The following is a 57,671-nucleotide window of genomic DNA, read 5'->3' as shown; positions in this document are numbered from 1 at the left end:
ATTCGCTTAGACTGTTATGTAAAGGAAGAAGGGAAATACGTATATCAATCTTCTATTATTATTGAAGTGAAGTATAGCCCAATGTACAACATTTTTCAGCACGTTGGAAATACGAAGGCAACTGAACAAATGTATAAGTACTGGTCTATAAAATATGTAGAAGAACAGGATGGAAAGAGAGTCTATTTTCGAAGGGCCATTTATGAAGTTATTTGTGTATATCCAGGAAGTCATATGCATAGTAAAAAAATTGAGTCTGGATGTGGTGTGTTCTTGCAATTATATCCATATAAAACGAAACAAGGGGAAGAGAAATTAGCCGGAAAACATGGAATGGTACAAATTTTTGAGAAGTGGTTAAAAAGCATGAAGAAGTAAAAAAATCCTTTTTTATAAAGGATTTTTTTAGATTAAGAAGAAATATATGCTGTATGGAAGACAACTTTATACGATTTGAATTTGAAGGTAATATAAATATATTGTTAGAAGAACGGTACATGAGGGATAAAAGACGATTAAGATGGAATTTAATTCATTGTGCAGAATATAATAAGTCATAAATATTTTTAGTTGCATACGAAGATTTGTTCTTATATGATAGATGGTGAAAGCGTTATCAAAAACAGAGCGGCGATGGGAAAGGCGGGTAAATATGTTCCAGCGTGTTCAAACAAAAGAAGAACATTTTTGGTTCGAGCAACTATGGGGAGATTTTTGTGAAGAAAGAAACTTAATGTTCGTAGAACGTAATTTAAATCCATCACGATTTTTATTAATAGAAGATGAACATCATATTGGTACAGTAGAATGTATTAAGTATACGGAACCGGAACAATCAAATTCTGAGTTTTTCTATCCGTTTTCTAAAAATGATTTAGTGAAAGATTTGAAAAATGTGTATGAAATAGGCAAGTTAAGTATTGCGAAAACGTCTCGTGGGAGAGGACACTTTAAAAGACTAACAGCTATTTTATTTATGCATGCATTAGAAACGAAAGCAGAATGGTATATTGCAGCAGTTACAAAAAGAATGTATATGTATTTATTAACACTCGGTTTCCCAATTGAACCGGTAGATAAGCCATTTCAGTTTCATGATACTTTACAAGGTGTACCAGTGCGAATTCATGCCCGAAAAGGGGCTACGCATTTGTATTCTTTAAAAGAATTTCGAGATGTGATTCAAGGGAATGCTCATGCACAGGCATTAATCGCAGAATACAGTAAAAATATTATGTTAACAAAATAAGGCGAAATGAATATATAATAAAGAGAATGCTATTTTAATATGAAGTCATTCTTCATGAAAAAAGACCCTTATTATTTTAATAAGGGTCTAAAAATTATAATCCAAATATACTAAAAATCATTTTGCGGCGCTTCGGCTTCTTTTCTCGTTCATATGTTGGTTTTGAATCGGGAGTAATATATATTGGTTCTTCTTTCTTCAGGGAAGTTTCTAGCTTTTGAATTCGCTCTAACATTTCCTCCATTTCACGGCGATGTTGTAAAAGTTGGTACGTAACAACATCATTTGCCTTATCTTGCATTTGTTCTTCCATTCGATCTAGCCTTCTCGTAATAGTGTTTAATTGAGTTGCTAATTGCTCAAATTCATGTGATGATTTTTCTTGAATAATTGTATTTACTTGAGTTTTTAATTCTTCAACATCATTTGATGATGTTTTTTGAGTAGGGTGAGAGTTTTGAGACTGCTCTATTTGTGAAAGATGGAATTCTAACATTTGATCTAAATCTTCTTGTGTGAAAATAAAGTGACCATATTTATTTTTTTCTATCGTAAGATTTAATTGTTGTGCAATCCGGACAACAGCCTTTGGGCTAACACCTAATTTTTTTGCGATAAATGGTGTTTTATATTCCAAAATAATCCCTCCTATATATATCCTGTTGAATGATTTCGAGCTATGAAGGAAGTTCCCTTCTAGTGTGACAAAAGAAGTGTGGAATCGGCAAAGAAAGTGTTTTTTCACGAAATGAAGCTGTGAAGAATATATCGTTTATATAAAATATTTTATCTTAAGATTTAGAACTATTTGACTGATGGAAATGAATTAGATTATCATAATGATAAATATCTTTTTTATGTATGCATATAATATATAAAAAGGTGGTTGCTAATGTAGAATTTTGTTAGAGTATTAGAATGCTTACTTCACTTGAATAAAATTAAGTAGGAGGTGGCTTCCTTGCTTACAATGTAAGTAAGGAGAAGTATTTGGACATATATAGTATAAGTATAGTGATTGTTTTAATTGCCTTAACGGCATTTTTCGTCGCAGCAGAATTTGCAATTGTTAAAGTGCGAAGTTCACGAATTGACTATTTAATTGCAGAAGGAAATAATCGCGCAACATCTGTCAAAACAGTCATTACAAACTTAGACGAATATTTATCTGCTTGTCAGCTAGGAATAACAGTTACAGCTCTGGGGATTGGGTGGTTTGGTAAACCGGCGTTAAAGCAAATGTTTGACACGCTTTTTGTAAATTTGAACATTTCTACTCAACTAGCAGACATTTTTGCTGTAATTTTAGTGTTTTTGTTTATTACATTTTTACATGTTGTAATAGGGGAATTGGCCCCAAAAACATTCGCGATTCAAAAAGCTGAACAAGTGAGTTTGTTTGTTGCTAAACCGTTAATTTTCTTTTATCGTATGGCGTTTCCATTTATTTGGATCCTAAATGGATCAGCCCGAGTTATTACGAGGTTGTTAGGGCTGAAACCACCGAAAGGGCACGATGAGGTTCATTCAGAAGAAGAATTACGGTTGTTAGTTTCAGAAAGTTACAAAAATGGAGAGATTAATCAGTCTGAATATAAATATGTAAATAAAATTTTTGAATTTGATGATCGTATAGCGAAAGAAATAATGGTACCCCGAACTGAGATGCATATTATAAGTAAAGAAATGCCTGCTGAAGAAGCTTTGCAAAAAATGTCTCGGGAAAAATATACGAGATATCCAGTTGTAGATGGGGACAAAGATCACGTAATAGGCTTTGTAAACTTTAAAGATATTTTCACAGATTTTGTGCAGCATAATGCAGTAAGTAATAAGAAAGTAGAGCAATATATTAGGCCAATCATTTTAGTTATCGACTCTATCCCAATACACGACTTATTTTTAAAAATGCAAAAAGAAAGAACGCATATTGCTATATTGATAGATGAATATGGTGGTACGTCTGGACTTGTTACAGTTGAAGACATTTTAGAAGAAATAGTGGGAGATATTCAAGATGAGTTTGATACGGATGAACAGCCAGAAATTCAACAAGTTAGTGAAACAAAAACAATACTAGAGGGAAAAGTGCTTGTTAGTGAAGTGAATACGTTATTAGGTTTAACGATTGATGATAATGGTGTTGATACAATCGGTGGTTGGATTTTAACGAAGAATATAGAAATTGCTGAAGAGGATTTCATTGAAATTGAAAATTATAAGTTTTGTGTAAAAGAATTAGATGGACACTATATAAAGAGATTAGAAGTTACAAAAACTGTAGAATCAATTGTTATTTTAGAAGATGAAAAACAAATTCCATTTCAAGAACAAATTAGTTCGTAGACTCTGCTATATGGCAGGGTTTTTTTGAGCATAATGTTTTTGGCAGAATAAGGGCTATGATACAATGGTATAAGTCAGACCTTTCACTAGGTGAAATATTGTTGTATACATATATTTGGAAGGGGAAGAATTATGAAAAAGCATTTATATATAAATGGAGATTGGAAGTCTGTAAACACGTATAAACCATTATACGCACCATATTCTGAAGAAACGTTAGCGGAAATTGCACAAGGAACGGAAGAAGATGTACAAGAGGCTGTTACTGCTGCAAAAAATGCAATGAAAAAAATGAATACATTATCTGCATATGATCGTGCGACTATTTTAGAGAAGGTTGCACAAAAAATGGATGAAAGAAGAGAAGAATTTGCAGAGATTATTGCAAAAGAAGCTGCAAAACCAATTCGTGCTGCGAGGGGAGAAGTAGATCGTACCGTTCAGACATACAAATTTGCAGCGGAAGAAGCGAAGCGTATATACGGCGAGACACTGCCACTTGATGCAGCACCTGGTGCAGATGGGCGTATTGCATACACAATACGAAAACCGATAGGGGTTATAGGAGCTATTACACCATTTAATTTCCCATTAAATTTAGTGGCACATAAAGTCGGCCCTGCAATTGCTGCCGGAAATACCGTTGTGTTAAAACCAGCTGATCAAACGCCAATATCGTCTTATGCATTAGTTGAATTATTTGAAGAGGCAGGATTGCCAAAAGGAGCTTTAAATATTATTTCTGGTCCCGGTTCAACTGTAGGTGAGGCGATAGTTACAAATGATGATGTTGCTTCCATTACTTTTACGGGAAGTCCGAAAGTTGGAATTGGAATTAAGGCAAAGGCTGGATTAAAGCGAGTTACGTTGGAACTGGGATCAAATGCTGCTGTTATTATTGATGAAGATGTAGAATTAACAGATGAAGTAATTGAACGTGTAAAATGGGGAGCATTTGTAAACAATGGACAAGTTTGTATTTCGGTACAACGTGTTTTTGTACATGAAAAGAGAGTGGATGAATTTCTTTCAAAGCTAAAGAAAGCGATGGAAACAGTTGTTGTTGGTGATCCATTGCTGGAAGAAACGGACGTATCGGCTTTAATTTCGAAAAAAGATGTAGAGCGAATAGAAATGTGGGTGCAAGAAGCTATTAAGGAAGGTGCAACTGTTTTATACGGCGGTAAGAAACGTGATGCAAGGATTTTTGAACCAACTGTATTAACAAATGTTCCAGAGTATGTATCTGTTCAGTGCCAAGAAGTATTTGGTCCACTCATGACAGTAAATACATTTAAAGAATTTGATGAGGCAATTGAGCAAGTAAATCATTCACGTTACGGTCTACAAGCAGGTGTGTTTACAAATAATTTGTTTAAAGCAATGCGTGCAATTGATGAGCTAGAGGTTGGTGGTGTCATGATTAATGATATTCCAACGTTTAGGGTAGATCATATGCCTTACGGTGGTGTTAAGGAAAGTGGTACGGGGCGTGAAGGAATTAAATATGCAATAGAAGAAATGACAGAAATGAAATTAGTGTGTATTAAAAAATAAAGTAGATCGAGCTTAAACATCCTAATAAAAAACGAGCAGGAAATGTTTACGATTCCATACTCGTTTTTTTTATTGTTTGTTTTACGTTTCTCGGAACGATTTAATTTAACCAAGTGTACCTTTTACTTCATTTCTTGTTTGAAAATAGCATCTTCTACATAAATTTGTTCTTTGTCAACAGCAGTGCTATGAGATAATACTAAACCGATTGGTGTTTCTATGCCTTTATTTTGAACAATTGTAAAAGGAACATTTTTTTCATTTGCTAATTTAATGTATTTTGATAAATGTGGGTAAGCAATGCCACCATTTAGGAATATTTGTAATGATTGAGAAGAGCGTATGCTACTAGCTACTTCAGAATATACATTACTTTGCATTACTTGACCGATAGTTAAAGCGATTTCTACACGCTCACGTAATGTAGTTAAATACATATTACGTTCTTCTGGTTTGTTCTGCTTTTGGCCGTAAATGCCTTCTTGGAGATAATCTTCCACATTTTTATTTACCATATTTTTCACACCTTTCATTTTCTATTGTACGAAAGAATGAAGCAGGATGCAAAAAAAAGTCGCATTGAATGTAAAAAACTTTGAATGAAAGGAAGGAAAATAGAATGTATCAATCCAAACAATTAATAAAGACATTAAAAATTTTATCAACACATATTAACAAAATGTGACAATAATCTATTAACGAATCGCATTTTTTGTGTTAATATTCAAAATATAAAGGGTGTTCGTCGCATGGAAATGGAGGGAATGGGGGTTTTTCCAATCGATAAGGATATTAAAGAAGTATTTTGTTCGCACTTGAAAAACAACAGGCACCAATTCGTTGAGAACTGGAAAAACAAAATGATAATTTCCGATAAAGATCCATTTAAACTAGAAGTAGTTCAAAATGGAGAGGATTTATTAGAGTTAATTATCGAACTTACTATGGAAGAAAAAGATATAGATTATCTTCAGCCATTATGCGAGAAAATTGCTATTGAACGTGCAGGGGCAGATGCGAATATTGGAGACTTTGTTTATAATGCAAATGTGGGAAGAAATGAACTTTTCGAAGCGATGTGTGAATTAGATGTTAGCGCACGTGAATTGAAACCGATTATGGCCCAAATACATACTTGTTTTGATAAATTAATTTATTATACTGTTTTAAAATACTCGGAAATTATATCAAAAAATTTAGAGGAAAAACAGCAATATATTAACGAAACACATAAAGAAAGGCTGACGATTTTAGGGCAAATGTCAGCAAGTTTTGTACATGAATTCCGTAACCCACTCACTTCAATTATGGGATTTGTTAAATTATTAAAGGCAGATCATCCAAGTTTATCTTATTTAGATATTATTTCGCATGAATTAGACCAATTAAATTTTCGTATTTCGCAATTTTTACTCGTATCGAAAAAAGAAATGTGGAATGAATCAGAACAATTTTGGCTTAATGATTTGTTTCAAGATATTATACAGTTCTTATATCCGAGTTTGGTCAATGCAAATGTTTCGATTGAAAAGAATTTACCGTATCCAATTCCACTTGTTGGCTATCGGAGTGAAGTGAGACAAGTATTTTTAAATATATTAATGAACTCAATTGACGCTCTAGAATCAATGAAAGAAGAACGGAAGATTATCATTGATGTATTTGAAGAAGATCAATCGATTCGAATTGTGATAAAAAATAATGGGCCAATGATTCCAGCTGAAAGTGTAGAAATGATTTTCGAACCATTTGTAACTACTAAAAAGTTAGGAACTGGTATTGGATTATTTGTATGTAAACAAATTGTAGAAAAACATAATGGGTCCATCATGTGCCGTTCAGATAACGAATGGACAGAATTTCAAATTGTATTTCAAAAATAAACAGTCTACACCAAATGAATGGTGTAGACTGTTTTAATTCGTAAGTATAACGGCTTCTAATTTAGGATCTTTAGTTGAATAACCTAAAAGTGAAATTGTATATATGATGTTCGGTTCGACTTTGAAATTCGGTATAGTTAGTAAGACGCTGGGATTATCGGCGAGTGAAACTTCAATATCTGCTGTACCAGGACTAACTTCCAAAAAATCTGTTATTTGTTTAAAGAGTACATTTTCAAATAAATGATCTCCACCTTTTAAATCTACATTTACAACAGGGGTATCTGGAGAAAAATGTGCAAAGCGTATTTTTGCTTGACCAGCTGGTAAATGTGTATTATCAAGCATAGGTTGTAATTGTAGATGATTGTCACTATTTATTACGGCAAAAGTATAAGTGTGATTCCCCATTATTGGTACTAAAGCTGAAAAGATGGGAGTTTCATTTCCAACAGGGACAATATCTATACGGTATTTACCTTGCACTAATGTTAAATAGGGACTAAATTGTTTAAATGAAATATTTTTAATAACCTTTTGCCCGTTTACTAAAATGTCAACCGCAGGTGTATTTGAAGCAGAGTGAAAAAAACGTATGTGTGACGGTAAAGCAGCTTCTTGTGAATCTCTTTTTTCATACGCCTGTACAAGTTTCGTAAGCGCGTCGTAATATTTCATATATAGTTCTACATATTTTTTCGGATTATTAAATTGATAGTAACGAGCGAGCTGTTCGTAACGTGCAGCTTCTTGTCCATATTTTTCGATTTCAGATTGAGACATGAATATTCCTCCTTTGTCATCATTAAAACTATATGCTTAACAAGAAAGAGGTTATGCGAAAAAATTGTTTTTTGAAGGAGAAAAGTTGAAAATTAATAAAGAGTATTGCTTATGGATAAGTGTTTTTTAGGCGAAAGAGCCTTATAATTTTCTAGAGTATACAGCAATATATCATCTATGTTGGATGATGATGTACCGATTACAATGTATATTTCGAAATAAAAAACCTTAAGAGCGTATGAAGTAAAATATCGAAAACATGTCCAAAAATCCTTAGGAAACTAGGGATTTTTTTAATAATGGGCAAATACACATACAAAGTGATAATTGTCCTACATAAATTATAAAGGAAAGGTAGTTTAAATATAAGGAAAGGAATGAAATATTGGGATGGGGATATCCCAAAAGGAATTGTGAATGGAGTTATGGACGATTTTGTGCTTTAGGATGTAGGATGAATTTTGAATTTGTAACATTATTTTTTCTATTTACGTTAGCAAGTGGCAGTATTAACCGATAAAAGAGCGTCGTGCCGAACTGATTAATGTGGTTAATCGGTTCTTTTTTTATTGTATAAAACGGAGGAGAATGTATGTGAAATATTGGTTTATATAAAAATAATTGCTATGCATTTAGTGGGATTAATTGTCGATATTTGTTTGAAAATATGCAATATAAAGTAGGAGAATAGGAAGGAGTTTAAAGGGAGTTTCGTCGAAGTTTACACAATATCGGCAATTGAGGGAAGCTGATATTATTTTGAGAAAGTATGTAGTGAAGCGTTTATTTTATATAAAGGAGGGTTATTCGAGCGTATAGATAAGGGTTGGTCTTTATTTTAAGTTCTGAATTTTCTGTTTTTGAAATTAATATTTAGCACTCATTTGTATATTTTATAATAGTTTTTTGATAAAATCACTGCTTTCGCAGAGGGTTCTTTTTTATGAAAGAAACGTCAATTTTCTTCATATATATATACAAATTGGAGAAATGGGGGAGCGCTATGCGCGATTACTTAATTAAACCACTTGTTGGTCAGCCGTATCCAATGATTTCACATGGAAAAGGTGTGTATTTGTATGATCAAAACGGAAATAAATATTTTGATGGCTCGTCAGGGGCAATTACGGCAGGGATTGGGCATGGCGTAAAGGAGATTGCAGATGTTATAAAAAAGCAAGCAGAGGAGATTGCTTTCGTTTATAGATCACAGTTTACGAGTGAACCAGCTGAAAAATTAGCGAAGAAATTAAGCGATTTAAGTGTAGGAGATTTGAACTGGAGCTTTTTTGTGAATAGTGGTACGGAAGCAAATGAAACAGCTATGAAAATTGCAATCCAGCATTTTCAAGAGCGAGGTATTCAAGGGAAGCATAAAATTTTGTCACGATGGATGAGTTATCACGGTATTACGATGGGAGCCTTATCAATGTCTGGGCATCCACTGCGCAGACAACGTTTCGTGTCAATTTTAGAAGATTATCCAACTATTCCAGCTCCATATTGTTTTAGATGTCCGGTGCAAAAGGTATATCCAACTTGTCAGCTTGCTTGTGCGACTGAACTAGAAAGATCCATTGAAAGAATTGGTGCAGAACATATCGCAGCTTTTATCGCTGAACCGATTATTGGAGCAGCTGGAGGCGCAGTCGTTCCACCGAAAGAATATTATAAAGTCATTAAAGATATTTGTAGTCATTACGATATTTTATTTATTGCTGATGAAGTAATGACAGGGCTTGGTCGTACTGGCGCATGGTTTGCGATGGAGCATTGGGGTGTAGAACCGGATATTATGACTCTTGGTAAAGGTTTAGGAGCTGGATATACACCGATGGCAGCGACGATTGTAAGTGACCGTGTTATGGAGCCAATTTTACGTGGATCGCGTTCTGTAATGAGTGGGCATACGTTAAGTGCAAATCCATTATCTGCAGCAACAGCTCTAGCTGTTATTGAATATATGGAGAAACATAATCTACCTGAAAAAACAGCAGAAAAGGGAGAGTATTTAATAAAAGGACTACAGAAAGTTCAGCAACAATCGACAATCATTGCTGATGTGCGCGGAAAAGGGTTGCTGATTGGAGTAGAATTGCAACCGTTTACAAAGGCGTCGGAACTTATTTCGGTTGCAGCTAAAAATGGTCTTCTTTTATACCAAGCTGTTTCAGGGCAAGCAGGAAAAGAAGATAGTGCACTGCTTGTAGCACCGCCGATGACAACTACATATTCCGAGTTAGATGAATTACTTTCAATTTTTGCAAAAAGTGTAGAAGAAATGATGCAAAAAGGAGGGCATAGTATCGCATGACAACTATTACGAATACATTCGATAAATTAAAAGAGATAGAGGAAGTAATTTCTTTATTCCACGATGATATGACATTAATGTTTGGAGGATTTGGGGGGATTGGATCCCCTCCATCTTTAATACAAGTGATTTTAGAAAAAGGAGTTACAAATTTAAATTTAATAGGAAATGACACGGGATTTCCTGATGTAGGAATCGGTCGTCTTGTTACGAATGAAAGAGTAAAATCATTAATTACTTCACATATTGGTTCAAATCCAAATGCAGGAAGACAGCTAAACGAAGGAAGGTTACAAATCGAGTTTTCTCCTCAAGGAACATTAGCAGAGCGTATTCGCGCTGGTGGTGTAGGACTTGGAGGTGTATTAGTTGATGTAGGTGTTGATACGATTGTAGAAGAGGGAAAACGTACAGTTGAAATGAATGGCAAGACATATTTAGTTGAAACAGCATTAACTGCTGAGGTTGCAATTGTATATGCGAAAAAAGCGGATCCGTTTGGTAATCTTGTGTTTGATAAAAGTGCTCGTAATATGAATCCTCACGTAGCTATGGCAGGGGATATAACGATTGTAGAAGCAGAAGAAATCGTTCCACTTGGAAGTTTAGATCCAGAAGAAATTGTTGTCCCAGGAGTATTTGTAAATTATATCGTACCGTCGGAAGGAGTGAATTGGAAATGGGTATGGGCGTAGAAGTGAGAGATAAGATTGCTAGGCGCGCGGCGAAAGAAATACAAAATGGTATGATTGTAAATTTAGGTATTGGTATACCATCGCTTGTACCGAATCATCTTCCTGACGATATAAACGTTATGTTTCATGCGGAAAATGGAATTGTAGGTATGGGACCTACGCCAAGAAAAGGGAATGAAGACGAAAATTTATGTAACGCAGCAGGTTTACCGACTTCTCTTATTACAGGAGCGAGTTATTTTGATAGTTGCACAGCGTTTGGGATGATTCGAAAAGGTTTATTAGACATAACGATTCTTGGTTCATTACAAGTAAGTGAGAATGGGGATTTAGCAAACTGGATTGTACCAGGAAAACGCGTTCCAGGTATTGGGGGAGCGATGGATTTGGCACAAAAAGCGAAGCGGGTCGTTGTTGTGATGAATCATGTTGATAAATACGGAAATGCAAAAATTGTTTCGGAGTGTACATTACCATTAACTTCAAAGAAATGTGTAGATTTAATTATTACGGATATGGCAGTTATGGAAGTGACGCAGGGTGGACTCGTTTTACAAGAATTAATGAGCCCATACACAGTGGAAGATATAAAACAACATACAGAAGCTGATTTTAAAATTGGTTCTAACTTACTAGTAATCGAATGAGGGGAGATGTAATATATGGAGCAATTAAAAAAGAAAATTTGTGATTATATCGAGAGTCATGAAGAGGAGAGCGTAAAATTTTTAAAACGATTAATTCAAGAAAAAAGCGTATCTGGTGATGAAAGTGGTGCGCAGGCAATTGTGATTGAAAAATTACGTGAGCTAGGTTTAGATCTTGATATTTGGGAACCTTCATTTTCTAAAATGAAAGAGCATCCTTATTTTGTATCACCGCGTACAAGTTTTTCAGATAGCCCGAACATAGTGGCAACTTTAAAAGGAAGTGGCGACGGGAAATCTATGATATTAAATGGACATATTGATGTCGTACCAGAAGGAGATGTGAATCAGTGGGACCATCACCCTTATAGTGGTGAGCAAATAGGGAATCGTATATATGGTCGTGGAACAACGGATATGAAAGGCGGCAATGTCGCACTGATGCTTGCGATGGAAGCCATTATTGAATCTGGTATTGAATTAAAAGGAGATATTTATTTTCAAAGTGTAATAGAAGAAGAGAGCGGCGGGGCAGGAACATTAGCGACTATATTACGAGGATATAAAGCAGATGGTGTCATTATTCCAGAACCGACAAATATGAAGTTTTTCCCGAAACAACAAGGGTCCATGTGGTTTCGTCTACATGTGAAAGGCAAAGCAGCACACGGTGGTACACGTTATGAAGGAGTAAGTGCAATTGAAAAAAGTATGTTTGTTGTAGATCATTTGAGAAAATTGGAAGAGAAGAGAAATAATCGAATTACAGATCCATTATTTAAAGGAATTCCGATTCCAATTCCAATTAATATTGGGAAAATTGAAGGAGGGAGCTGGCCAAGTTCTGTTCCTGATTCATTAAATTTAGAAGGAAGATGTGGTATTGCGCCGAATGAGACTATAGAGGCAGCAAAAGAAGAGTTTGAGAATTGGATCGCTGAATTAAATGATGTGGACAATTGGTTTGTTGAAAATCCTGTAGAAGTAGAGTGGTTTGGAGCGAGATGGGTTCCTGGTGAACTAGAAGAAAATCATGAGTTAATTACGACACTAGAGCATAACTTTGTTGAAATCGAAGGGAACAAACCAATTATTGAAGCATCTCCGTGGGGGACTGATGGAGGTTTATTTACACAAATCGCTAACGTACCAACGATAGTATTTGGTCCAGGAGAGACGAAAGTAGCACATTATCCAAACGAATATATAGAAGTTGATAAAATGATAGCTGCCGCAAAAATAATTGCATGTACATTACTAGATTGGTGTGAGGTGAAAAAATGAAATACTATGAATCTTTTAGAGAACAGACGTATGGCTATACAGTTGAAGGTGTTTTAGACTATTTTAATAAACGTATTCGAGTAGACCACTACACAGGAAATATTGAGAGGATTATCCAAACAATTGACGAATTAGCAGAGAAGCATTCTTTCACTAAATGTATTATTAAAGGAAAGGGAGAGCATGTTTCTACATGGCTCTCTTTCGGTTTTTTATTGGAAGCAACAATACCGCATTATTTTCAAGGTCACGATGCATACTTCTTTGTGAAATTTATTAGTGATGAAAGACGAAATAGTATTCATTGGGCAGAGGAAGATACCATTTTAAGCGGTGTTAAAGCAAAAGAAGTAAAGGAAAAAATAGTCCCAGAGAAATTTTTATTAAGAAAAGCGACAGAAGAGGATGCGGAAGAATTAGCAGCCGTCTTTGGAAAAGTATTTGAAGTTTATCCGACGCCTTTAAACGAAGCGAGTTATGTAAAACAAACGATGAAAGAAGACGATACAATTTACTATGTGTATGAATTCGAGGGAAAAATAATTAGTACAGCATCTGCAGAAATGAATATAAAAGAAGGAAATGCAGAATTAACGAATTGTGCTACTTTACCCGAATATCGTAAACATGGGTTTATGAAAAGTTTACTAATTAAGTTAGAAGAAGAACTGCAAGATAAATCGATTTTCTGCTCCTATACAATTGCTCGATCGCTTTCTTTCGGAATGAATGCGGCCTTTCATCAGTTAGGTTATACGTATACAGGAAGACTGGCGAACAATTGCTACATTTTCGATAAGCTGGAAGATATGAATATATGGGTGAAAGATTTGTCTAAATAGTACGGTATAAAAATAGAACGGAATCGTCATGCTTATAATCGCATATAGGTATGCCGGAAATTCGGCATGTGATTGCTGGATTTTCGGCAAAAGGGGGGATGACATTGCTAGCAGTTTCGACACAAGAAGTCATTGAAGCGATTTTGGGCAGTATTGATGAGGCTATACACGCAGTAGATGAAAATGGTATTACAATTTTTTATAATACTGTAGCTGCAAAACACGATGGGTCAAAAATTGAAAAAGTGTTAGGAAAACATTTGTTAGAAGCGTTTCCTTCTTTATCTAGGGAAACAAGTACGTTAATGAAAGTGTTAGATACAAAAAAACCAATCGTTCATCAAGTTCAGCATTATCAAAATTTAAATGGGGAAGACATTTGTACAGTAAATACGACGTTACCTATTTTTATAGATGGAAATATTGCCGGGGCTGTTGAAATTGCAAAGGACTATTCTACAGTTCAAAAACTTACGGATACAATTGTAGATTTGCAGTCAAAAATAAAGCGGTCATCTAGAAAGAAAACAATTAAAAAGCATGTTGCATTTGAGACGATCGTGACGGATGATGCTCGATTTAAACAGACGAAAGAATTAGCACAAAAAGTAGCGCCAACTGATGCAAATGTTTTAATATATGGGGAAACAGGGACAGGGAAAGAGTTATTTGTACAAGCGATTCATGAAGCTTCTAAACGGAAGAACAAGCCATTTATTGCACAAAACTGCGCAGCTTTGCCAGAGTCGCTATTAGAAAGTTTATTGTTTGGAACGACGAAAGGTAGCTATACTGGGGCAATTGAACGAGCGGGGTTATTTGAGCTTGTAGATGGTGGGACATTGTTTTTAGACGAACTGAATTCAATGCCTCTCGATTTACAAGCAAAAATGCTACGTGTATTAGAAGATGGTGTTATTCGTCGAATTGGTGATAATAAGACGAGAAAAGTAGATGTTCGCGTTATTACCGCAATGAATCAGCCACCAGAAGTATGTTTAAGAGAGAATAAAATTCGTACGGATTTATATTATCGATTAAATGTCTTTTCATTATATATTCCGCCGCTACGTGAAAGAACTGAGGATGTATTATTATTAGCGTCTTATTTTTTGAACGAATATAATAAAAGTTATAAAAAAGGTGTACTTCAAATGGATAAGGAAGCGAAAGAAAGATTACAAGCTTATCAATGGCCTGGCAATGTTCGTGAGCTAAAACATACGATTGAACATGCTGTCATTATTGCAGAAAGGGATACACTAACAGCCAATTGTTTACCGCGTACATTTCGGAAAGAGAATCTGCCAAAGAAGAAGAGCATATTGCCACTTAGAGAAGCACTTCATCAAACGGAAAAGGAATTAATAGATCAAGCGCTAATTGAAACGGAAGGGAATATATTACAAGCTGCAAAAATGTTAGGTATCCCTCGCCAAACGCTTCAATATAAATTGAGTAAGTACGACAAAACCGCCGAATAATTGGCGGTTTTTGTGTGTTTGCACCAATAAAATCGTGTTTACATATATAAAAAGTAATGAATATGATAGTATGTATGGATTTCATACAGTGCTTACAAATATTTTTTTGTTTATGCAATAGCGTTCTCCGTACATTTACTTATCAATAATGTAAAGTTGGCATAACTATTGCTTATATAAAGGATGAGCGTATAAAAAGGGGGAATAGCAATGTTACATGATGTATACAAACCAAATCGTCACTGGAAGGATATCGAGTTGTGGAAGGATGTTACGGAAGAGCAATGGAATGACTGGGTTTGGCAATTAACGAATACGATCAAAACTTTGGATGACTTAAAGAAAGTAATTAATTTAATACCTGAAGAAGAAGAAGGCGTTAAAATTTCAACAAAAACAATCCCGTTAAATATTACACCGTACTATGCTTGGCTAATGAATCCTGATGACCCACGCTGTCCGATTCGGATGCAATCTGTACCGATCTCGGAAGAGTTATATAAAACAAAATATGATTTAGAAGATCCGCTTCATGAAGATGAAGATTCACCAGTTCCAGGGCTAACACATCGTTATCCAGACCGCGTATTGTTCTTAGTAACGAATCAATGTTCTATGTATTGTCGTTACTGTACACGCCGTCGTTTTAGTGGACAAATTGGAATGGGTGTGCCGAAGAAACAATTAGATGATGCAATCGGTTACATTCGTGATACACCACAAGTACGAGATGTATTAATTTCTGGTGGAGACGGTCTTCTTATTAACGATAAAATTTTAGAATATGTATTAAAAAATTTACGAGAGATTCCGCATGTCGAGATTATTCGTATCGGAACGAGAGCGCCGGTAGTATTCCCGCAGCGTATTACAGAAAACTTATGTAACATTATTAAAAAATACCATCCAGTATGGTTAAATACACATTTCAATACTTCTATTGAAATTACAGAGGAATCGAAAAAAGCATGTGAAATGCTAGCGAATGCTGGTGTTCCAGTCGGAAACCAAGCAGTAATTTTAGCTGGTATTAACGACAGCGTTCCAATTATGAAAAAACTTATGCATGACTTAGTAAAAATTCGTGTACGTCCATACTACATTTATCAATGTGACTTATCTGAAGGTATTGGTCATTTCCGTGCACCAGTATCTAAAGGTCTTGAAATTATTGAAGGTTTACGCGGTCATACATCTGGTTATGCGGTTCCAACATTCGTTGTAGATGCACCAGGAGGCGGCGGGAAAATTGCGCTTCAACCAAACTATTTAATTTCGCAAAGTGCAGATAAAGTTGTGCTTCGTAACTTTGAAGGTGTTATTACAACGTATCCAGAGCCAGAGAGCTATATCCCAGGAAGAGCAGAAGGGTACTTTAAAGAAATCTATCCAAACTACGAAGAAAAACGTTCAGATGTTGGTATCGCAGGTCTTATGAGTGATAAGAAATTTAACCTTGTTCCAGACGACTTACAGCGTATGAGCCGTCGTAAAGACTATGAAGATAATGACACTCATGCATCACTAAAAGATAAACGTGATAAGCGTGATCAACTTAAAGACAAAAAGTATCAATCGCAAATGGCTAAATTAGAAGAAAACGACAAAAAAAATGAGGGTGATGCAGTATGAATTGTATGTGGTGTGACAGTACAGAAGCGAAAGAAAGCTTGAATACTGTATATTGGGAATTACCAGATGGTACGAAAGCCATTGAAATCCAAGAGACACCATGCATTTCTTGTTCCTCATGTGGTATGGACTATCAAGCAGATCAAACAGTGAAAGAAATAGAAGATCAATTGTTTCTAATTTATACGAAAGATTTACCAAAACAACTAACATATGAAGAATTAATGGGAAGACCACGTCTATTAAAAAGAAATTATTTCGACTTTTAACCAGCTTTTATGCTGGTTTTTTTCTTTTTTGCCTTGTATAATGTATCCAAGTTAGAAAGGCAGGGAATATTTTTGAAAAAGACATTTTACCACTATATGATGAAGCATCGTGCAGCTTTATTTAGTAATGAAGTATCGAATTTAGCAGAAGCAATGTATGATGATTTAAGCTTTCCAAAGCAATCTGAAGATTATGATGAAATTAGTTCATACTTAGAGTTAAGTGGATTGCTAGAAAGTATGTCTATATTTGATGAAGCTTGGGATTTATACATACAAGAGAGATAAGAACTATATGAAATTTTTGACGTGAAGCTAGTCTATTTGCTAGCTTTTTTTACGTTGTAAATAATTTTTTTATACGGTGATATTTTTTATTGAAAAAATTTATGAATATACGCTTCTGTGATAAGCGTTTTTATGTAGGTTGCATATACTGTTATCAAAATCACGACGTCAAAAAAAGGAGAGATATAGATGGCGAGAAAAAAGCAACCTAAATATAACGTAGGGGACATAGTCGTGATTACGCTATATGGAACCGTTGGTAAAATCACAAATATGAAGGTTTTAGATGGAGTTTACGTTTACGAAGTCAATAATCACGATGGGTTTTACGTAGAGCAAACGTTGCAGCACGTTTCAGAGCAAGATATGAAAAAAGGTGAAACTGAGTGGATTGAATTAAACTATAATTTCACATTTGGTGATCTCGTGCAAGTAACAGGATATGATAAAGATGTGTTTCGTATTGTTGGTTTTCGTACAGAAGTATGGAGATATAAAAATGACGCATGGGAAGATACTATATACGAATTGTCACGAATTACGGATGGAGAATGGTTAGAAGCGGATGAGTCAGATTTAACGTTACTTGCTAATGCTCAAACGGCAAATGCAATTTTGAAGAAAATGAAACAAGATAAAGCTGGTATGAATAAATTAGATTTAGGAAAATTAAAGTCAATTAACAACTCAAAAAAAGTGAGTGTTAAGACAAATCGTCAAGAAATCATTGATGGATTACTTGATATTTATAACGATTATCAATTGTTATTCGATACATTTAAAGATGAAGAATACAAAATTGTTATGGATGTTGTTCATAATTATTTAGTTAAATTGACAGAGAAAAAATAGTTAACTAGAAAGAGAGAATGAATTGAACAACAACATATGCAGTATAAGGTATGCCTACAATTATTAAAAAAATAAAAAGCCATTTAATAAGAGAGTCTGCCCATTGATCTTCATGCATGAACTCTTCTTTTGTTTGCCCTACTTCTTGTTCTACCTCATATTGGTATTCCATAATTAAATCCCCCTTTTTGATAGCTTGTACTACCATCGTATGCATCTCGTCCAAAGGATATGCCCTATAAAAAAAGAAAAACTATTTTTCTAATCTCATATACATAATTTTGAGATTTTTTCATAAAACAGAAATAAAGGAGTGATGCTCATGAAGGAAATTGAGGTCGTAATTGATACGGAAGAGATTGCGGAGTTTTTTTATGAGCAACTAATTGAAAGAGGGTACGTCCCAAAACGAGAAGAAATTGAAGATCTTGCAGATATTACATTCGAGTATTTATTAGAGAAATGTATGATTGATGAAGTTTTTGATGAAGAGGATGAGTGAAAGTAACGGCGGGCTTAACTCGTCGTTTTTTACTCTTTACAAACTTGTCACAAATATAGTCGGAAATTATTGGTATAATTAAAAGGAAATTTTACTCAAGAGGTGAAGGGATGTTCAAAAAAATTATTGATTCTTTATTAGGTAGGAAAAAAAATCGTTCGTATTCTAGTAGTGATTATCGCCATAGAGGTCGCTCTTATTCAAGTAGCGATTATAAACGACGTTCATCTGGTTATGGGCATCAGCATTATAAAAGAAAACGTAAAAGTCGTAGCTTCTTTTCAAGTAGCTGATGAAATGGCGTCGTATACTAGCTTTATTTGATAGACCACTGCGAAAAAATACAATCGTTGCAGAACGTTATAAAATTGAATCAGTAATTGGAATGGGCAGTTATGGGGTTACATATGTCGTTAATGACTTACAAATAAATAGATATAAAGTCTTAAAACAATTAAGACAGAGTAAACAAAGATATGAGTCTGGTAGAAAATCATTTGAACAAGAGAAAATGATTTTACAAACATTAAATCATCATGCAATTCCTAGTTTATATGATCATTTCGTATGGGAGAAAAAAAGCTTTTTCGTGATGGAATATATGCCTGGTAAAAATTTCGAAGATTATATTTTCTTAGATGGGCATGCATATACAGAACGTGAAGTTTTAAAAATTTTATATGAAATATTAGAAATTGTATCGGTGTTTCATAGTAAAGGTATTATTCACCGAGATTTACGTATTCCGAATATATTAATGAAAGAAAATCGAATTAGTATTATTGATTTTGGTTTGGCTAAATTGAAGGGTGAGGGTGATGAACGAGCTACAACTTATGAAGGTGAACAAGCTTTGATGCGAGAAGTTCACTTTCGTAGCGATTTTTATGCGCTTGGTCATTTCTCGTTATTTTTATTATATGCAGGCTATGAATCTCATGAAAAACATGAAAAACCATGGTATGACGAATTAACTTTGGAAAATTATAACCGTGAGATGCTTATGCGAATGTTACAAATAAAAACGCCGTACTATGAGAATGTACAAGATTTAAAAAAAGATATAGCTTTTGCTTTAGAAAGGATGGAGGTTCCATGTTTCAAAAGTTTTTAGCAAGTGTTGGTATTGGTAATGCAAAAGTAGATACAGTTCTTGAAAAAGATGAGTATATTGTTGGAGAAGAGATACTAGGGAAGGTTCATATAACTGGTGGTTCAGTTAGCCAACAAATTGAAAGCATTTACTTAACGTTATCGACGTCGTATGTACGAGAAGTGGATGATAAAAAAGTAACAGCAACATATGATTTAGAGCGAGTTCGTTTAACAGAACCTTTTTCTGTTGAGCCGAATGAAAAAAAAGAAATTCCATTTTCATTTATAATGCCAGTTGAAACGCCGCTTACACTTGGAATGAAAACCGTTTGGGTGCATACAGGTCTTGATATTAAACGCAGTATAGATCCAAGTGATCGTGATTACATTCAAGTGTTGCCCAATGCACTATTAAATAGTGTGTTGGAGAGTGTAAATCAATTAGGTTTTAAAGCGCGTCATATAGAATGTGAAGAATTACCGTATCGATTACGTAAGCAAGTTCCGTTTGCACAAGAATTTGAGTTTGTTCCTGTTTCCGGAGAGTATTATGGGAAATTAGATGAACTAGAATTATTAATCTTACCAAGCGCTTACGATCGCTTAGAAATTATTATGGAAGTAGACAGAAAATCTCGTGGATTAGCAGGTTTATTTGCGGAAGCACTTGATCTTGACGAGAAAGTGGTCCGCTTTACAGTAACGAACGAAGATATTCCAACAATGCAAGAAAAAATTAACAATTATATTTTTTAATAAACTATGCATAAAAAAGAAATGGAGAGGAAAACTAAAACAACCGCTCCATTTTTTTGCATAGTGAGGTTATGTATGTGAAACGATATCGACATTTATACTTGTTAAGTTTTACGCTACTCATTTGTTTTGTCGTATTATCACTTTCGTATCATACCGCTTGTATTGAGAAATTTGACAATATAGTCGCGCATTTTATTCAAAGCTTTCGAAACGATTACTTGACAGCCTACTTTACTTGGGTGTCTTTTATCGGTTCCAAAAGAATATATTTTCCGTTACTCATCATTCTTGTAATGTATTTTCTCGTTAGAAAAAAGTTGCTTAGTGCATTACTTCTAACAATTAATTATTATGGATCTCGTTATTTAAACAGTATGCTTAAACTATGGTACGAACGAGCAAGACCTGATGTAACGCAGCTTGTTACTGCAACTGGATATAGTTTTCCGAGCGGTCATACGATGAATGCTACTGCTTTTTTAGGATTTATTGCATACGTCACAATTACTGAAGAACGTATTACATTGCATAAAAAATTGTTGATTATTTTTATAGCGAGCTTTGTTGTATTATCTATTTCAGTTAGCCGAATATATCTTGGCGTTCACTATCCATCTGACATATTAGCAGGATGGGCAGCTGGCGGTAGCTGGCTCGTTTTATGTGTTATATTTCATAAAGCGTTCATTAAAAAAGAACCTATGTCATAATAGGTTCTTTTTCCATTGGTTCAACATGAATGTGTGCATGGTAAATGCCAAACTTTTTCCGAAGCATAGCCTCGATGTTGTCAGTAATACAATGACTTTCACCAACATCCATACGAGCATCTACCTCGATTGTAATATCAACGTACGTTTGATTCCCGTACATACGCGCGCGAATGTCTACGATGTTTTCCACGCCACCAATATGTTCAATAGCACCAGCGTACTCTTCCATCTTATCTGGATCGATTCCATCCGTTAACATATGAGAAGCTTCTACGAAAATCTCCCATGCAGTTTTACAAATAATAAGGCCGACAATTAAAGCGGCAATAGGATCTAAAATAGGCATTTGGAACTGCGAACCGATAATACCTACTACTGTACCGATACTTACGAGAGCATCTGATAAATTATCCTTTGCAGCGGCTTCTAATGATTTACTTTTTGTGCGCGCTGCAATCTTTTTCGTATACAAATACACAAAGTACATAACGACAGCAGAAAATAAGGCTACCCATGCAGCAAGTACATTAGGCGCTGCTTGTTTCGGATTAAAAAAAGATTGAATGGCGCTAATAACAACTTCTAAACCGACCGTTGCCATAATAAAAGAAGCAACGAGTGATGCAATTTGTTCTGCGCGTGAATGCCCATAAGGATGATCTGGGTCACGAGGTTTACGAGAGATTTTTAGACCAATTAATATCGCTAAAGAAGCACCGATATCCGTTAAGTTATTTAAACCGTCAGCACGTAATGCGCTAGAGAGGGTAATATAACTGATGATGATTTTCATAGAGGATAAAAATATGTAGGCCATAATGCTGACAATCGCACCTTTATCAGCTTCTTTATGAGAAAGAGTATCCATTTTAATCACTCACCTTTCTACAAGGAATTTCTTTCTATAGATAGAGTACCAAACGAAACTCGTGTGGGTCTATACAAACATTGTTGACGTTTTTTAGGTTTTTAAGAAGGGGATAACAAAGTTTCGTTAAGGAAAAATATGTTGTAAAGTGCAAAGTTAGGGTGTAAACGCGATTTGGATTGAGAGGATAGGGAAAAGGATAGATGTATTATGATGAATCCGTATTCTACACCGCTCAAAGGTGGTTGGGCAAAATAAAAACCCTCTAGAAAATATATTTCAGAGGGTCTTCATCTTAGTATGCTTCTAAAAACTCAGTAACTTGCTCTTCAGTTTTTGCGTTAGCACTATGTAAGTGGCCTAGCTTCTCACCATTTTGATATACAAGTAAACTTGGAATACCCATTACTTGATACTCTTCAGCGATACTTGGGAACTCATCTTTATTAATAGAATACCATTCAAACTTATTGAACTCTTCCATTACATCTCCGATAAAGTTGTCCATACGAACACAATCTGGGCACCATGTAGTAAAGAACTTAACAACTACTGGCTCCTCACTTGCGATGATGTCTTTGAATTCCTGTTCAGATTTGATTTCTTTCATGCTTTGTTTCTCCTTTTTCACTATCAATATTTTTGGTTGTTTAGTTGGTGTATTTGCTGTGAAATGAAAACTTCTAACGAAATTCTAACGAGAGTTTTCTTTCTGAATAATTTGTTTGCAAATTGATCCACCGCAGTTTCTTGAAGTCCTGGTACAACATGGAAAAAATTGTCCAATGTGATACCTACTCTGTTAAGTCCTAAACGTTCGCTAATGATCTTCGGATGTATACCTTAGAAACTAGAAACGAATATTAGGAACCTCACTTTTCTTTATAAGCTTTTTCTAGGGTTGTGTCAAACTTCTGAATTGTAAGGTTACTATTATAAGTAGGGTAATTCAAATTGTATTCATGATAGCCATTGCTATAACGTTCTTTTCCTCACATATTTTTATGAGATGTTTATGAAGCGACTGAAATGTAATGTCGGATAAAATAAGAAATCTCTTTCCGGTACTTAGAGAAGGTAAACCGTAGATGATCATTACTCATAAATTTTATGAGTGAATTAAACAACAAACAGGAAATTCAAAAAATGATGTAGGGGATGCATGTATGAATTTAGAAGAATCGTTATAAGAACTTATTCGTGAAGTTGTGAGAGAAGAGATTAGGGAGGCGTTAGCAGAGTTCCAGCAATAATCACAACCAAATAAAGTAATGCGGGTGAAAGAAGCGTGACAAACAAGAGGGGAAATTGCTGCACTGTATAGAGTGAAAAAAACATGATGTGGAAAGCGAAAGAGATCATAAGAACATCTTAGGACTTATTTAGCGGTTAAGAAGTCAGGGGGGAATTAGGGTGTTGAAATGGGTAAAGAAACAAAAGCGCCCACCTTGCATTGTTTGTGAGAAACAAGAAGGTGAGCTTCAATGAAACGAATTGGATTGGTGAAAATTGTGCCCAAATTACGCATGAACAAAGTATTGAAAGAGATACCTATACCCTTTATATTTTATTCCATAAATAAGAAAGCTGGTGGGCTTCTGATTCAAGAGCTATTAAATGATCGTTATTAATAGAGTTATTCGTATACATTCTGTTCTTTTGGATGTTAAGGACAGTATAATTCACATCGTTATATTCATTTGAAAATGTTGATTCATTTAATAATGTCAGTGTTGAGTTGATGTTATATTTATCAATTCGCTCTTTTTTTCCTTTGAAAAACAGTTTAATAAGATGCGGCTCATCATTAATGAGCAAACCGAGTTCAGGTGATGAGCGGACGATTAAATTATCTGATAACCAATGTGATTTACCTGGATTAAACCAAGAGACTTCTTTGTTTTTAATAAATTTTTTGTACTGCTTTATAACATCAATGTAGTTTTGCTTTTTCTTCTGATCAACAGTTTGTACTAATGTTTCAAAACAGTCAAAAGGTAGTTTGTTTTTATGAAATTTAATAACAGTTTCTCGTAATTGTTTCCAGTAATCAAAAACCGGGTGATATTCAGGTTGAGATTTTAAATTCTTTACAAAATTTGTTTTAGCTGCACTACTTTTCAGTGTGAAGTCTAAAAATTGTGTAAGTCCCACTTTAATTTCCGCCATGTTACACCTCCTTTCCAAATGTTACTAATTCAATATCGGAAAGGGAAATCCTGCATTTTTAAGGAGGTAAACTAGATGCTAGAAAAACCGATGTTCATACACATGGAAGTTGAGGGAGAGTAATATTAAAATTTCATTTGTTTTTTACTGTAATAAATAAATTCATTTGAATAGAAGTGAAAAATAGAGGTTTGCCTTAGTCATTTATGAAAGTCGAGAATATTTATAACCATAGGAGTAAATACACAGGTCCAATTTTTGTAATGATGGAGGGAATTGATGTGGACATAACTCAAAGCATGGCAAGAATAGTGGTAAATGGAAAGGATCTTCCGTTTATTTCAGTTAGAACTTCTGTATGGAATCAAGGACCTGTAAATGATTTAATTGTTTCGACAAACTTGAGAGTCGAGGAGCTTTATCAGTTTATGTGGTCGCAAGTGCCAGTAATGCTTGCGATGTATTTTCTTCAAGGAGCGGACTTAATGCGGTTTGCTAGAATTAATGGGATTAATCAAAGGGTAACGGGAGAATATATATATCATTTCACTTGGGGATAAAACGAATGTAAAGTAGCTTAACAGCTGCTTTTTTATTTTGTAGAAAGAAAGTGGGATTTTAATACCTTACAAATGTATAGTCATTAAAAAAGAAGTAGCAATATGTATAAAAATAATACAGAATTACGCTCAATATATGAGCATGATTTCTTAGAAAATTTGCTTTTATAAAGCAACCTAATAAAAGAGGGAAAACGAAGAGATAATTTGAATTTTTAACAGGTGGATGTGTGAGTGAATAGAATGGAAGTAATTACGTAATGTTGGGATAGGTTATAAATGGAGAACCAACTAAAAGAAATATTTGGTGCATTGATAGCAGCTATAGGTACAATAATTGCCGCTATTGGAAGTACACCTTTTTATTTTATAAGCAGTAATGTAAGGAAAGATTTGAGTGTATACGGGAACGTATTACAAGCAGTTGGAAATGCTTTAGAGGCTGATGGTCAAGGGGGAATATCTCTTGAAAAAATCGGGAATGAAATTCAATCAATTGGTAATGTAACTGTAATATCTGGATTGGTTATTGAGTTTGAAGATGAAACAAAAATTAAATTAGTGATTGCTGGGAATTGGACAAATACGTGAAGAAAGTGAGGAGTTGGAAGGGAGTGATTGATAGACTAGCTTAAAAAATTAAAATGTAACTATTTTCTAAAATGACAATGAGTAATTTTCACCTTGTTTTTTGATGAACCATTATTATATGAAAATCATATAATATATTGTAGGACAAGCAACCAGCTTATAATCTATTAAATACTCAAAGAGCTTACCTTTTATATATCTTCGCATTTACTGATCTAGATGCTCTTTTTTATTGAACAAAACACCCATTTGGATAGGAGGTTATTAATGGGGATGACATTAGAAGAATTAGAAAAGTGTTATAATAAAGCCTTTATTGAGGGAGCAGAGTACGTAGCTGTTCAGATTGAAATGGATGAATTTCATAGTGATGAAGTAATTATTAACGACAAATACAGTATAGATTCTAAATTAAAGTATTATAAGAAAACATACAATGAAAATTTAGAACATAGATGGATTTCAGGGATTCGTATTGTAGGTTTTGCATATGGCTATTCGTTCTCAGAAATTCTATATGAATTAGGGTTGCTAGTGAAGTAATGATTAAACAAATAGCAATTATTTTACACGATGCCGTGATTTTAGTGGCGTCTTTTTTGTTGTGAAGGAAAGATATAAATACAAAAGAGAGCCTAAGCTCTCTTTTGTATAGATACCTAACGTTTATGCACAGATTGGAATTCCTAATGCTATTAAGGTCAATGCTACTTGAAGAGAAAGTTCTAATCTAGCAATTTCGATTCCAGCGACTGAGACCACTAAAAGAGGTTGTCCATTAACGAACAAAATACAGCTTTCCATACTTTCGCCTCCTTTCGAGTAATCTAATATAGTATATGAATGAAATTGAAATACGTAATAGTCAGATTGATAGATTTAATAGAAATTGATAATTTAACCTAGGGTATAAAAAAATTAAGTAGACTAATAGCTGATTTATTAACACCATATATGAAGGACAAGAATATATTAGGAATATATATAAACGTAGGAGTGGTAAATATGTTCTTTGCAAAGTTCCACCAGTAGAAACAGATGCTCGAGGAGAGGCTTTCTTTAAATTAAGCCTGGACAAGCTTAGCTTAAAATTCAAATTAGATTTATTCGATATAGAGGATGTAGTTGTTGCCCATCTGCATCTTGGATCAAAAGGAACGAACGGTCCTGTTGTAGCTTTTTTATTTGGACCTATAACAAATCCAGTTTCAATAGAGTGTGCAACCCTCACAGGAATGATTACTCAAGATGATTTGGTCGGGCCGTTAGCGGGTCAAACATTAGGTACTCTTGTAAATGAAATCATATCTGGAAACATATATATTAATGTTCATACCGTACAATATCCTAATGGTGAAATTCGTGGACAATTGAAGTATTGTTAATGAATAAAAGTAGTGAAAAATAAAGCATCCGTTTAGGGTGTTTTTATTTTGTGAAGGTTGTATAGATAAGTAATCTATTTTTAGTAATCTTGAACATTCATTTCTAAAATTTTGAAAGTGGTCGAATTTAAAAAATAGTTATCAGAAACTTGTTAATGAAATGCTCCTCCAAAAATTAAATTAGTATTAGTAGATGAACCTTGTAAATGACATATGCAAGTGTAACAGATAATAAAAATTCTTTAAACTTAATCAAAGCTAATAGATTAATTCTCCACACCCACTGAAATAAAAATCATAACATAAATTGTAATTACTTTTACGGAAGTGAGATGAAAATAATGTTTTATTCATATTTTACTACCCAAGCAGGTATACGACCAGCGTATGGTACATCAATAACGTTTAGCGGAGCACAAAGTACGGTTCAAGCTGTTCAACAAGCGTTACAAATGCAACAACAAATGCAAATGCAGCAACAAGGTATCCAGCCGTATTATTCATCTATGGAGTATTTTTACCCAGTGCATCAAATCACACCGTATGGAAGTTCTTTTCTTACTATCCCATATGGAACTGTATTTAATCTATAAATTGAAAGTTTAATCAGTAGGGGGCAGGTATCCCAAACCGATTATTAGTCCTCGCCAATTGGACATATACGGACGATCCGGCTCCTACCTACCTTTCTTGCATGTTCCGAAATTTTTTTGGGCGTCTTATTACCCGCAAATGGAGAGGGGTATATGTAAGCGCCAAATAGTCCTCACCTACAATTTGTAATTAACCGATGAGATAATCTCCGTACATACTACAAGTGTTTTTTTTGATGAGAAGATACCGATTAAAGAAAAAGTGAGAATTATCTTATCATGACAAATGATGGTTAGTGGCTCTGTATGCAAGGATATATGAACATTTATTTACGCGGACCAGATCGAGATGTAACAACGAAGTCCTATCTGCGGGTATATCGTACAGGATGATTGTCCTATAACTATCAACCTACAAAAAGCAGGAGAACATCTGAATTGTTTTTTTACTGGTTTTGAAAGATATTTACAGCCATAATATCTAGTATTTTGTTTATAATTGTAAATAGTTATTGAAATGTATAAATGTTATTTTTTTATTAATAAAAAAATAGGAAAAATAATGCAACTTTTTAATTTGTTTATTCGTGTTATATATGAAAGGAGGAGGGGGATGGAGATTGAAGAAATATATAAGGTTTATATAAACGATGTGTACCGGTATTTATTTTCCCTTTCTCGTAGCCATCACGTAGCAGAGGACTTGATGCAAGAGACTTTTTATCGAGCGTATCTTTATTTAGAAGACTATGAAAATCAAAAGGTAAAATCATGGCTTTTTAAAGTGGCATATCATACTTTTATTGATTTTGTTAGGAAAGAAAATAAAGTAACTTTTGTAGGAACGGAGGAATTAGAGACGATACTAGCGGGGGAATCTACAGAAGAGTATGTAGTCGCAAAAAATAGTTATGAAAAGTTAATTCAGATTATTCATACTTTACCGGTGGTAGAGGCACAAGCTATTTTATTATGTGACGTACATCAATTAACGTACGAAGAGGGTGCTTCTGTACTAGATTTAAAGTTAAATACGTATAAAAGTCACATATTTCGTGGGAGAAAGAGATTAAAAGAATTGTTAAAGGAGGAAAAGAGTCAAAATGACAAATGATAAACCTCATTCTGAACAAGATGATTATAAAGAATTGTTACAAGAAGCTCTTCATCAAAGACCGGCTTCCCTTCCTGATGGAAAACAAGAGCAAGTGTTGAAAATAGGTAAAAAAAGAGCGCGTATTACGAATGTTTTAATTGTATTTACTTTTTTATTACTTATTCAACCTATTTTATATATATCAACACTCTTATATTATACATTGGCACCTACAAACGCAATGGAGATACGGAATGTAGTGAATCGAACGTTAAGTGTAACAGAACCAAATGTATTTTTGAAAGATAGGGACATGGAGCAAACATTGTTACCACTTAGTTTGCAATTGCATTTTGATTTATATAAAAGGGTAGGGAAGAAAGATATTCGAATAGGAGAAGAGAAAACAGATTATGTATTTAGTAGAGCAACGAAAGTAAGCCGTGAATATACAACAGATGAGAGAATTCCAGAAATCCCGTATATAGATAACGAAGTATTATCTCATCCTAATAATTATAATGCGTCCTATAATAGTGGTGAAGAAGCGCAGGTATTAAAGGGTCTTCCGCAAGAATCTGTTGTAGAAGCATTTGTATCTTTTAGAGAATTATTAAGTGTACAAGAGGTAACAAATATGTTTCCTACTATTGATATCGTTTGGTATGCCGTTAATACAGGATTAGAGGAGAAGCAAATGAATGATGAGGGTATGTATGTAGCCCCGATTGGCTTCCCAGCAGATATGATTTCAAGGCCAAGTGGTGCTTTTGAAAGTGATTCACCTCATGAGGAACAATTTATTGATGTTTTAAAGTCATTACAGAAGCATGAAAATTTAGCAGTGAAGCTATCTAGAGCAAAAGTATTAGAGTTGTCAAAGCGTATTTCTTTCCTTGAAAAAAATGGGGTAAAAACATACGGGATGGTTGTAACTGGGCCTAAAGTAGAAGTTGAAAAATTGATGAGCCACGAAAAAGTTAGAAAATTGAAAGTAGGTGAAGCGAGGTTATGGAATTGGCATTCTTAAAAAAAAGAAAGAATCGTATTTATAAACAGGAAACGTGGATGGGGACTCTTTCATTAATTATTGCCTTTTTAGCGTTATTGTATTTAAACATTATATTGCTTATTCAAGAAACATTTATAGGTAAAGGTTTTCTACAAATAGTTGGTATTGGAGTGGTGTGCTCAGTCGTAGGTATGATCACAAAAAGCAAAAGTCGAAAATATGCATTGTGGGCATGTAGTTTATTTGTTTTTATGCTGCTGTTTGCTATATTTGGATTTATGTTAGGTTGGATGGTAAGCTTTGGGCCATAAATATGTGGGAAAGAGCGAATGTAGATTCGCTCTTTTTTGTAATGAAAGTAAAATAGATGTATCGTGCAATCCATTAAATTTGAATGGATTGCACGATACATCTAGGTTGTGTTTTTATTAATATGTTTTCCTCTCAAGTGTATATAAATAGGCGACAAGTATAGTGCTAAAACAATAGCTCGTCCAAACATTGCGAATCCCTCTTACATAATATGTAGTAATAAGCATGAAAGGGGAACTAGTATGTCTTGCTATTACTACTGTAAGTATTGTAAAGAGTATAAAAAGAAACAGCATGATTGTTGTAAGAGCACGAGTAAGTGTAATGACAACGAGGAGAAGCTTGTTAGGGCATCTGCATTTAGAGCTAGAAATACGGTGAATCAAACGGTTCCTGCCAATACTTTTGTAAAGGTATTGTTCCAAAATGAACAATTTGATTTAGCAAATGAGTATAATCCAGTAACGTCTATTTTTATTCCGAAGACTAGGGGAGTTTACTCTATTATTGGAACGATTGGTTTCTTTCCAAACAATCCTAGCTTAAATTATAGAGCTCGTGTAGAAATTCGTGTAAATGGAAACGCAGCAATAGCTATAGATAATGACTTTTTCGGTCCAATAGGTTTTGGAAATGTAGTAAGTGTTTCGACGATTATTCAATTGAATGAAGGAGATCAAGTTGAGGTTTATGCACAAAGTAGCATAGACGGAGTTTTAAGTCCTTCAGAAGACGGCTCACATTTTGAAGCTGCAAGATTCCCTTCTCCAATTAAATAAAGTCGAGTAAACAAAAGAGAAAGAATAATCCTCACCCAAATGGTGGGGATATTTTATTTTATTGAAAATAGTAACAGTTTGATTTAGCGAATGAATATAATGCAGCAACATCTATTTTTATTCCGAAGACTAAAGGGGTATATAGTGTATTAGGGAATATAACATTCTCTCCAAATGATTTTAATGTAAATTACAGAGCTAGAGTTGAAATTCGTGTGAATGGAAATCCAGCAATAGCAATTGATAATGATTTCTTTGGGACCGGTGTATTTTTTAACAATGATGTTTCAGTAACGTCTATTCTTCAATTAGAAGCAGGGGATTCAGTTGAAGTTTTCGCTGAGAGTAGTGTTGCTGGAGTAATTGTTCAAAATGTTAATGGTTTGAATACGGTTCATTTTGAAGCTGCAAGATTTCCTTCTCCAATAAAATAACGAAGAGAATATATTACTTTTCAGTAGGTTTAGTTAATCCCCTTTACCAAATGGTGGGGGATTATTATTGTTTTTCTAAAATATATAAGTAATAGGTTAAATATAGTTTGTTTCAGGAGAATTTCACATACTAGGATGTAAGGTTGAAAGTGCTAGCTTATTATGAGTATTAGATATTCTGCAGGTAATAAAAAGCGTACAACGAAACGAGTAACATGGTTGTGAAAGTTCTTAGGCATTACATTTGCTAGTCGTCTTATGGAATAGAAAAGACATCTTATTTTATAAATACATAAAAGGCCGTATAATTACGGGCTTTTTCTTTAATATATAGAAATTACATATTTAACATAGGTTTGTGTAGGTATTGCTATTGTATAGAAAGGAAAAACATTAAGACGATTACACTATATAAAAATAAAATAAATCCTAATATGAGTAGTATTGGATACAACTTGAACATATCTGACCTCCTTGAGTATATAAAGAATTTTAATACATTTATGGTCAATTTAGAAGGGAAATATATTAGATGAAAGATGATTGAATGAATACACTAATTTAACAGTGTAGTGAATGTATAATAAATAAAGGAGTATTGTTGATTACACATTGATTAAATTGTTTATAAGCAGCAGGTAGGTTGATTGCCCGTGAAATATAAAAGTAAGCAGGTTTATGTGTACAGAATGAGAGATAAATAAAAAAAGAGCATACATAAAAAGTACGCTCTAAAGAAAGATAGGTTTTATGAGTGGATAATCTCCATACGATAATATATGCTCGACTAATAAAAACGTGTAAAAAATCAATAGATTATCAATGGAATAACATGAAATGAGTAATTTTGGTCTATTCCCGAAGTCGCGGAGCTAACCAAATTGTAAGGGTTGTGAATAGAATGGATTAACAACAGGATAATGATCGTACTTCAGTTTCGTATTTCTTATAGTTTGGATATTGCGTAATAGTTTGACACTTAGGTGTGGAAAGTTGATTAATTATAGAAACATTTGTAATTACCTCGTTACAAGGACCGAAAAATGTGATTTTTAGTTTTGAGTTTGGTGGAACTTTGACCACGATAGGTTTTTTTTCCATGAAATCAGCTCCTAAGACGCAGTATTGTATACTGCGTTTTTTGTTTAGATGATAAAGGCGTATTAATATATAATATGAAATTTTTAGTTGAGTTGATAATGATATGGAGTTTAATGGTGTGATTAGATTATGAGAAATTAGTAGAAACTTAATTAAAAGATCATATATTTTGAAAAAAATATAGATTCTCCTTATTTATATTATAGATAGCTAGTATTAGGCATAAGAGGCTTTCAATAAGACAAGCTTTGAATATGATATTAAAAAGGAGATGAATTGTATGGGGGTATATTATCGATATTTCAAAATGGAATGGAACTATTTATTGGGATATTGCAGCATCTCAGCTAGATTTAGTTATTGCTAGAGTTCAAGATGGCTCGAATACAGTAGATTTTATGTATCAAAATTATGTGAATGAAATGAAGAAACGCAGTATTCCATTTGGTAATTATGCATTTTGTCGCTTTATATCTATTGCTGATGCAAGGAAAGAGGCACAAGATTTTTGGAGTCGTGGCGATAAATCTGCTAAGTTTTGGGTGGTGGACATAGAAATTCAAACGATGATGGATATGCAAGGGGGGACACAAGCGTTTATAGATGAATTACGCTGTTTAGGTGCGAAAAAAGTAGGGCTATACGTGGGGCATCACACGTATGTATCATTTGGAGCACGTAATATTGAAGTTGATTTTGTATGGATTCCTCGTTATGGAGGAAATAAGCCAGCATATCCGTGTGATATTTGGCAATATACTGATGCGGGAAATGTTCCTGGTATTGGGAAATGTGATTTAAATCAATTAATAGGAAATAAGTCGTTTTCTTGGTTTATAGGTTCGGATCAAGTAAATCAACCTATTCAATTTAACAAAAAGAATACACAGCAATCAAATGGTATTGGTATTGCAGTTTCAAAATATCCTGATGGATATGGCATAAACGTATATGAAAATCCTGCGAATCCTCAGTTTACAGGTACAATCACTCAAAAAAATCCATATTTAATCTTACATGGTTATTGGGAAGACGCAGATAAAGATATGATTTGCTTAGGCAATGATAAACAGTGGGTATATGTAAAACATTTTGATGTGAAATGGTTTTATGCAGTTTCAAAATATCCTGTTGGGTATCGAGTAAATTATTATGCAGAGCCTGAATGTATAAATTATAAAGGAAATATTGATGGATCAAAATCTTTTCGTGTGTGGGGCAGAGCGAAAAATGCGGTAGATATCGGGCAAAATAATTGGATACTGGAAGAACATTTAAATATTAAGTACCTTTAAGTAAATAAATGTTTTAGGAATACGTAAAGGGTCATCTTACTAATACATAGTAAGATGACCCTTTACGTATTGAAAAAAGGACACGATACATAGTTTATTCAAATGAAATGAATTACATGTGGAAAACACATTGTTAACACAAGTATATTGTATAGTTATTCTTATATAATAATAAAAGTGAGGTATTTTGAATTGAAAAAGAAAAAGTTATTTTTAGGAACAATTATTTCATGCGTAGTACTGGCATTATCGGCATGTGGTTCCTCAGACAACGTAGTAACATCAAAAGTAGGAAATGTTACAGAGAAAGAGTTAAGTAAAGAATTAAGACAAAAATATGGGGAAAGTACTTTATACCAAATGGTGTTAAGTAAGGCGTTACTAGATAAATATAAAGTTTCAGATGAGGAAGCAAAAAAGCAAGTAGAAGAAGCAAAAGATAAAATGGGTGACAACTTCAAATCGACTTTAGAGCAAGTTGGATTGAAAAATGAAGATGAATTAAAAGAAAAAATGAAGCCGGAAATCGCATTTGAGAAAGCGATTAAAGCGACTGTCACAGAAAAAGATGTAAAAGATAACTATAAACCAGAGATTAAGGTAAGTCATATTTTAGTGAAAGATGAAAAGACTGCTAAAGAAGTGAAAGAGAAAGTAAATAATGGTGAAGATTTTGCAGCTTTAGCGAAGCAATACTCAGAGGATCCTGGTTCAAAAGAACAAGGCGGAGAAATAACTGGTTTTGCTCCAGGGCAAACGGTGAAAGAATTTGAGGAAGCTGCATATAAATTAGATGCAGGACAAGTAAGTGAGCCAGTAAAAACAACTCACGGTTACCATATTATTAAAGTGACAGATAAAAAAGAATTGAAGCCATTTGATGAAGTAAAAGATCAAATTCGTAAAGATTTAGAACAGCAAAGACTACAAGATACGACTGGAAAATGGAAACAACAAGTAGTCAATGATTTACTGAAAGATGCTGATATTAAAGTGAACGATAAAGACTTTAAAAATACATTTGAATTTCTAGAAAAGAAATAATGACTGTAATTAGAAAAGGGAACCTTTATAGGTTCCCTTTTCTAGTTAGTGTGTGAGTTATAAATAGATAGTAAGACAATATAATATTACATTTAAATATTAAGAATTACAATGGGAATTTATGTAATTGTTTTAAATTGGAATGATCAATGCTTCATAGAATGTTGATATTATAATGTTTCGTTTGCTTAATTTCATTAAATATAAAGTGGATATATTAATTTTATCCCACTATTTGCATGTAGTCTGATTGGCGTGGGCTAATTAAAACCTGAATTGATTTAAGTTTTTCTTTATTGAAGTGGATAAACATAATTTGCAGAATGAAACATACAATAGTATTGAAAAAATATTGATGCTAAATGAAGTGAAAAGCAGAGCATTCTACTAAAAAAGGATGTTCTTTTTAGTATGAAATTTTTAGGATAAATAAAGAATGCTTTTAAACGAATTACTTAATAGATAAATATATTATGTAGGAGGAGAAAATATGAAAGTAATTTTTCAAAGAGAAGGCGGAGGGAAGGTTTTTGAATCGCATGATGAAGATATAAGTAACTTATTAGCTATTTTAAAAGAAACGAAAGGGGTTAAGATTGGGATGGTTGACTATGAAGTATTAAAATACGAATTAGAGTATTTTCGTAACCCAAAAAAAGCAGTAACGGAGAGGGAATTACATATAATAGTACAACCAAAATATATGTAGCAAGGGGAGATTATGTATTCTTAAACAGTATGTAAGAAAAGAGAGTGTTTACATTGCTCTCTTTTCTATAGAAATTTTGTGAGTTCGTTCTTTATAATATATGCTTTCATTTATAGTTGGTTAATAAACTTGAAAAAAGCTTTTTAGTTTAGGCAGGGATTTTATATTCAAATAGATAAATGTTAATATAAAGTATTTTACATATGAATATTGGAGGAGTAAAAATGAGTTTGGCAAGTTATATAGGGTGCAATGTAGAAATTCAGTTAACGGATCCAGATTCTAATGATGTAATTGTTTTTGGATCGTGCTTTTCAGATGAAAGTATGCTTGAAATTTTACAAGAGTTTCAATTTCAAACAAGTTACACGTATGAAGTTTCAACGAGCTGGGGCATTGAACTTGTTGAGTGGCAAAGTGAAAAGGAGAAGAAAGAAGCTAAAAAAAGCTATTAGCTTTATGCTCGATTATGGAAGGTTATTTAATTGAGGGGGACTATTTTGAATTATTCAGTTGTTGGGTTGGTGATGAAGATCAGGTACGAGTGGGAGAATTAAAATTAAAAATAAATCATTTTAATATAGATGAGATTTGTATTCCGGAAAGAACGCTTGTCAGGATAGAAAAGTAAATATAGAAATATACGCTTTTTCTGTTGATATGTGAACGGCCTATTATATAAGAAGTGAAAAGCTCATTTGATGAAGAAACAATAAATGATGTATAAAAATATAATTTAAATCATTCCAAAAGAACGTAGGTTCGTGTATAATAAGAACGAATGTTCTTGTATATGCAGATAGTATGCGAATAAGAAATAAAGTGAAACTTTAATTAGCGGGGTGTTCATCGTCCGTTATTTATTAGCTTTCACCAATTAAGCGTTTACGGGCAGTTGATTTTCGTCTTACCTCCTCGTATATAGCGGATTTTGAGGTAGGAGCTTCACTACCTGTTAATGCGGGATAAATATGAGCCTAGCATTATGAAAGAATAATTGAGTACCATTAAGTGTGAAATTGAATGGATAAATGATCAAGGAGATAAAGAAATGAATGATGTAAAGGTGCAGAAAATAGAAAAAGAATGGGTTCCATTTACAGTAATGTCGGAACAGTTGTTAAGTTTGCGAAAGGTTATTGGAGAGAAGTTTAAAGTACAAAAACCGCTCTTAACAAGCGGAGCAAAAGAGAGAATTTCTGATAAATTATTAACGTCATTATTGTCTGAGAAAGAAATATTGGTGACATATTTTGAAGATGGTTACATCCTTACAAGTTATATGACAGTAGTGCATATAAACCCGCTAAAGTGCATTGTAATATGTACTGACGCATTTTATAAAACTTACGTATTTAATACTTCTGATATTATTGAAATAACGTAAAGGAAGCTGGAATTTCAATTTTAGCTTCCTTTACGTTATGTTAGATGAGGGATATAAATAATGAAAAGAAAAAGCAGCTAGCTTCATACTAGCTGCTTAGCCCCAGGGAAAGGGAGAAAAAGATAGGGTACTCCAAAAATCAACAATAGCTGTGTAACAGCCTGATTATAGTATAGACAAATTTAAAATTCCTAAACAGAACGATGAAAAAAATAGGATTAGGCTGTACCCACTTGGTTTTGATCTGCAAGGTCAGAATCAAACGTATTAGTCGCGCTCACGCCATTAAAAGTATTAACAACAAAACCAACGTTTGAAGCACCAGATCCATTATAAGCCTTCGTATTTTCTTTCGGAGAAACGTTGTAGAAATCACCTAAGTTAAATGAACCGTTACTATTTTGTACAACTAAATTCCCTACAACTGAGGGCATAGTTTTCACCCGCTTTACAATCATTTGTTAACACTACTATATGGTCTTATAGTCCAAATGGTTCATGTAACAAAAATTGTGGAATAGTAAAACGTTTGAAGTGTAGCTTAATCCCGTAATAAAAGTATGCTAAAATTAATGTAAGGTTGAGTAATTAATAATAACAATTGTATAATTAATATATACGAAATCAAAGGAGGCAAAATGTAATGAATAATGTTATAAAAAAAGTAGATTTAACAGATGCAAAATCAAGTAATCTTGTTGCGCTTATTTATAGCAATGAAGTTATTTTGGTTGAAGAAGCATTTTGTCCAAATGAAATAAAATTAAAGTTTAATGAAATTGCAATTTTATCGGCTATTAAAACAGCACATATAATGAAAGTAACTATCAGAAAAGAACTGGAAGCAATTTTTCATGACACTGGTGTTTTATTTGTGAAGCATAGTGTTGATTATGGTAACAGTCAATCTATCACTATGCATTTTGAACAATTCAAAAAGTTGCAAAATGAGATTGAGAATTTAAATAAAAATAGGTAATCAGACTAGATGAAGATTCTTTCATAGAGGTGAACTGTTCTATGATGAAAAATTGGTTTGAAATTTTTTCAGATGAATCTCACTGTAAGCATAAATGTGGGTTTATTAAGATGCAGGATAATGAAGATTTTAAAAGAAGTAATCTAGGTGTAGCTTTTATGTATCGGTGTGAGAAATGCGGGAAAGAGAAGCTGAAATATAAAAGTAATAACGAAATGAATAATGACTTTTTTGATATATAAGCAAGAGTAACTGTTATGGTTACTCTTTTTGCTTACATAAAAACTCCTACTAAAGTATGAAATGAGTTGATACTTTAGTAAATGGCTGAATGAAAAGGGAGAGTGTAAAATTTTATAAAGGAGGAGAAGTACATGCAACGAAACGAAACTGGAAAAATTGTAATGATTACAGGAGTGACGCAAGGATTAGGTCGTGCAATGGTTGATCGATTTCATGAATTGGGATGGAATATATATGGCTGTGGACGTTCAAAAGATAAAATTGAAGAATTGAAAAAATATTACGGTAATATACATGATTTTCAAATAATCGATGTTTCAGACTCCCAGCAAGTAAGTAATTGGGCGAATTATATACTTCATAGATATAGAGCACCTGATTTGTTAATAAATAATGCATCGATTGTTAATAAAAATGCGCCACTGTGGAAAGTAACAGCTCAAGAATTCGAAAATGTAATGAATGTAAACGTAAATGGTGTAGTAAATGTAATTAGGGCATTTGTCCCAGCGATGGTAGCTAGGAAAGAAGGAATGATTATTAATATGAGTTCTAGTTGGGGCCGAGAGGGAGAAGCTGAGCTGGCGCCATATTGTGCCTCAAAGTTTGCAATTGAAGGTATAACGAAATCTATGGCACTTGAATTGCCCTATGGCATGGCTGTTGTCGCTTTAGATCCAGGCGGTAGCATTAGCACTCCAATGCTGTATTCATGTGCACCACAGTATGTAAATGAATCACCCACACCTGAAATGTGGTCACGTAATGCGATTCAATATATATTAAATATAACAATAGATAAAAATGGATCTTCATTGACATGCCCAGAATGTATGTAAATATATTTTGAAGTGTATACGTATCTTTTAATTAGCATATTTTCAGTGATATACGCTTTGTCTAAAAAAAGTACCTTAAAGGTGCTTTTTTGTATGATTAACACATTTTAGAATGCACAAAATTACATATAGAAAATAAATATGAGATAAAGGATGTCATTTGTGTATGGCGAAAAAAGCACTAGAAAAATTCTAAATAGGTGATAAAAATGAATCCAAGCGGTTTAAAAGTGACAGGAGCATGGTTTCAAGTAGGAGGAAATCTTACTGCGGCTATTGGGACGACAAGAGGATTTATTGGAGAAGAGAAAGTTGAATCAGATCTTATAATTGTAGGAAGCTCATTACAAGCCCTCGGTTATATATTACAAATAATAGCGAGTAATGATACCGGAGATGAAGCTGAAAGAGAAAATCAAAATATGTGTTTGGAGAATAAAAGTGAAATGCTTGATAAAATGGGCATTGAATTATTAGCATTAGGGAATATATCAAATGTAATAGGAACATATTTTAATATAAATAAACAATTGAAAGAGAATGATTATCTCATAATTATCGGGAACAGTTTACAATCGATTGGTGCTTTTTTAGGAGTAGAAGCAGCTTTGCTTCAGATGAAAGCAATACAGAGAATTATAATACTAGGTAATTCTTTGCAAAGTTTAGGTGCTGGACTTCAGGCGTATCAAGGTATTATTAATGTATCGAAGAACGAAATAGAAAATGAAGACAGTATGGTTGATAAGAAGAATGAGAAGATAATAGCACTCATTGGTATTTGGATACAAGCAATAGGAACTATTATTTCTGCGTTTGGATTAACTATAATAGAGAAAGAAGAAAGATTAGAAAAAATAAAAATGTGAAAATACACATTTGATAAAGGAAGGGGGATTTCAATTTTACATACGTGGTAAGATTAAAGTAGTAGGTTTTTAGGCATTTGAATAGAATATATAAGAGTAGAAAAGTTTTTTATGCTTAATTGGAATGTATGAAATATAAAAATAATTGGTTTTGTGAGCGTATGATAAGAAGAGAGATAAAAAATACAAAACAAGGAGTTTTCAAGAGATGATGTATTTATTGGCAATTCTACTACCACCAGTAGCCGTATTATTTTGTGGAAAACCATTTCAAGCAATAATTAACTTCCTATTAACATTAATATTTTGGGTTCCAGGAGTTATACATGCGATATTAGTTGTACATGATAAAAAAGCAGACCGGAGATTAAAAAAACAAATTGAAGCATATGATGAAATGAATAAGAGGAATAGAAGATAGCTAAGTCGTGAAATGATTGTAAAAAGAAAGGGGGACTACCTCCTTTCTTTTTTTCATTCTGTTTAAGTTTAAATTTTAGTATAGCGGTAAGAATTTTTAATATAAGTATTGTGATAATTAGTTTTAGAGTGTGCGCTTAATAAACCGGTGTAAATGTTTTCAGGCACGTTAAAGAAATCATACATTCCATTCCTTAATTGAATGCGTAAAATCATAGAAAAAGGATTATAGCCAACAGCAACAATATTTTTAGAACTCACGGGAGATAGCTTCATCATTATGCAACTCCTCACTTTTCATTTTTAATAGTTTCTTGTAGATGTTGAGGTTGTGGTGTTGAAATCCTTATAATTAAAGAGGTATTATACTTATATACAATATATTAAATGTTCGTTATACGTAATGATAAGGAAGTTCACACGAAGTACATATCGTTGTGCTATTTTTATTTCACCTTTGATTTATAAATAAGAAAATATTGACCATTTGAAAAAAAGGTATATTATTTATACGAGGTATGAAAAATTCACTTTTTACATTCTATGCTTAAAGGGGCAGCATTATTAGGAAAAATAGAAGTGAAAATAGTTTTCATAAGAAGAACTCTAAAATTTATAATCTGTGAATTAGGAAAATATTGAATGCTCCAGGTCAATATACTTTCTTAATTAAATTCAGTTTAGAAAGTGACCTCAATATTTTTAAGTAAATCAACGGGAGAATTGAAAGGCAGGAGAAAGTAACATGTCAGAAAATTATCGTTCTCGAGAGGAGCGACGACAAGTTAAAAAGAAAAAACAGCCAGCTTCTAAAACACAAAAACCAAAAGGGAAAACATCGTTCTTTCGTAAGTTTTTAATTACTTGTTTATTACTTGGTATTGTTGGTTTAGTGGCGGGGGTTGCTACCTTCTTCGTAATGATTAAGGACGCACCAAAACTTGAGAAAGCAAAACTTGTTAATCCGTTATCCTCAAAAATTTATGATAAAAATGGCGATTTGGTATATGAATACGGGAAAGAAAAACGGACGAATGTTACGTATGATCAAATTCCTAAATTAGTAGAAAATGCATTTTTAGCAACTGAAGATGCACGTTTTTATGAGCATAGTGGAGTAGACTTTAAAGGTACTGCCCGTGCTGTGTTGGTGAGTCTTAAAGGAGATTACGGCTCACAAGGTGGAAGTACAATAACGCAACAGGTTATTAAAAACTACTTCTTATCGATGGAAAAAACATCAAAACGTAAAGTTCAGGAAATATATTTAGCGTATAAGCTAGAACAACAGTATTCAAAACATGAAATTTTAGAAATGTATTTAAATAAAATTAATTTAGGAAACCGTTCATATGGTATCGCAACAGCAGCACAAAACTACTATGGTAAAGAATTGAAAGATTTAACATTACCAGAAGTTGCGATGCTTGCAGGTTTACCGAAAGCACCAAATAACTATGATCCATCGAAACCAGAAAATGTTCAAAGGGCAACAGAAAGAAGAGATGTTGTACTAAAATTAATGAACCGACATGGTTATATTACAAAGGCAGAAATGGAAGAAGCATCAAAAGTACCAGTGGATAAAAATATTAAGAGTGCAGCTGAGCTACAAGCGATGCCATATCCTGCATTTATGGATGCAGTTGTGAAAGAAGTAGAAAAAGAATTGCCCGATGCTAATATTGGATCTGATGGTTTAGAAATTCATACAACTTTGGATCCAGATGCACAGAAATTAGCTGATAATATTTTAAATACAAATATCATTAATTATCCAAATGATAAATTCCAAGGTGCATTCACATTTATGGATACGAAAACAGGAGAGGTTCGTGCTATAGGTAGTGGACGCGGTGAAAATAAAGCAGTATTTAAAGGGCATAATATGGCAATTGAATTAGATCGTGCAGCTGGTTCGACGATGAAGCCAATCTTTGATTACGGTCCTGCAATTGAATACTTAAAATGGGCTACGTATCATCAAATTGATGACTCTCCATTTAAATATTCAACTGGACAAGAACTTCGAAATGCGGACAGAACTCATTTAGGCCCAATTACTATGCGTGAAGCGTTAAAAATGTCACGTAACGTTCCAGCAGTTAAAACTGCAAAAGAAGTAGGACTTAATAAATCAAAGGAATTCTCTGAGAAATTAGGTATTACATTTAATAAACCGCTGGCAGAATCAACAGCTATAGGTACAAACGAAGTATCACCAACTGAAATGGCGGGTGCTTATGCGACATTTGGAAATGGTGGAAAGTATGCAAAACCGCATTTTGTTAAGAAAATAGTTTATCCAGACGGCAAGTCACAAAGTTTTGAGCAAAAACCAAAACAAGTTATAGCTGACTCTACAGCATATATGATTACTGATATGCTTCGTTCAGTAGTGACATCAGGTACTGGTACAGCGGCAAATATAAGTTCTTTAGATGTAGCTGGAAAAACAGGTACAACAAACTATGCTTCAAAACAATTAGCTCAATATAAAATTCCAGAAAGTGCAACTCGTGATAGTTGGTTTGCAGGTTATACGCCGCAATATACGATGGCAGTATGGACTGGGTATATGAAAGATGGTAAAGAAGAGTATATTAGTAGTAAAAATACGAAAATTGCACAGTTGATCTTTAAAGAAATGATGAGCGAGATGGCTACAGATAAATCAAGATTTAAAATGCCAAGTAGTGTAATTCAAGAAGGTAGTGAGCTACGTATAAAAGGGGAAAAACGTGATTCTTCTCCAAATACGAGCGTACCGGATACAACGGAACAACCAAAACAAGATCAACAACAAAAAACTGAAGAAGAGAAAAAGCAAGAAGAATTAAAGAAACAAGAAGAACTTAAAAAACAAGAAGAACAGAAACAAGAAGAACTTAAGAAGCAAGAAGAACAAAAGAAACTAGAAGAGCAAAAGAAACAAGAAGAAGAAAAGAAACAAAATGAACAAAATAATGGAAATGGCCAAGGAACGACACCTCCAGCGAATAACGGAGGAGGCCAAGGAAATACAACACCTCCAGCGAATAATGGAGGAGGCCAAGGAAATACGACACCTCCAGCGAATAACGGAGGAGGCCAAGGAAATACAACACCTCCAGCGAATAATGGAGGAGGTCAAGGAAATACGACACCTCCAGCAAATAATGGGGGAGGTCAAGGAAATACAACTCCACCAGCGACCACACAACCAGAGACTGGCGGGAATGCAGGAGAAGCTCCTGCTAATAATGGGCAATAAGAAAATTTTATGAATAATATTAAAAAGCACTTAAGATTTGTAAACATTACAAATCTTAAGTGCTTTTTTCGTTTAAATGTTAAAAGTACCATAGAAATTTTGAAAATAAATGGAAGGAAAATGATAAAAAACTTGAGCCTGGGGTAGTGGAGGATAACTGTGACTTTGAAAGGTAGTACTACTTGGATGTGCGCCATGATGCCAAAATGAGGGAGTAACTTGACCTGGAATTTGATATTGTTGCCAAGTTGCAGGAAGTTCAATTCCTACATCGGAACTAGCTGTATGAACGGCTGGAACGTGTATCCCAGGAGTCGAAGGAACGACGGCTGTTACTCTTGAAGATACCCACATAACATAATCACTCCTAAGTTGTGATAATAAAGTAGTATATTCTTTTCACGCGTATAAAGGTACATATAGATAGGACTTTAGGCTAATGTATACTTATAAAGTTGTAAGACCAATTTATATTGATGGTGGACCATTTATTATAAAAAGTTACGTCTATTTACGGAGGGAAAAGGGACTAAGAAAATGTAAAATGGAGGTGTTAATTGCAAGAATATACGTGTTTATGGAGGAATTTTAATGGAACGATTATGGACGAAATCATTTATTCAAATGACTTTCGCAATGTTATTTTTATTTACAGGATTTTATTTACTTGTACCAACGCTCCCGCTCTTTATTAAAGAGATAGGCGGCAATGAATCACAAGTTGGACTTATGATGGGAATGTTTACAATAGCAGCAGTTGTAATACGACCGATTATCGGAGGAATGTTAGATCAATATGGGAGAAGATCTTTTATTATTTTCGGACTCGTCTTTTTTGGGATAACGATGTATTCTTATAATTTAGCATCGACTATTGTTCTTTTAGCTGTTTTACGGGTTATTCATGGGGTGACATGGGCTGTTTCTACAACAGCTGTTGGAACAGCGATAACTGATATTATTCCAGATTCACGCCGTGGTGAAGGTATGGGTTGGTACGGGATGGCTATGACAATTGCAATGGCAATCGGCCCAATGATTGGATTATCGGTTGTACAACATTATTCATTTCACGGCCTATTCTTGTTGGCAACTCTTTTATCCTTTATGGCAGTCCTATTATCGTTCATGACGAAAATGCCATTCACACCACAAAAAGAAAAAGGGAAAATGCAGTTGTTTGAAAAATCGGTTCTATCCATTACAATTGTAGTTTTCTTTTTATCATTTGCATATGGAGGAATTACGACGTTTTTACCGCTATTTGCATCTTCAATCGATGTGAATCCTGGGACATTCTTTCTTGTATATGCAGTTGCTTTAACGATTGTAAGACCAATTTCAGGAAAACTATTAGATAAGTATGGAGAAGTATTTATTATACTCCCGGCACTATGTATTACGATTATCGCGATAGTTGTATTAACGATTTCAAATAGTTTAATAGGGGTAGTTATCGCAGCTGCATTATACGGTGTTGGATTCGGTTCAGCACAGCCCGCATTACAAGCAGCGATGCTTACAATTGTTGATCCGAGTAAAAGAGGAGTTGCTAACGCTTCATTTTTTACTGCATTTGATTTAGGGATTGGACTTGGTGCGATTTTACTTGGAGTTATTTCGCAAATGTTTGGTTACCGTATTTTATTTGCAGGTAGTGCAATTTCAGGACTAATCGCTTTCATTATTTTTGTCATTTTTGTAAAACAGCGATTAGGTAAAAAAGAATTTGCGTAAACGGGAGTAACAAAGATGAAAATTTCAATTGAACTTAACGATTTACAATGGTTAAAGGATAACATAATAATAGTTCAATTCAGCCGGCCTATTCTTTAGGGATAGTTTCTGAGAAATCAGATGGGGAAATCGTGTCAGTTGAGAAAGAAGTCATTCTATTTTGGGAGATGTTTATAATCTTTGGTACTTTAAAAACTATCATTTAGTTAAATGTTACTATGAGGAAACGGAAGAAATTCAATTTAATTATGTGAAATAATAACTTTTTTAAAAATAAATAAGTTTTATATAAGAATTATATTGATGAGATAGTGAAATAAATATCATGTAGAAACGAGTTGTATATGTGTACAGCTCGTTTTTTTTATTTTCTTAAAAAAATTGGTTGAATGATATATTCTGTGGGATTTTCTGAGTCATCCTTATATTTTGTTTTAATAAGACACATAAAGAAGTCAGTCCTTTCTTTATAAAATGTGAAAATTATTTTTGAAAAATTGTATTGTTACATCGGTAAAAGTATAGGAAACTTATCATTATAAAATAAATTGAAATCTTCTAAAAACTCTGATACATTGAAATAGAAATGTAGTTTCACGATTTTGTAAAGGCTTACAGTTATGTGCACGAAGATCTATTAGGATTGGAGGAAATAATGATGAAAGCTGAAGAAAAATTTTCCCCGGGATTAGATGGTATAGTGGCAGCGGAGACGAAAATTTCGTTTCTTGACACAGTGAAAGGTGAAATTGTAATTCAAGGGTATGATTTAATCGAACTCTCAAAAACAAAAGAGTATTTAGATATTGTGCACCTTTTATTGGAAGAACATCTACCGAATGAGGATGAAAAAGCACAACTTGAAAAGAAATTAAAAGAAGAATACGCGGTACCAGAAGGTGTATTCAACGTATTAAAGGCATTACCGAAAGAAACGCACCCGATGGATGGATTGCGTACAGGTGTGTCCGCATTAGCTGGTTACGATAATGATATCGAAAACCGCTCGTTAGAAGTAAACAAAAGCCGCGGGTACAAATTATTGAGCAAAGTACCAAACATTGTAGCGAATAGCTATCATATTTTAAATAATGAAGAGCCAATCCAGCCTCTTCAAGAATTATCATATAGCGCGAATTTCTTCTACATGTTAACAGGTAAAAAACCAACTGAACTTGAGGAGAAGATCTTTGATCGTTCCCTTGTTTTATATAGTGAACATGAAATGCCAAACTCTACATTTACAGCGCGCGTTATTGCATCAACGCAATCGGACTTATATGGTGCTTTAACAGGGGCAGTTGCATCTTTAAAAGGTAGCTTACACGGTGGTGCGAACGAAGCGGTTATGTACATGCTGTTAGAAGCTGGTAATGTTGAGAAGTTTGAAGAGTTGTTACAGAAGAAATTATATAACAAAGAAAAAATTATGGGCTTTGGACATCGTGTGTACATGAAGAAGATGGATCCAAGAGCACTGATGATGAAGGAAGCTTTAAAGCAGTTATGTGATGTAAAAGGTGATTATACACTATATGAAATGTGTGAAGCTGGAGAAAAGATTATGGAGAAGGAAAAAGGAATTTATCCGAACCTTGATTATTATGCAGCTCCAGTATATTGGATGCTTGGTATTCCAATTCAACTTTACACACCAATCTTCTTTAGCTCTAGAACAGTGGGACTATGTGCGCACGTAATTGAGCAACATGCGAACAATCGATTGTTCCGTCCACGTGTAAATTATGTTGGCGAGCGACATGTACTTAGTAAATAAGAACAACTGGGGAGTTGTTAGCGCCGCCCGCTAGATGGGTGTTTGACCGACACCCATCATTAATAATAACGAATTTTCGACAGAAAGGGAAGAATAGTATGATTAAAACAAATGAAATTAAACAAAAAGATGCATTATTAGAAGAAATTGCGGATTATGTATTAAATAAAGAGGTAACTAGTGCAGAAGCATTCAGTACTGCTCGCTACGTATTACTTGATACACTTGGATGCGGAATTTTAGCACTACAATATCCAGAGTGTACGAAATTACTAGGACCAGTTGTACCAGGAACAATCGTACCAAATGGTACACGTGTACCAGGTACGTCATATGTGCTTGATCCAGTGAAAGGTGCATTTAATATCGGATGTATGATCCGTTGGTTAGACTATAACGATACTTGGCTTGCAGCAGAGTGGGGACATCCATCTGATAACTTAGGCGGAATTTTAGCAGTTGCAGATTATATTAGCCGTGTTCGTATTTCAGAAGGAAAAGAACCATTAAAAGTACGTGAAGTATTAGAAATGATGATTAAAGCACATGAAATTCAAGGTGTACTTGCTTTAGAAAATAGCTTAAACCGCGTCGGTCTTGACCACGTATTATACGTAAAAGTAGCAACAACTGCTGTAGTTGCAAAAATGCTCGGCGGAACACGTGAAGAAATCTTTAATGCATTATCACATGCATGGATTGATAATTCTAGTCTTCGTACATATCGTCATGCACCAAATACAGGCTCACGTAAATCATGGGCAGCAGGTGATGCAACAAGCCGCGGTGTTCATCTTGCAATGACTGCTCTAAAAGGTGAAATGGGTTATCCAACAGCATTATCTGCACCAGGTTGGGGATTCCAAGATGTATTATTTAATAAACAAGAATTAAAGTTAGCAAGACCATTAGAGTCTTATGTAATGGAAAATGTATTATTTAAAGTTTCATATCCAGCAGAATTCCATGCACAAACAGCTGCAGAGTGTGCTGTGAAATTACATCCAGAAATTAAAGAAAGATTAGATGAAATTGACCGTATTACAATTACAACTCATGAATCAGCAATTCGTATTATCGATAAAGAAGGTCCATTAAATAACCCAGCTGATCGTGATCATTGCTTACAATACATTACGGCAATCGGTTTATTAAAAGGAGATATCGTTGCGGATGATTATGAGGATGTAGTAGCAAATGATCCACGTGTAGATGAATTACGTAATAAGATGGTTGTTGTTGAAAACAAACAGTACAGTTTAGATTACCTTGACCCGAACAAGCGCTCAATCGCCAACGCTGTTCAAGTTCATTTCAAGGATGGCACTGTAACAGAAAATGTGGAATGTGAATATCCACTTGGTCACCGTTTCCGTAGAGACGAAGCAATTCCAAAAGTTGTTCAAAAGTTCACTGCAAATATGGCAGGTCATTATTCTAGTAAGCAACAAGAACAAATTCATGAAGTTTGTCTAAGTGAAGAAAAACTAGAAAATATGAATGTAAACGAATTTGTAGATCTATTCTTAAATTAATAATAGGGGGAATTTAGAATGGCTTGGGTTGTGAATAAACAGTCAACACAAGAGGAGCTTGCGAATCGCTTCCGAGCTTTAGTAGAAGCAAATGGGATTTTGCAAATTCCAGGTGCTCATGATGCAATGGCTGCTCTTGTTGCGAAAAATACAGGTTTTTCAGCTTTATATTTATCGGGAGCTGCTTATACTGCAAGTAAAGGGCTACCAGATTTAGGAATCGTGACGTCTACTGAAGTAGCAGAAAGAGCAAGAGATCTAGTAAGAGCTACAGATTTACCAGTTCTTGTTGATATTGATACAGGATTTGGCGGTGTATTAAACGTAGCGAGAACAGCAGTAGAAATGGTGGAAGCAAAAGTTGCGGCTGTTCAAATTGAAGATCAACAATTACCGAAGAAATGTGGACATTTAAATGGTAAGAAACTCGTTACTACAGAAGAATTAGTTCAAAAGATTAAAGCGATTAAAGAAGTTGCACCAAGCTTATATATTGTGGCACGTACAGATGCTCGCGGTGTAGAAGGCTTAGATGAAGCAATCGAAAGAGCGAACGCTTATGTAAAAGCAGGTGCAGATGCAATATTCCCTGAAGCGCTTCAATCAGAAGAAGAGTTCCGTCTATTTAATAGTAAAGTAAATGCCCCTTTACTTGCGAATATGACTGAGTTCGGGAAAACGCCGTATTATAGTGCAGAGGAATTTGCAAATATGGGCTTCCAAATAGTTATTTATCCTGTAACTTCACTTCGTGTTGCAGCGAAAGCATATGAGAATGTGTTTACTTTAATTAAGGAAACAGGTTCTCAAAAAGATGCACTTTCAAGTATGCAAACGAGAAGTGAGTTATATGAAACAATTTCATATCATGAGTTTGAAGAATTAGATACTGGAATTGCAAAAACAGTATTATCAGAGGATCAATAGATAAAACAACTAAGGCGATGAGAATACATCTTTGGCAAAACGAACTGCTTGATGTGACAATTCATCGCCTTCTGTTTTCAAAAATAAGAAATTCCACTCATCGTAGACGAGCATACGTAGTAGCAAGTAAGGCCGAAATGATAGGGGGATTCAGATGGAGAAAACGAAGTTACCGTGGGATGAATTTTTTTCACTTAATAAAGATGTGAATCATGCTTTCTTTACGCCAGAAGATTTTTCAGGAGATGAAGATTTAATCGCAAAAACGACAGAACAATTCGTTAAACAAGAAATTGTTCCACAAATAGAGAATATTGAACAACATAATTATAAAGTTTCTCGTCAATTATTTGAGAAAGCTGGAGAACTTGGATTATTAAGTATCGAAGTCCCAGAAGAGTACGGCGGATTTGAGTTAGGAAAGGCAGTTTCAGGGCTTGTAGCAGAAAAAATGGGATATGCTGGTGCATTTAGCGTTTCCTTTAATATACACGCTGGTGTAGGTACATTGCCTTACATATATTACGGAACGAAAGAACAAAAAGAAAAATATTTGCCGAAAATTGCGTCTGGAGAATGGATTGGGGCTTATGCTTTAACTGAGCCAAATGCTGGTTCTGATGCTTTAAGTGCAAAAACGAGTGCAGTATTAAATGAAGATGGTACTGCTTGGAAGTTAAATGGTGAGAAGCAGTGGATTACAAATGCTCATATGGCAGATGTATACGTTGTTTTTGCGAAGACAAATAAAGGAATGACAGCGTTTATTGTCGAAAGAACATGTGAAGGTGTATCCATTGGACTAGAAGAAAAGAAAATGGGGATTAAAGGTTCTTCAACGGCTACTCTAATTTTAGAAGATGTTGTCATCCCTGCTGAAAATGTTTTAGGGGAAGTTGGCAAAGGGCATCACGTAGCTCTTAATATTCTTAACTTCGCTAGACTAAAGCTGGCTTTTGGAAATATTGGAACGGCAAAACAAGCAATTGGTCTGTCGGTACAATATGGAAAAGAGCGAAAACAGTTCCAAACGGAATTAGTAGATTTTACGATGATTCAAGAGAAAATTGCAAATATGATCATTGCTACATATGGAGCAGAAAGTGCAGCCTACCGTACAGCAGGTGTAATTGATGAAGCAATTCATGAGAGTGATGAAGATCTTATGAAGAAAATGTCTCAATTTGCAATTGAATGTGCACTTAATAAAGTAAATGCTTCTGAAACACTTGGTCATATCGTAGATGAAGCTGTACAAATTCATGGTGGTTACGGTTATATGCAAGAGTACGAGGTAGAACGATTATATCGTGACGCTAGAATTAGTCGTATTTTTGAAGGAACGAACGAAATTAATAGATTAACAGTTGCTAAAATGTTAATGAAGCAAATGGAAAAAATTGAAGATACTGAAGTAGAAGTTGATGTAGCAAATGTTGAAAGAAACCATCGTTACATTTTATTAGCGAAAAAATTGTTGAAACAATCTTTGAAAACGCTCTCTAAAACTCCAGGGTTAAAAATTGACCAAGAACAAGAATATTCACGTGTATTATCAAATATGTTAACGGACGTGTACGTCATGGAATCAGCATTTTTACGTACGAGTAAAGCAATTAGTAAAAATGGTGAAGAGAAAGAGCGTACGAAACAAATGATAACTGACGTTATTTGTGAAGAAGGCTATCGTAAAGTAGAAGAAGCAGCGATTTCTATACTTTCAGCGGCTGTCACAGAAGAACAAGATAGACACGTAATTCTAGCTGAAATTCGTCAATTATTAGTGCCTTTATACACGAACGTGTTTACGAAAAAGAGAGAAATTGCGAAAGCTATTATAAATCGCGGAAAGTATATTGTGTAAATAGGAGGAAAGCGATATGAAAAAGATTGGCTTTATCGGTTTAGGTAACATGGGTCTTCCAATGTCTAAAAATTTAGTTAAATCAAGTTACACAGTATACGGTGTGGATTTAAATAAAGAGGCTGAAGCTTCCTTTGAAAATGAAGGAGGAATTATTGGCTTATCAATCTCAAAACTAGCAGAAACATGCGATGTGATTTTTACAAGTTTACCTTCACCTCGCGCTGTTGAAGCGGTGTATTTTGGGGAAGGAGGATTGTTTGAAAATAGCCACTCGAATGTAGTTTTAATTGATACAAGTACTGTATCTCCACAATTAAACAAACAGTTAGAGGAAGCTGCAAAGGAAAAGAAAGTAGACTTTTTAGCAGCACCTGTTAGTGGTGGGGTAATTGGAGCCGAAAACCGTACATTAACGTTTATGGTTGGTGGATCGAAAGAAGTATATGAGAAAACGAAATCTATCATGGGCGTACTAGGCGCGAATGTTTTCCATGTTAGTGAGCAGATTGATAGTGGCACAACAGTTAAATTAATTAATAACCTATTAATTGGTTTTTATACAGCTGGTGTGAGTGAAGCTTTAACATTAGCGAAAAAGAATAATATGGATTTAGATAAAATGTTTGATATTTTAAATGTAAGTTACGGTCAAAGTAGAATTTATGAGCGTAATTATAAAAGTTTCATTGCAACTGAAAACTACGATCCAGGCTTTACTGTGAATTTATTAAAGAAAGATTTAGGATTTGCAGTAGATTTAGCGAAAGAAAGCGAACTTCACTTACCAGTAAGCGAAATGCTATTAAACGTATATGAAGAAGCAAGTGAGGCAGGATATGGTGAAAATGATATGGCTGCTTTATATAAGAAAGTTAGTGAACAGTTAATTTCTAATCAAAAATAATAGACTTATATACATCATAAAAAAGGAGAGAATATAATGATTACAACTGAAATTAAACGAGTAAAAAATCATATTAATGGTGAGTGGGTAGAATCTACTGGTACAGAAGTAGAAGCAGTTCCGAATCCGGCGACTGGAAAAATTATCGCTTACGTTCCGCTATCTCCGAAAGAAGATGTTGAAAAAGCTGTTGAAGCGGCAAAAGCAGCATACGAAACATGGTCTAAAGTACCAGTTCCGAATCGTTCAAGACAATTATATAAATATTTACAGCTTTTACAAGAAAACAAAGAAGAGCTTGCTAAAATCATTACGCTAGAAAATGGTAAAACATTAACGGATGCAACTGGTGAGGTGCAGCGCGGGATTGAAGCGGTAGAACTTGCAACATCAGCACCAAATTTAATGATGGGACAAGCTCTTCCGAATATTGCTAGCGGCATTGATGGATCGATTTGGCGCTATCCAATTGGAGTTGTTGCTGGTATTACACCGTTTAACTTCCCGATGATGATTCCATTATGGATGTTCCCCCTTGCAATTGCTTGCGGTAATACGTTCGTATTAAAAACATCTGAAAGAACGCCACTTTTAGCAGAGCGACTTGTAGAGTTATTCTATGAAGCTGGTTTTCCAAAAGGGGTATTAAATTTAGTACAAGGCGGAAAAGATGTTGTAAATAGCATTTTAGAAAGTAAAGATATTCAAGCTGTTTCGTTCGTTGGCTCTGAGCCAGTAGCTCGTTACGTGTATGAAACAGGTACGAAACACGGGAAACGTGTACAAGCGTTAGCTGGTGCAAAAAACCATGCGATTGTAATGCCAGATTGCAATCTTGAGAAAACAGTGCAAGGTGTAATTGGATCTGCATTCGCAAGTAGTGGAGAGCGCTGCATGGCATGTTCAGTAGTAGCAGTAGTGGATGAAATTGCTGATGAATTCATCGACGTACTAGTAGCAGAGACGAAGAAATTAAAAGTAGGTGACGGTTTCCACGAAGATAATTATGTTGGACCATTAATTCGTGAATCTCATAAAGAGCGCGTATTAGGCTATATTAATAGCGGTGTAGCAGATGGAGCAACTTTATTAGTAGATGGCCGTAAAGTTAAGGAAGAAGTTGGAGAAGGTTACTTTGTAGGTGCGACAATCTTTGATGGTGTAAATCAAGAAATGAAAATTTGGCAAGATGAAATTTTTGCTCCAGTATTAAGCATTGTACGAGTTAAAGATTTAGAAGAAGGTATTAAATTAACAAATCAATCTAAATTTGCAAATGGCGCGGTTATTTATACTTCAAATGGTAAACATGCACAAACGTTCCGTGATAATATCGATGCTGGTATGATCGGTGTAAACGTAAACGTTCCAGCACCAATGGCATTCTTCGCATTTGCAGGAAATAAAGCTTCCTTCTTTGGTGATTTAGGTACAAATGGTACAGATGGCGTTCAATTCTATACACGTAAAAAAGTTGTAACTGAGCGCTGGTTTTAATAGAGAGTAAACAGCCAAATCAGTTGTTAAATGAAAACCACCACTATTAATAGTGGTGGTTTTCGTCTTGTTAATTATTTTTTTCAAAAGCTAGTTTAATACCAAAACCAATTAAGACGATTCCTGTTAAGCCTTGAATATAACGTTGCGTCCTCGGTTTTTTCATAAAAGCACTAATTTTATCAATTAAAAATATATAAAAAGCGAACCAAATAACTGTTAAAACGAGGTAAGTAAGACCCATTACGAGAAGTTGGATAAACGTATTATGATTTGGATTTAAAAATTGCGGTAAAAAGGTTAAAAAGAAGACTGCAACTTTAGGGTTTAATAAATTCGTAAGAAACCCTTGGCGAAAGCAAGAAGTGTGTTCATCTTCATTATTTAAAGATATATCGTTCGTATTAAAGCCTTCTTTGTTTCTTACCGCTAAAAGGGCTTTAATGCCAATATAAATTAAATATAGAGCTCCAACGTACTTGAAAATAGAAAATAAAAGCGCTGACTTTACAATAATTGCGGAAAGTCCGATTACTGCTGCTAAAGTATGAATTAAAAGTGCAACACATGTACCGAACACTGTTTTCACTCCACCCACCTTACCAGCAACCAATGTATTTTTCGTCGCCATTGCAGTATCAGGACCGGGTAAAATAATAAGACAAATAGACATAATGATGAAAAGAAAATAATTTTCAATCATAGTTGCTCCTCCTTTTTTATTTTTAGAATATTTGATTAAAAATAGTGTAGCATACATTTTGATTTAATAAAATTAAATTTTATTAAAAAATATTAAATGAGAAAGAGGCTATATAGTAGTGGAATTCCACTACTATATAGCCTCAATTTTATCCCGCATGACCGGACGAGCGGTGAGGGCTAATAATAAGCGGGTAATGAGCCCCCACTTATTAATGTTTCACCTTATGCATTAAGTAAGTTAAAGAACCGATTTACATCTTCTTCTGAAACATCACTTAATTGCTTATATTTATAATTCGGATTTTGATCTTTATCAACGACAACGGATCGTACTCCTTCGAAGAAATCTTCATGTCTCATGAAATTTTTAGCAAGTACAAGGTCGGTAGCGAAACATTCTTCAACGGATTTATCTTGTCCATCAATAAATTGTTTTAATGTTACTTTTAATGAAATAGGGGATTTTGATAATAGCGTTTCTTTCGCTTTTAAAGCAAAGGAACTTTGAGCTTTCTCCAATGAATGGGTGATTTCTTCAATTGTATCGAATGCAAAATGTGAATTAATTTCTTCTAATGAAGGAGAAAGCTCGCTTTCTAAGTTTGGAGCAGTTGCAAATGTACCAATGACTTCTTTTAAATTAGTATGTACATCATCTTCTTTATGCCAATTTACACTTTCAAGTTCAGTAAGGAAATTTGGTAATGAGTCAGATGTCATAAAGTAATCAGCAGCGTTTATAAATAATACGTCAGAAGCTTTTAAAACAGATGCTGTTAAAGCAACATAGCGACCAGCAAACCCTGGAGCTTTATTTAAGAAATAAGCAGCACCGACATCTGGGAAGAAGCCGATATTCATCTCTGGCATTGCCCATTTCGTACGCTCAGTTACAATTCGATATTTCGCACCATTTGTAAGACCGACACCACCGCCCATTACAATTCCATCTAAACAAGCGATGATCGGTTTTTTATATTGATAAATATATGTATCAATTTCATACTCTTCTTCAAAAAAACGTTCCGCATGCTGCAATGCAGTTTCATTTGAACGCGCGTCATAAAGAGTTTTAATGTCGCCGCCTGCACAAAAACCTTTTGTGCCAGCTCCTTTTAATACGATAAGCGCAATTCGCTCATCATTTTCCCACTCTTTCAGTTTTTGCCCAATTGGTTGTAACATGTCATAAGATAAAGAATTAAGTGCTTTTGGGCGGTTTAAAGTAATTGATGCAACGCCGTTTTCACTAACAGAAAATAAAACGTGTTCAGTCATAATTCATCCTCCCTTACATATCTTCTTATTCTTAATTCTTGATACGTATTGAAATGTCCTTTATAAATTTTGTCTAAAGTTGACGGTACGTGTTAATTTGTATAACGCATATTTTGACGAGAGATATTTGCAGGATTTCTGAGGTTGAAAATGAATATTACAACATTACTGTAATTGTAATTATTTGAAATTATCATAATAAACACGCTATTATATATGTATAAATTGTGCATAATCACTTCAAAAAGAGTATTTGAAGTGATTATGATGTAAGAAAAATTGCTTTTCATTAGAAATAGAGAAAGGAGAAATCGGAATGCCAGGACCTTTACTATTGTCGCTGATTATTTTGTCTTCTTTAATGATAGGGATAACGCAGTATTTTCATCATACAGATACGACAGAGGAAGTGAAGGATAAAGTACGACTTGTATTTCCGATTTTTATCATATCTATTTCTTTTTGCATTTTATTAAATAAGGATGGGTACATTATCGCAGTATTTTCATTTTTTGTAGCGATCGTTTTCATTACAGTTTTATATTATGTAATGAAAGACTTTATACAAAAATAAAGATGTCATATTAGACATTTTTATTTTTACAATAAATAAAATTTCACATACCGTATTATATGTAAAAATAAAAAACATATAGCGATAGAAAAGTGTGTACTTTGCCGTGTATTTACTTGTCAATCTTGCATAGCCAATATACTATTAATAGTGTAGAGATTAGAAAAAGGGGTTGTATCTGTCATGAAATTTGAGATGCACACAAAAATTATTTCAAATGAAAAAGAAGTAAGATTACATATAGAAGAAAACATATTTCAATTAAAATTGGATGGTTATCACTTATTTACAGTTCAAGAAATATTGCCTTTATATAAATCAAATGAAGAAAGAATTGGTAGTGCAATGATACAAAAGTTAGAGTGGGAAAACGGAAAAACTACAATAAACTATCAACTCGTATCACTAAAATCAGTAAATTAAAAGGAGCAGGAAACTATGAAGTTATTTCATACAGCGGATTGGCATTTAGGAAAGCTCGTTCATGGCGTGTATATGACTGAAGATCAAAAGATTGTATTAGATCAGTTTGTACAAGCTGTTGAAGAAGAAAAACCAGATGCCGTAATTATTGCAGGGGATTTATATGACCGAGCAATTCCACCTACGGAAGCAGTAGACTTATTAAATGATGTTTTACAAAAAATAGTGATTGATTTACAAACACCAGTTATTGCGGTTGCAGGAAACCATGATAGTCCAGATCGTATTCATTTTGGAAGTAGTTTAATGAAGAAACAAGGATTATTTATTGTGGGACAATTTCAATTTCCATATGAGCCAATTATATTAAATGATGAATATGGCGAGGTTCACTTCCATCTCGTTCCATATGCGGATCCAAGCATAGTTAGACATGTTTTGAAAAACGAAGATGTACGTTCTCATGATGATGCGATGCGTATTTTTATGAATGAGCTTTCTGAAACGATGGATAAAGAAGCAAGACACGTATTTGTTGGTCATGCATTTGTGACTTCTGCGGGAGAAGCGGAAGAGAATACAAGTGATGCAGAACGACCACTTTCAATTGGTGGTGCTGAATACGTAAATAGTCATTATTTTGATAAGTTTCATTACACAGCGCTTGGACATTTACATCAAGCGCATTTCGTACGTAATGAGACAATTCGATATTCAGGTTCTCCACTTGCATATTCTATTTCTGAAGAAAAACATAAAAAAGGATATTATAAGGTGGAACTGGACGAGCAAGGTGAAGCAACAATTGAAAAAAGGTTACTTGCACCACGTCGTAAAATGCGAACAGTAGAAGCGAAAATAGATGAATTATTACAACATCCAGTAAGTGAAGATTACGTGTTTGTAAAATTATTAGATGAAAATCCTGTCTTGCAGCCAATGGAAAAAATACGATCTGTATATCCAAATGCAATGCATGTTGAAAGATCTATTCAAAGACGAGAGTTCACAGAGTCAAATGAAGTAACTGTTTCAAGACATAAAACGGATGATTTATCGTTATTAAAGGCTTTTTATAAAGAAATGAAAGGCTTAGATTTATCAGAAGAGAAAGAACGTCTATTTGTAGAAGTACTACAAACAGTGCAAGAACGGGAAGGTGAACGAGGATGAGACCGATTCAGCTAATTATGACAGCATTTGGGCCATATAAACAGAAAGAAGTAATCGATTTTAACGATCTTGGAGATCATCGTATTTTCGCCATTTCTGGGAATACAGGAGCTGGAAAGACAACGATTTTTGATGCGATTTG

At 34.1% G+C, this 57,671-nt stretch carries 63 protein-coding genes and 4 pseudogenes (2 of these 67 only partly in view); 53 read left to right on the top strand and 14 right to left on the bottom strand.

Annotated features, from left to right (window positions below; all coding sequences use genetic code 11):
- Together FS802_RS02675 and FS802_RS02670 are read left to right on the top strand one after the other, a co-directional pair.
- Nucleotides 1-378, top strand: the 3' portion of a protein-coding gene (locus FS802_RS02675) for a hypothetical protein (RefSeq protein ID WP_098654698.1). 1,473 nt of this gene lie to the left of the window's left edge; the window shows 378 of its 1,851 coding nt (coding positions 1,474-1,851); the start codon falls outside the window, past its left edge; its stop codon occupies nt 376-378.
- Nucleotides 379-652: 274 nt separating this feature from the next.
- Nucleotides 653-1,249 (top strand): hypothetical protein, encoded by a 597-nt coding sequence (locus FS802_RS02670; protein ID WP_000487799.1) that lies wholly within the window; start codon nt 653-655, stop codon nt 1,247-1,249.
- A 94-nt stretch (nt 1,250-1,343) separates the two neighbouring features.
- Here FS802_RS02670 and racA read toward each other — a convergent pair whose 3' ends face one another.
- Entirely contained in the window at nt 1,344-1,886 is a 543-nt protein-coding gene (racA, locus tag FS802_RS02665) for a chromosome-anchoring protein RacA (protein ID WP_098654699.1), read from the bottom strand.
- A gap of 353 nt (nt 1,887-2,239) precedes the next feature.
- Between racA and FS802_RS02660 the strand changes: the two genes are divergently transcribed.
- Nucleotides 2,240-3,595: a hemolysin family protein gene (locus tag FS802_RS02660; RefSeq protein ID WP_098654700.1), complete on the top strand. Its 1,356-nt coding sequence runs from the start codon at nt 2,240-2,242 to the stop codon at nt 3,593-3,595.
- Nucleotides 3,596-3,727: 132 nt separating this feature from the next.
- A complete protein-coding gene (locus FS802_RS02655) occupies nt 3,728-5,152 on the top strand; it encodes an aldehyde dehydrogenase family protein (protein ID WP_098654701.1) in 1,425 nt (474 codons plus the stop codon).
- A gap of 122 nt (nt 5,153-5,274) precedes the next feature.
- On the opposite strand, the gene FS802_RS02650 is transcribed toward FS802_RS02655, so the two are convergent.
- Entirely contained in the window at nt 5,275-5,667 is a 393-nt protein-coding gene (locus tag FS802_RS02650) for a YueI family protein (protein WP_098654702.1), read from the bottom strand.
- A 234-nt stretch (nt 5,668-5,901) separates the two neighbouring features.
- Between FS802_RS02650 and FS802_RS02645 the strand changes: the two genes are divergently transcribed.
- Nucleotides 5,902-7,035: a BA2291 family sporulation histidine kinase gene (locus tag FS802_RS02645; protein ID WP_000425102.1), complete on the top strand. Its 1,134-nt coding sequence runs from the start codon at nt 5,902-5,904 to the stop codon at nt 7,033-7,035.
- Between the two features lie 33 nt (nt 7,036-7,068).
- Here FS802_RS02645 and FS802_RS02640 read toward each other — a convergent pair whose 3' ends face one another.
- Nucleotides 7,069-7,818, bottom strand: coding sequence for a DUF4397 domain-containing protein (locus FS802_RS02640; RefSeq protein ID WP_000083268.1), 750 nt, complete (start codon nt 7,816-7,818; stop codon nt 7,069-7,071).
- Nucleotides 7,819-8,821: 1,003 nt separating this feature from the next.
- Here FS802_RS02640 and FS802_RS02635 point away from each other — a divergent pair.
- The 10 genes from FS802_RS02635 to FS802_RS02590 all read left to right on the top strand — a co-directional run bounded on the left by FS802_RS02635 (nt 8,822) and on the right by FS802_RS02590 (nt 18,125).
- Nucleotides 8,822-10,132, top strand: a complete 1,311-nt coding sequence (locus FS802_RS02635) for an aspartate aminotransferase family protein (protein ID WP_001205889.1) — start codon at nt 8,822-8,824, stop codon at nt 10,130-10,132.
- Nucleotides 10,129-10,827, top strand: a complete 699-nt coding sequence (atoD, locus tag FS802_RS02630; protein WP_098654703.1) for an acetate CoA-transferase subunit alpha — start codon at nt 10,129-10,131, stop codon at nt 10,825-10,827. Before FS802_RS02635 ends, atoD begins: the two co-directional genes overlap by 4 nt.
- Nucleotides 10,812-11,474, top strand: coding sequence for a CoA transferase subunit B (locus FS802_RS02625; protein ID WP_000525267.1), 663 nt, complete (start codon nt 10,812-10,814; stop codon nt 11,472-11,474). Before atoD ends, FS802_RS02625 begins: the two co-directional genes overlap by 16 nt.
- 15 nt (nt 11,475-11,489) lie before the next feature.
- The gene (locus FS802_RS02620; protein ID WP_098654704.1) at nt 11,490-12,758 is read left to right on the top strand and encodes a peptidase; all 1,269 of its coding nucleotides are present in this window, start codon (nt 11,490-11,492) and stop codon (nt 12,756-12,758) included.
- The gene (ablB, locus tag FS802_RS02615; protein WP_098654705.1) at nt 12,755-13,600 is read left to right on the top strand and encodes a putative beta-lysine N-acetyltransferase; all 846 of its coding nucleotides are present in this window, start codon (nt 12,755-12,757) and stop codon (nt 13,598-13,600) included. Before FS802_RS02620 ends, ablB begins: the two co-directional genes overlap by 4 nt.
- 98 nt (nt 13,601-13,698) lie before the next feature.
- On the top strand, nt 13,699-15,084 hold the full coding sequence (rocR, locus tag FS802_RS02610; RefSeq protein ID WP_098654706.1) for an arginine utilization transcriptional regulator RocR: 1,386 nt from the start codon (nt 13,699-13,701) through the stop codon (nt 15,082-15,084).
- Between the two features lie 210 nt (nt 15,085-15,294).
- Nucleotides 15,295-16,716, top strand: a complete 1,422-nt coding sequence (gene kamA, locus FS802_RS02605; RefSeq protein ID WP_000902134.1) for a lysine 2,3-aminomutase — start codon at nt 15,295-15,297, stop codon at nt 16,714-16,716.
- Nucleotides 16,713-16,985: a YokU family protein gene (locus tag FS802_RS02600; RefSeq protein WP_000995761.1), complete on the top strand. Its 273-nt coding sequence runs from the start codon at nt 16,713-16,715 to the stop codon at nt 16,983-16,985. The genes kamA and FS802_RS02600 overlap by 4 nt, the downstream gene beginning before the upstream one ends.
- 72 nt (nt 16,986-17,057) lie before the next feature.
- The gene (locus tag FS802_RS02595) at nt 17,058-17,273 is read left to right on the top strand and encodes a YozE family protein (RefSeq protein WP_000750728.1); all 216 of its coding nucleotides are present in this window, start codon (nt 17,058-17,060) and stop codon (nt 17,271-17,273) included.
- A 189-nt stretch (nt 17,274-17,462) separates the two neighbouring features.
- On the top strand, nt 17,463-18,125 hold the full coding sequence (locus FS802_RS02590; RefSeq protein ID WP_000101496.1) for a hypothetical protein: 663 nt from the start codon (nt 17,463-17,465) through the stop codon (nt 18,123-18,125).
- Nucleotides 18,126-18,129: 4 nt separating this feature from the next.
- Here the strand turns inward: FS802_RS02590 and FS802_RS02585 are convergent, their stop codons facing one another.
- Entirely contained in the window at nt 18,130-18,297 is a 168-nt protein-coding gene (locus FS802_RS02585) for a DUF3930 family protein (protein WP_000456535.1), read from the bottom strand.
- A gap of 150 nt (nt 18,298-18,447) precedes the next feature.
- Here FS802_RS02585 and FS802_RS02580 point away from each other — a divergent pair, with 150 nt between their 5' ends.
- The 5 genes from FS802_RS02580 (at nt 18,448) to FS802_RS02560 (ending at nt 21,191) form a co-directional block, all read left to right on the top strand.
- A complete protein-coding gene (locus tag FS802_RS02580; protein ID WP_000658451.1) occupies nt 18,448-18,627 on the top strand; it encodes a YozD family protein in 180 nt (59 codons plus the stop codon).
- Nucleotides 18,628-18,737: 110 nt separating this feature from the next.
- Nucleotides 18,738-18,920: a hypothetical protein gene (locus FS802_RS02575; RefSeq protein WP_000473373.1), complete on the top strand. Its 183-nt coding sequence runs from the start codon at nt 18,738-18,740 to the stop codon at nt 18,918-18,920.
- Complete coding sequence (locus tag FS802_RS02570; RefSeq protein WP_098654707.1) at nt 18,920-19,741, top strand: serine/threonine protein kinase; 822 nt, start codon at nt 18,920-18,922, stop codon at nt 19,739-19,741. Before FS802_RS02575 ends, FS802_RS02570 begins: the two co-directional genes overlap by 1 nt.
- Complete coding sequence (locus FS802_RS02565) at nt 19,723-20,478, top strand: sporulation protein (protein WP_048563103.1); 756 nt, start codon at nt 19,723-19,725, stop codon at nt 20,476-20,478. The genes FS802_RS02570 and FS802_RS02565 overlap by 19 nt, the downstream gene beginning before the upstream one ends.
- A gap of 77 nt (nt 20,479-20,555) precedes the next feature.
- Entirely contained in the window at nt 20,556-21,191 is a 636-nt protein-coding gene (locus FS802_RS02560; protein ID WP_000833364.1) for a phosphatase PAP2 family protein, read from the top strand.
- Here FS802_RS02560 and FS802_RS02555 read toward each other — a convergent pair.
- The 3 genes from FS802_RS02555 to FS802_RS02535 all read right to left on the bottom strand — a co-directional run bounded on the left by FS802_RS02555 (nt 21,181) and on the right by FS802_RS02535 (nt 24,231).
- Complete coding sequence (locus tag FS802_RS02555; RefSeq protein WP_141545994.1) at nt 21,181-22,062, bottom strand: cation diffusion facilitator family transporter; 882 nt, start codon at nt 22,060-22,062, stop codon at nt 21,181-21,183. The genes FS802_RS02560 and FS802_RS02555 overlap by 11 nt on opposite strands.
- 295 nt (nt 22,063-22,357) lie before the next feature.
- A complete protein-coding gene (locus FS802_RS02550) occupies nt 22,358-22,672 on the bottom strand; it encodes a thioredoxin family protein (RefSeq protein WP_000658777.1) in 315 nt (104 codons plus the stop codon).
- 950 nt (nt 22,673-23,622) lie between these two features.
- The gene (locus tag FS802_RS02535; protein WP_098654710.1) at nt 23,623-24,231 is read right to left on the bottom strand and encodes a hypothetical protein; all 609 of its coding nucleotides are present in this window, start codon (nt 24,229-24,231) and stop codon (nt 23,623-23,625) included.
- Between the two features lie 206 nt (nt 24,232-24,437).
- Here FS802_RS02535 and FS802_RS02530 point away from each other — a divergent pair, with 206 nt between their 5' ends.
- The 3 genes and pseudogenes from FS802_RS02530 (at nt 24,438) to FS802_RS02520 (ending at nt 25,925) form a co-directional block, all read left to right on the top strand.
- Entirely contained in the window at nt 24,438-24,791 is a 354-nt protein-coding gene (locus FS802_RS02530; protein WP_046955713.1) for a hypothetical protein, read from the top strand.
- A gap of 279 nt (nt 24,792-25,070) precedes the next feature.
- Nucleotides 25,071-25,373, top strand: a pseudogene (locus tag FS802_RS02525) (DUF6944 family repetitive protein); the annotation flags it as partial.
- A 276-nt stretch (nt 25,374-25,649) separates the two neighbouring features.
- Nucleotides 25,650-25,925: a hypothetical protein gene (locus FS802_RS02520; RefSeq protein WP_098654711.1), complete on the top strand. Its 276-nt coding sequence runs from the start codon at nt 25,650-25,652 to the stop codon at nt 25,923-25,925.
- Between the two features lie 123 nt (nt 25,926-26,048).
- Here FS802_RS02520 and FS802_RS02515 read toward each other — a convergent pair whose 3' ends face one another.
- Nucleotides 26,049-26,186 carry a DUF3956 family protein gene (locus FS802_RS02515; RefSeq protein WP_098654712.1) on the bottom strand — a complete coding sequence of 46 codons (138 nt, stop codon included), beginning with the start codon at nt 26,184-26,186 and terminating at the stop codon, nt 26,049-26,051.
- A gap of 176 nt (nt 26,187-26,362) precedes the next feature.
- Between FS802_RS02515 and FS802_RS02510 the strand changes: the two genes are divergently transcribed.
- The 7 genes and pseudogenes from FS802_RS02510 to FS802_RS02475 form a co-directional block, all read left to right on the top strand.
- On the top strand, nt 26,363-26,767 hold the full coding sequence (locus FS802_RS02510; protein ID WP_098654713.1) for a CHRD domain-containing protein: 405 nt from the start codon (nt 26,363-26,365) through the stop codon (nt 26,765-26,767).
- A gap of 341 nt (nt 26,768-27,108) precedes the next feature.
- Entirely contained in the window at nt 27,109-27,360 is a 252-nt protein-coding gene (locus FS802_RS02505) for a DUF3947 family protein (RefSeq protein WP_000500106.1), read from the top strand.
- A gap of 613 nt (nt 27,361-27,973) precedes the next feature.
- On the top strand, nt 27,974-28,474 hold the full coding sequence (locus FS802_RS02500; protein ID WP_098654714.1) for a sigma-70 family RNA polymerase sigma factor: 501 nt from the start codon (nt 27,974-27,976) through the stop codon (nt 28,472-28,474).
- On the top strand, nt 28,464-29,486 hold the full coding sequence (locus FS802_RS02495) for an anti-sigma factor (protein WP_098654715.1): 1,023 nt from the start codon (nt 28,464-28,466) through the stop codon (nt 29,484-29,486). The genes FS802_RS02500 and FS802_RS02495 overlap by 11 nt, the downstream gene beginning before the upstream one ends.
- Nucleotides 29,468-29,779, top strand: a complete 312-nt coding sequence (locus FS802_RS02490; protein ID WP_000417675.1) for a hypothetical protein — start codon at nt 29,468-29,470, stop codon at nt 29,777-29,779. The genes FS802_RS02495 and FS802_RS02490 overlap by 19 nt, the downstream gene beginning before the upstream one ends.
- Nucleotides 29,780-30,022: 243 nt before the next feature.
- Nucleotides 30,023-30,559, top strand: coding sequence for a C1q-like domain-containing protein (locus FS802_RS02480; protein ID WP_098150956.1), 537 nt, complete (start codon nt 30,023-30,025; stop codon nt 30,557-30,559).
- 74 nt (nt 30,560-30,633) lie between these two features.
- A pseudogene (locus FS802_RS02475) lies at nt 30,634-30,993 on the top strand (ABC transporter permease); the annotation flags it as partial.
- A gap of 906 nt (nt 30,994-31,899) precedes the next feature.
- Here the strand turns inward: FS802_RS02475 and FS802_RS02470 are convergent.
- On the bottom strand, nt 31,900-32,094 hold the full coding sequence (locus FS802_RS02470) for a hypothetical protein (RefSeq protein WP_098654716.1): 195 nt from the start codon (nt 32,092-32,094) through the stop codon (nt 31,900-31,902).
- Nucleotides 32,095-32,369: 275 nt separating this feature from the next.
- Between FS802_RS02470 and FS802_RS02465 the strand changes: the two genes are divergently transcribed.
- From FS802_RS02465 to FS802_RS02445, 5 genes and pseudogenes are all read left to right on the top strand, one after another.
- Nucleotides 32,370-33,389, top strand: a complete 1,020-nt coding sequence (locus tag FS802_RS02465) for a glycoside hydrolase family 25 protein (RefSeq protein WP_098654717.1) — start codon at nt 32,370-32,372, stop codon at nt 33,387-33,389.
- 192 nt (nt 33,390-33,581) lie between these two features.
- Entirely contained in the window at nt 33,582-34,433 is an 852-nt protein-coding gene (locus FS802_RS02460; protein ID WP_048563092.1) for a peptidylprolyl isomerase PrsA, read from the top strand.
- 490 nt (nt 34,434-34,923) lie between these two features.
- Nucleotides 34,924-35,142 (top strand): hypothetical protein, encoded by a 219-nt coding sequence (locus FS802_RS02455; protein ID WP_048563090.1) that lies wholly within the window; start codon nt 34,924-34,926, stop codon nt 35,140-35,142.
- A 224-nt stretch (nt 35,143-35,366) separates the two neighbouring features.
- Nucleotides 35,367-35,773, top strand: a pseudogene (locus FS802_RS31820) (hypothetical protein).
- A 420-nt stretch (nt 35,774-36,193) separates the two neighbouring features.
- Complete coding sequence (locus FS802_RS02445) at nt 36,194-36,529, top strand: YolD-like family protein (RefSeq protein ID WP_144524842.1); 336 nt, start codon at nt 36,194-36,196, stop codon at nt 36,527-36,529.
- 218 nt (nt 36,530-36,747) lie between these two features.
- Here the strand turns inward: FS802_RS02445 and gerPF are convergent, their stop codons facing one another.
- On the bottom strand, nt 36,748-36,963 hold the full coding sequence (gene gerPF, locus FS802_RS02440) for a spore germination protein GerPF (protein ID WP_001141565.1): 216 nt from the start codon (nt 36,961-36,963) through the stop codon (nt 36,748-36,750).
- Nucleotides 36,964-37,172: 209 nt separating this feature from the next.
- Between gerPF and FS802_RS02435 the strand changes: the two genes are divergently transcribed.
- The 5 genes from FS802_RS02435 (at nt 37,173) to FS802_RS02415 (ending at nt 39,880) form a co-directional block, all read left to right on the top strand.
- Nucleotides 37,173-37,508, top strand: a complete 336-nt coding sequence (locus tag FS802_RS02435; protein WP_001066871.1) for a hypothetical protein — start codon at nt 37,173-37,175, stop codon at nt 37,506-37,508.
- A 41-nt stretch (nt 37,509-37,549) separates the two neighbouring features.
- Nucleotides 37,550-37,750: a hypothetical protein gene (locus FS802_RS02430; protein WP_000977406.1), complete on the top strand. Its 201-nt coding sequence runs from the start codon at nt 37,550-37,552 to the stop codon at nt 37,748-37,750.
- A gap of 132 nt (nt 37,751-37,882) precedes the next feature.
- Complete coding sequence (locus FS802_RS02425) at nt 37,883-38,590, top strand: SDR family oxidoreductase (RefSeq protein WP_098708002.1); 708 nt, start codon at nt 37,883-37,885, stop codon at nt 38,588-38,590.
- Between the two features lie 209 nt (nt 38,591-38,799).
- Complete coding sequence (locus FS802_RS02420) at nt 38,800-39,459, top strand: DUF6944 family repetitive protein (protein ID WP_098654719.1); 660 nt, start codon at nt 38,800-38,802, stop codon at nt 39,457-39,459.
- Nucleotides 39,460-39,667: 208 nt separating this feature from the next.
- Nucleotides 39,668-39,880, top strand: a complete 213-nt coding sequence (locus tag FS802_RS02415) for a YqaE/Pmp3 family membrane protein (protein WP_000990228.1) — start codon at nt 39,668-39,670, stop codon at nt 39,878-39,880.
- 68 nt (nt 39,881-39,948) lie between these two features.
- Here FS802_RS02415 and FS802_RS02410 read toward each other — a convergent pair whose 3' ends face one another.
- The gene (locus tag FS802_RS02410; protein ID WP_000977084.1) at nt 39,949-40,158 is read right to left on the bottom strand and encodes a KTSC domain-containing protein; all 210 of its coding nucleotides are present in this window, start codon (nt 40,156-40,158) and stop codon (nt 39,949-39,951) included.
- A 466-nt stretch (nt 40,159-40,624) separates the two neighbouring features.
- On the opposite strand from FS802_RS02410, the gene FS802_RS02405 reads away from it, so the two are divergent.
- Nucleotides 40,625-43,132, top strand: coding sequence for a PBP1A family penicillin-binding protein (locus FS802_RS02405; RefSeq protein WP_098654720.1), 2,508 nt, complete (start codon nt 40,625-40,627; stop codon nt 43,130-43,132).
- A gap of 72 nt (nt 43,133-43,204) precedes the next feature.
- Here FS802_RS02405 and FS802_RS02400 read toward each other — a convergent pair whose 3' ends face one another.
- A complete protein-coding gene (locus FS802_RS02400; RefSeq protein WP_000270180.1) occupies nt 43,205-43,486 on the bottom strand; it encodes a hypothetical protein in 282 nt (93 codons plus the stop codon).
- 237 nt (nt 43,487-43,723) lie between these two features.
- Here FS802_RS02400 and FS802_RS02395 point away from each other — a divergent pair, with 237 nt between their 5' ends.
- The 8 genes and pseudogenes from FS802_RS02395 (at nt 43,724) to FS802_RS02360 (ending at nt 53,376) form a co-directional block, all read left to right on the top strand.
- Nucleotides 43,724-44,869, top strand: a complete 1,146-nt coding sequence (locus FS802_RS02395; RefSeq protein WP_098654721.1) for an MFS transporter — start codon at nt 43,724-43,726, stop codon at nt 44,867-44,869.
- Between the two features lie 68 nt (nt 44,870-44,937).
- Nucleotides 44,938-45,128: pseudogene (locus FS802_RS02390) on the top strand (hypothetical protein); the annotation flags it as partial.
- A gap of 396 nt (nt 45,129-45,524) precedes the next feature.
- Nucleotides 45,525-46,646 (top strand): citrate synthase, encoded by a 1,122-nt coding sequence (gene mmgD / locus FS802_RS02385; protein WP_141541596.1) that lies wholly within the window; start codon nt 45,525-45,527, stop codon nt 46,644-46,646.
- Nucleotides 46,647-46,744: 98 nt separating this feature from the next.
- Nucleotides 46,745-48,181, top strand: coding sequence for a 2-methylcitrate dehydratase (gene prpD, locus FS802_RS02380; protein ID WP_098654722.1), 1,437 nt, complete (start codon nt 46,745-46,747; stop codon nt 48,179-48,181).
- An 18-nt stretch (nt 48,182-48,199) separates the two neighbouring features.
- Nucleotides 48,200-49,108: a methylisocitrate lyase gene (prpB, locus tag FS802_RS02375; RefSeq protein WP_098654723.1), complete on the top strand. Its 909-nt coding sequence runs from the start codon at nt 48,200-48,202 to the stop codon at nt 49,106-49,108.
- A 154-nt stretch (nt 49,109-49,262) separates the two neighbouring features.
- The gene (locus FS802_RS02370) at nt 49,263-50,972 is read left to right on the top strand and encodes an acyl-CoA dehydrogenase family protein (protein WP_000416018.1); all 1,710 of its coding nucleotides are present in this window, start codon (nt 49,263-49,265) and stop codon (nt 50,970-50,972) included.
- A gap of 16 nt (nt 50,973-50,988) precedes the next feature.
- The gene (locus FS802_RS02365) at nt 50,989-51,879 is read left to right on the top strand and encodes an NAD(P)-dependent oxidoreductase (RefSeq protein ID WP_098654724.1); all 891 of its coding nucleotides are present in this window, start codon (nt 50,989-50,991) and stop codon (nt 51,877-51,879) included.
- 36 nt (nt 51,880-51,915) lie between these two features.
- Complete coding sequence (locus FS802_RS02360) at nt 51,916-53,376, top strand: CoA-acylating methylmalonate-semialdehyde dehydrogenase (RefSeq protein ID WP_048563082.1); 1,461 nt, start codon at nt 51,916-51,918, stop codon at nt 53,374-53,376.
- A gap of 70 nt (nt 53,377-53,446) precedes the next feature.
- On the opposite strand, the gene FS802_RS02355 is transcribed toward FS802_RS02360, so the two are convergent.
- Nucleotides 53,447-54,079 (bottom strand): LysE family translocator, encoded by a 633-nt coding sequence (locus FS802_RS02355; protein ID WP_000572332.1) that lies wholly within the window; start codon nt 54,077-54,079, stop codon nt 53,447-53,449.
- Between the two features lie 224 nt (nt 54,080-54,303).
- Entirely contained in the window at nt 54,304-55,359 is a 1,056-nt protein-coding gene (locus FS802_RS02350) for an enoyl-CoA hydratase/isomerase family protein (protein ID WP_098654725.1), read from the bottom strand.
- 316 nt (nt 55,360-55,675) lie between these two features.
- Between FS802_RS02350 and FS802_RS02345 the strand changes: the two genes are divergently transcribed.
- The 4 genes from FS802_RS02345 to FS802_RS02330 all read left to right on the top strand — a co-directional run.
- Nucleotides 55,676-55,933 carry a hypothetical protein gene (locus FS802_RS02345; protein ID WP_001119403.1) on the top strand — a complete coding sequence of 86 codons (258 nt, stop codon included), beginning with the start codon at nt 55,676-55,678 and terminating at the stop codon, nt 55,931-55,933.
- A gap of 183 nt (nt 55,934-56,116) precedes the next feature.
- Nucleotides 56,117-56,356, top strand: a complete 240-nt coding sequence (locus tag FS802_RS02340) for a DUF2584 family protein (RefSeq protein ID WP_000667347.1) — start codon at nt 56,117-56,119, stop codon at nt 56,354-56,356.
- 15 nt (nt 56,357-56,371) lie between these two features.
- A complete protein-coding gene (locus FS802_RS02335) occupies nt 56,372-57,529 on the top strand; it encodes an exonuclease SbcCD subunit D (RefSeq protein ID WP_000765143.1) in 1,158 nt (385 codons plus the stop codon).
- On the top strand, nt 57,526-57,671 hold the 5' end (the start) of the coding sequence (locus tag FS802_RS02330) for an AAA family ATPase (protein WP_098654726.1). Its footprint extends 2,944 nt past the window's final position; 146 of the gene's 3,090 nt are visible here — the first part of the coding sequence; its start codon is at nt 57,526-57,528; its stop codon lies beyond the right edge, outside the window. Before FS802_RS02335 ends, FS802_RS02330 begins: the two co-directional genes overlap by 4 nt.

The organism is Bacillus sp. DE0042 (assembly GCF_007680225.1).
In the GTDB taxonomy this organism is placed as follows: domain Bacteria; phylum Bacillota; class Bacilli; order Bacillales; family Bacillaceae_G; genus Bacillus_A; species Bacillus_A wiedmannii.
The sequence above is the reverse complement of the archived record's forward strand: the minus strand, read 5'-3'. Positions and strand labels throughout refer to the sequence as shown.

Coding starts and splice junctions, on each gene's coding strand:
- FS802_RS02670 (WP_000487799.1), top strand. CDS start 653: ATGTTCCAGCGTGTTCAAACAAAAGAAGAACATTTTTGGTTCGAGCAA.
- FS802_RS02655 (WP_098654701.1), top strand. CDS start 3,728: ATGAAAAAGCATTTATATATAAATGGAGATTGGAAGTCTGTAAACACG.
- FS802_RS02650 (WP_098654702.1), bottom strand. CDS start 5,667: ATGGTAAATAAAAATGTGGAAGATTATCTCCAAGAAGGCATTTACGGC.
- FS802_RS02645 (WP_000425102.1), top strand. CDS start 5,902: ATGGAAATGGAGGGAATGGGGGTTTTTCCAATCGATAAGGATATTAAA.
- FS802_RS02640 (WP_000083268.1), bottom strand. CDS start 7,818: ATGTCTCAATCTGAAATCGAAAAATATGGACAAGAAGCTGCACGTTAC.
- FS802_RS02635 (WP_001205889.1), top strand. CDS start 8,822: ATGCGCGATTACTTAATTAAACCACTTGTTGGTCAGCCGTATCCAATG.
- atoD (WP_098654703.1), top strand. CDS start 10,129: ATGACAACTATTACGAATACATTCGATAAATTAAAAGAGATAGAGGAA.
- FS802_RS02625 (WP_000525267.1), top strand. CDS start 10,812: ATGGGTATGGGCGTAGAAGTGAGAGATAAGATTGCTAGGCGCGCGGCG.
- FS802_RS02620 (WP_098654704.1), top strand. CDS start 11,490: ATGGAGCAATTAAAAAAGAAAATTTGTGATTATATCGAGAGTCATGAA.
- ablB (WP_098654705.1), top strand. CDS start 12,755: ATGAAATACTATGAATCTTTTAGAGAACAGACGTATGGCTATACAGTT.
- rocR (WP_098654706.1), top strand. CDS start 13,699: ATGACATTGCTAGCAGTTTCGACACAAGAAGTCATTGAAGCGATTTTG.
- kamA (WP_000902134.1), top strand. CDS start 15,295: ATGTTACATGATGTATACAAACCAAATCGTCACTGGAAGGATATCGAG.
- FS802_RS02600 (WP_000995761.1), top strand. CDS start 16,713: ATGAATTGTATGTGGTGTGACAGTACAGAAGCGAAAGAAAGCTTGAAT.
- FS802_RS02590 (WP_000101496.1), top strand. CDS start 17,463: ATGGCGAGAAAAAAGCAACCTAAATATAACGTAGGGGACATAGTCGTG.
- FS802_RS02585 (WP_000456535.1), bottom strand. CDS start 18,297: ATGGAATACCAATATGAGGTAGAACAAGAAGTAGGGCAAACAAAAGAA.
- FS802_RS02580 (WP_000658451.1), top strand. CDS start 18,448: ATGAAGGAAATTGAGGTCGTAATTGATACGGAAGAGATTGCGGAGTTT.
- FS802_RS02575 (WP_000473373.1), top strand. CDS start 18,738: ATGTTCAAAAAAATTATTGATTCTTTATTAGGTAGGAAAAAAAATCGT.
- FS802_RS02570 (WP_098654707.1), top strand. CDS start 18,920: ATGAAATGGCGTCGTATACTAGCTTTATTTGATAGACCACTGCGAAAA.
- FS802_RS02565 (WP_048563103.1), top strand. CDS start 19,723: ATGTTTCAAAAGTTTTTAGCAAGTGTTGGTATTGGTAATGCAAAAGTA.
- FS802_RS02555 (WP_141545994.1), bottom strand. CDS start 22,062: ATGGATACTCTTTCTCATAAAGAAGCTGATAAAGGTGCGATTGTCAGC.
- FS802_RS02550 (WP_000658777.1), bottom strand. CDS start 22,672: ATGAAAGAAATCAAATCTGAACAGGAATTCAAAGACATCATCGCAAGT.
- FS802_RS02535 (WP_098654710.1), bottom strand. CDS start 24,231: ATGGCGGAAATTAAAGTGGGACTTACACAATTTTTAGACTTCACACTG.
- FS802_RS02530 (WP_046955713.1), top strand. CDS start 24,438: ATGAAAGTCGAGAATATTTATAACCATAGGAGTAAATACACAGGTCCA.
- FS802_RS02520 (WP_098654711.1), top strand. CDS start 25,650: ATGGGGATGACATTAGAAGAATTAGAAAAGTGTTATAATAAAGCCTTT.
- FS802_RS02515 (WP_098654712.1), bottom strand. CDS start 26,186: ATGGAAAGCTGTATTTTGTTCGTTAATGGACAACCTCTTTTAGTGGTC.
- FS802_RS02505 (WP_000500106.1), top strand. CDS start 27,109: ATGTTTTATTCATATTTTACTACCCAAGCAGGTATACGACCAGCGTAT.
- FS802_RS02500 (WP_098654714.1), top strand. CDS start 27,974: ATGGAGATTGAAGAAATATATAAGGTTTATATAAACGATGTGTACCGG.
- FS802_RS02495 (WP_098654715.1), top strand. CDS start 28,464: ATGACAAATGATAAACCTCATTCTGAACAAGATGATTATAAAGAATTG.
- FS802_RS02490 (WP_000417675.1), top strand. CDS start 29,468: ATGGAATTGGCATTCTTAAAAAAAAGAAAGAATCGTATTTATAAACAG.
- FS802_RS02480 (WP_098150956.1), top strand. CDS start 30,023: ATGTCTTGCTATTACTACTGTAAGTATTGTAAAGAGTATAAAAAGAAA.
- FS802_RS02470 (WP_098654716.1), bottom strand. CDS start 32,094: ATGGAAAAAAAACCTATCGTGGTCAAAGTTCCACCAAACTCAAAACTA.
- FS802_RS02455 (WP_048563090.1), top strand. CDS start 34,924: ATGAAAGTAATTTTTCAAAGAGAAGGCGGAGGGAAGGTTTTTGAATCG.
- FS802_RS02445 (WP_144524842.1), top strand. CDS start 36,194: ATGAATGATGTAAAGGTGCAGAAAATAGAAAAAGAATGGGTTCCATTT.
- gerPF (WP_001141565.1), bottom strand. CDS start 36,963: ATGCCCTCAGTTGTAGGGAATTTAGTTGTACAAAATAGTAACGGTTCA.
- FS802_RS02435 (WP_001066871.1), top strand. CDS start 37,173: ATGAATAATGTTATAAAAAAAGTAGATTTAACAGATGCAAAATCAAGT.
- FS802_RS02430 (WP_000977406.1), top strand. CDS start 37,550: ATGATGAAAAATTGGTTTGAAATTTTTTCAGATGAATCTCACTGTAAG.
- FS802_RS02425 (WP_098708002.1), top strand. CDS start 37,883: ATGCAACGAAACGAAACTGGAAAAATTGTAATGATTACAGGAGTGACG.
- FS802_RS02420 (WP_098654719.1), top strand. CDS start 38,800: ATGAATCCAAGCGGTTTAAAAGTGACAGGAGCATGGTTTCAAGTAGGA.
- FS802_RS02415 (WP_000990228.1), top strand. CDS start 39,668: ATGATGTATTTATTGGCAATTCTACTACCACCAGTAGCCGTATTATTT.
- FS802_RS02410 (WP_000977084.1), bottom strand. CDS start 40,158: ATGATGAAGCTATCTCCCGTGAGTTCTAAAAATATTGTTGCTGTTGGC.
- FS802_RS02405 (WP_098654720.1), top strand. CDS start 40,625: ATGTCAGAAAATTATCGTTCTCGAGAGGAGCGACGACAAGTTAAAAAG.
- FS802_RS02400 (WP_000270180.1), bottom strand. CDS start 43,486: ATGTGGGTATCTTCAAGAGTAACAGCCGTCGTTCCTTCGACTCCTGGG.
- FS802_RS02395 (WP_098654721.1), top strand. CDS start 43,724: ATGGAACGATTATGGACGAAATCATTTATTCAAATGACTTTCGCAATG.
- mmgD (WP_141541596.1), top strand. CDS start 45,525: ATGATGAAAGCTGAAGAAAAATTTTCCCCGGGATTAGATGGTATAGTG.
- prpD (WP_098654722.1), top strand. CDS start 46,745: ATGATTAAAACAAATGAAATTAAACAAAAAGATGCATTATTAGAAGAA.
- prpB (WP_098654723.1), top strand. CDS start 48,200: ATGGCTTGGGTTGTGAATAAACAGTCAACACAAGAGGAGCTTGCGAAT.
- FS802_RS02370 (WP_000416018.1), top strand. CDS start 49,263: ATGGAGAAAACGAAGTTACCGTGGGATGAATTTTTTTCACTTAATAAA.
- FS802_RS02365 (WP_098654724.1), top strand. CDS start 50,989: ATGAAAAAGATTGGCTTTATCGGTTTAGGTAACATGGGTCTTCCAATG.
- FS802_RS02360 (WP_048563082.1), top strand. CDS start 51,916: ATGATTACAACTGAAATTAAACGAGTAAAAAATCATATTAATGGTGAG.
- FS802_RS02355 (WP_000572332.1), bottom strand. CDS start 54,079: ATGATTGAAAATTATTTTCTTTTCATCATTATGTCTATTTGTCTTATT.
- FS802_RS02350 (WP_098654725.1), bottom strand. CDS start 55,359: ATGACTGAACACGTTTTATTTTCTGTTAGTGAAAACGGCGTTGCATCA.
- FS802_RS02345 (WP_001119403.1), top strand. CDS start 55,676: ATGCCAGGACCTTTACTATTGTCGCTGATTATTTTGTCTTCTTTAATG.
- FS802_RS02340 (WP_000667347.1), top strand. CDS start 56,117: ATGAAATTTGAGATGCACACAAAAATTATTTCAAATGAAAAAGAAGTA.
- FS802_RS02335 (WP_000765143.1), top strand. CDS start 56,372: ATGAAGTTATTTCATACAGCGGATTGGCATTTAGGAAAGCTCGTTCAT.